Genomic DNA, 50,685 nt, shown 5'->3' on the forward strand with positions numbered 1-50,685 from the left:
CGAGGCGGACCCCGCCCCGATGCCCCCCGCGGCCGCGTCGGCGCCGGCCACCGAGGCGGCGGTCGAGGCGGTCGAGGTGCCGCTTCCGCCGCGCCGTCCGTCGCTCCAGATGCTCGCCGCCGCCACGCCGCGGCGCGCGCCGGCCGCCGCGCCCGTGCACGAGGCCACCGCCCTGCCGGTCGAGTAGCGGGCCCGCTCCGGCCCCGACGGCCGACCGGGACCACCCGCGCGGCCGGCCCCTCTGCCCACACAAGGATCATGCCCAAGGCTTGACCATCGGGTCGATCCGCAACACATAAGCGCCACGCCAGCAACGTGGTTGGATCGCTACGGTACGGACCGGAGCCGCAAGACAGCGGCCGTACGCGGGTGGCGCACGACGGATCTCAGGGCAGGAAACGCCGGTCTACGCGCGCACGTTCGGGCAGTTTCCTGTCCGGCGGAACAAGCAAGGCGCGATGGATCTCGAAGCGGCAGGCATGCAGGGCACGGACTCTGCTTTCGAGCTGGCAGGAAAGCGGACGGCGCCATGACCGGCGTGGTAGAACAGGAATCTCTCTTTCTCACGGACCTCGGGCGGCGCGTCAGGCACGCGCGCACCGTGCGCGGGCTCTCGCGCAAGGTCCTGTCGCAGACCTCGGGCCTGTCCGAGCGCTACATCGCGCAGCTGGAGGGGGGCCAGGGCAACGTCTCGATCATTCTGCTGCGGCGGGTGGCCAACGCCATGGGCGTGCGGCTGGACGACCTGATCACCGGCAACGACGCGCTGCCCGACTGGCCGGTGGTGCGCGACCTCCTCGCCCAGGCGAGCCCGGCCCAGATCGTGGCCGCCAAGGAGGCCCTGTCCGGCGGCAGCAGGCCCGAATCGAGCAACCGGCCGCGCGTGGCGCTGATCGGCCTGCGCGGCGCCGGCAAGTCGACCCTCGGCAAGCTCGCGGCCGAGCGCCTCGGCTGGACCTTCGTGGAGCTCAACGCCGAGATCGAGCGGGAGAACGCCCTCTCGGTCCAGGAGATCTTCGCGATCTACGGACAGGAAGGCTACCGCCGCCTGGAGCAGGCGGCGCTGCGGCGCCTCACCGAGCATCCCGGTCCGCTGATCCTCGCGACGAGCGGCGGCATCGTCGCGGAACCGCTCACTTACGATCTGCTCCTGCAGGCGTTCTACACGATCTGGCTGCGCGCCCGGCCAGAGGAGCACATGAGCCGCGTCCGCGAGCAGGGCCACCTCGCCACGACGGGCGACCACGCCTCCGCGATGCAGGAGCTGCGCGCCGTGCTGGCGAGCCGCGAGCCGCTCTACGCCCGGGCTCCAGCCACGGTGGACACCTCCAACATTCCGGTCCAGACGATGCTGGACCGGCTGACGGCGGTGATCGAGGCGCGGTTCGGGCAGGCCGTGCCGGCGGCCGACTGACCCGCGCCGGCTCGCTGACAGCCATGCGCCCGATGCGACCGCCGGGTCGCGCCGGCCCTTGATCGCCGCGGTGCAGCGCACCACGCTAGGGCGGAACCCGCGGTCCGGCGCGCTGCATTCCGCCCGCCCCGGGCGGGACACCCGCGCCCGCCCGAGCGGGCACTGGACCGGCCCGGCCGCACGCGCGATCGGCAAACCCGCGAAGTCCCGGACGTGAGCATCCGCCCATGAGCGCCAGTCCTGCCTTCAATCACACAGCCCATGACCTCGCGGTCGTCGACCCGGTCTGGTCGCGGCTGCGCGACGAGGCGGAGGACGTCCTGCGGACCGAGCCGCAGCTCGCCTCCTTCATCGTGGCGACGATCCTGAATCACACCACGCTGGAAGGCGCTGTCTCCCACCGGGTCGCGGCCCGGCTCGGGCACCCGTCGCTGCCGGCCGAACTCGTCGCCCACGCCTTCCACGAGGCGATCGCGGTGGATCCGGGGATCGGGCAGGCGTTCCGCGCCGATATCGGCGCGGTGATCGACCGGGACCCGGCGACGCTCCGGGCCCTCGAGCCGGTCCTGTACTTCAAGGGCTTCCACGCGCTGCAGGCCTACCGCCTCGCCCACCATGTCTGGAACCGCGGCCGGCGGGACCTCGCCCTCTACCTCCAGAGCCGGGTCTCGGAGGTGTTCCAGTGCGACATCCATCCGGCGGCGCGGATCGGGCGGGGCGTCTTCCTCGACCACGCCACCGGCCTCGTGGTCGGGTCGACCGCGGTGATCGAGGACGACGTGTCGATCCTCCACGCCGTGACCCTGGGCGGCACCGGCAAGCAGCGCGGCGACCGCCACCCCAAGATCCGCCGCGGCGTGATGATCGGCGCCGGTGCCAAGATCCTGGGCAACATCGAGGTCGGGGCCTGCGCCCGGGTGGCGGCGGGCTCGGTGGTGCTGCGGCCGGTGCCGCCGAACACGACGGTCGTCGGCGTGCCGGCGCGCGTGGTCGGCACCGCCGGCTGCGACGATCCGGCCCGGGCGATGGACCAGCTCGTCGCCCTCGACCAGTTCATCCACCTGGGCGACGGGATCTGACCCGGGGCCGTCGCGCTTGCCGCTCCGCCCGCGGCGTGGCAAGCCCTCGGCCCATCCGCGGCGCCCGCGCCGCCAGGGGAGATCGACCAGCGTGACCAAAGCCGAGACCGCGAAGCTTCAGGACTATCTGCGCCGCAAGTTCGCGAACAACAATATCCGCCTCACTGCGATGAAGACCGGCGACTCCGCCGAGGTGTTCATCGGCGAGGAGTCGATCGGCGTGATCGCCGATGACAAGGAGGACGGCGACGATTCCTTCGTCTTCCGGATGGCGATCCTCGACATCGATCTCGAGGACGAGGCCTGAGGCGCGGCGCCTCGGCCGCATAACATCCCGGGCCGGGCTCCGCCGGCCCGCACCTGTGCACGGATTAACGCTAACGGAGACTCGTGCTTAACAAGCGGTAAACGGCGTGAGTACAGTGCGCGCAACCTGTATCAGGAGCGCGAATAATGGTCTTCACGCCCGCCGCCCTCGAGTCGATCCGGACCCTGTGCATCGGACTGGCGCTGTCCGGCCTGATCGCCAGCGCCTTCGAGCTGTTCGCGGCCCGGCGGGCGAGCTTCAGCCTGCTGGAGCGCGGCGGCCTGCCGGCGGTCGCCGCCCTGCCGATGCTGGCCTTCTCGGCGCCGTTCATCATCCTGCGCAACACGGTGCGCGGCCGACGGATCGAGGGGCGCCCGATCCCGTTCGTGATGCTGGCGACCGTCGTCGCGTGCGGCTGGAGCCTGCTCTCCGGCCGCGTCGCCCTCGACCTCGCGGCGATGCTGGTCGGTGCCTGACGGGATCAGGGCTCGGCGGTGGCGACCTGCGCGGTGCCGTCCTTGCCCTCGAGGGACACCCAGGCCGCGCCGTCCTGGCCGGCTCGCTTGATGAAATTGTAGCCCGTGCGGCGCCAGGAGCGGATCGCGTCGGTCTTGTTGTCGAGGATGAAGTCACCGCGGTCGGTCCGGACCGTCAGCACGGCGTGGCCCTCGTTGGTCTCGTCGATCACGACGGTCATCAGCAGGGCGCGCCGCGGCAGGCCGCGCTCCGCCAGCATCCGCCGCTTCAGCAGCTGGTAATCCTCGCAGTCGCCGAACCCGTCATCCGGGAAGTCCCAGCGGTCGACGACGCCCCAGTGCGCCTGATCGGTGATCGGCCGGATGCGCGCGTTCACGCGGCGGTTGACGCTCTGCAGGGTTCGCCACACCGCCACGGTCAGAGGGATCTCGGCCGGCTCGGCGGTGTCGACCCTGCATTCCTGGGGTGTGCGGGCGCAGAAATCCGTCCAGCCCGCGATCGCCCGCACCGGTCCGGTCGGTTCGACGGCGGACACCTGATCCGGCAGGACCAGCCGTGCATGGGCATGGGTCGTGGCACCGCCCATCGCGAGGATCATGGCCAGCAGGGCGAAACTCGCCGCCTGTCGTGCGCGGCACGCCGCGTGCGTCCACCCGCGCCATCGCAGCGGGCCGAACACCTGACACGAGATACCGCCATCCGCGTGCCGCATGGTTCAAGCCCCCGCCGCCCGATGATGACGGAAGGGTGACACGGCCACGTGCGGCGCACAATGGGTGGAGACGAGGTAGATAACGCGCAGGAAGCCGTATCGGTTCCGATTTAAGAGAGTGTTGCATCCGCAGGGCTTGCCCAGAACGCATGCAGTGGGCGAATAGCCGCCCTGCGCCCTCTCCGAAGGCCTTGATTCAGGTCAGCTTTGCCGGCTTCTCAGAACGGCTCGCACGGGGATTCGCGGCGGGCTCGATCCAGACGCGTGAAGACGGCCAGCCCGTCGCCGACGGGGCCGCGCCCCAGGAAAGGACCCACCATGCAGCCCGCCATCCAGCAGGTGATCAGAGCGCTCGCCGAGGATGGTCGGGCCGGCGCGATCAATATCGCGGAGCACGCGGTCGATTCCTACCTCGCCGACGCGCCGAGCGAGGGCGACAGGGCGCTGTCGCGGGACATCCTGGTGCGGGATCTCGCCAGTCTCCGGGGCGTCGCCCCGCATCTCGCGGCCTTCATCGGCCGGGTCGAGTCCTACGTGGCGGGCCTCGCCCAGCAGTCCCTGAGCCGGGCGGCCTGAGGCCGCCTCACCGGTTGGCGGTGGTGACCGGGGAGGTGACGCCGCCGAGGGAGACCCAGGCGACGGCGTCCTGGCTCTCGCGCTTGATGAACACGTAGCCGGTCTTGTGCCAGGGCACGATCGCGTTGGTCTTGTTGTCGAGCACCAAGTCGCCCCGGTCGGTGATCAGGGTCAGCACGGCGTGGCCCTCGCCCTTCTCGTCGATCACCACGGTCATGCGCATCGCCCGCCGCGGCAGACCGGCCTCGACCAGCAGGTGGCGCTTGAGCAGCTGGAAGTCCTCGCAGTCGCCGATGCCGTCCTCGGCCAGGTCCCAGCGGTCGGCCACGTGCAGGTGATCCTGGTCGGTCATCGGCTCGATCGCCTTGTTGACCCGCCGGTTCACCGACACGATCGTCGCCCAGGTCGCGGGCGTCAGGCTGATCCGGGCCGGCTCGCCCCGGTCCAGCGCGCACTCCGCCGAGTAGGTCTGGCAGAACGTCACCCACGCCGCGATCGGCTTGGCGTCGCCCAGGATCTGGGCGCCCACGTCCGCGGGCAGGCTCGCCAGCGTCTGCGCCTGAGCCGGAGCGGCGAGGCCGAGCAGCGTCGCCGCCCCGACCAGCATCCCCCGAACCGCCCTGAGAAGCCCCGCGCCCATCGAACCCGTCCCCGTTGTTGAGGACAGGATTGCGCCGCAGAGCCTCCGCGGCGCTGAAGCGGATGCGCGCAATTTTACCGATTCGCCGGTGCGGGCCCGGTCACGCGCGACAGCGTCGACGGGAGACTTGAGAACCCCTGTAAATCGGCGGCTTCGGCTTCGGGAAACGGAAACCTTGAGGGTTCGTGACCTGTAGACCCGAGCCTTCAGGTACGCCGCCGTCTTTCCGGACGACGCGAAGCCGTCCGGGACTGCGCCACGTGGGCCACGCCGACCGATGTCGCGCCGCCCTGGGTCGCCTCGCCGCGCCCGCGATGACGGGGCGGAAACGCTCAGCCCGCCGTCTGGTCCAGCTTGCGCTCGGCCTCGCCCCTCAGCTCCGGGAAATCCGCCTGCGTGTAGGCGCGGCCCCGGTGCGGGTCCTCCGTGATGCCCTCGTGCTCCAGGCGGCGGAGCTGCACCCGCCGGATCTTGCCCGAGATCGTCTTGGGCAGGTCGGTGACGAACTCGAGCCCGCGCAGGCGCTTGAAGGTCGCGAGGCGGGCGTTCGTGAAGCGGAAGATGTCGAGCGCCGTCTCGGGCCCCGGGCTGGCTCCGGCGACCAGGGAGACGTAGGCCTTCGGGATGGTGTGGCGCATCGGGTCGGGCACCGGCACCACCGCCGCCTCGGCCACGGCCGGGTGCTCGATCAGCACGCTCTCCAGCTCGAAGGGGCTGATCCGGTAGCCCGACGACTTGAACACGTCGTCGGCGCGGCCCACGAACGTGTAGCAGCCCTGAGCGTCCACGAAGGCGACGTCGCCGGTGTGGTAGAGGTCGCCGTCCGCACCGGACAGGCGGCCCTGGCCGTCGTCGTAGCCCTGCATCAGGCCGGCGGGCCGGTGGGGCCCGAGCTCGAGGCAGACCTCGCCCTCCGCCGCCGGCTGGCCGTCGAGGTCGAGGACGCGCACCCGGTAGCCCGGGAGGGGCCGGCCCAGGGCGCCCGGCACCACCGGCTGCCCCGGCGTGTTGGCCATGAGCGCGGTGGTCTCGGTCTGGCCGTAGCCGTCGCGGATCGTGAGCCCCCAGGCGGTCTTCACGCGCTCGATCACCTCGGGGTTCAGGGGCTCGCCGGCCGCGCAGACCTCGCGCAGGGCGAGCCGCTTCCCGGTCAGGTCCTCCTGGATGATCATGCGCCAGACGGTCGGCGGCGCGCAGAGCGTCGTCGCGCCGGTGCGCTCCAGCTGGGCCAGCAGCGCGGCCGCGTTGAACGGCGCCTGGTTGATCACCAGGATCGTCGCCCCGGCGTTCCAGGGCGCGAAGAACGAGGACCACGCGTGCTTCGCCCAGCCCGGCGAGGAGACGTTGCAGTGCACGTCCCCCGGCTGGAGGCCGAGCCAGTACATCGTCGAGAGCGCCCCCACCGGGTAGGAGCGGTGGCTGTGGCGCACCAGCTTCGGCTTCGCCGTGGTGCCGGAGGTGAAGTACAGGAGCAGCGGGTCGTCGGCGCCGGTGGGCCCGTCGGGCGCGAAGGTCTCGGACGCGCCGAACGCGTCGTCGTAGGCCGCCCAGCCCGCCGTCGCAGCGCCGGTGACGAGGCGGACGGCGCCGCCCGTATCGAGGCCGGCGAACCGCGCGATCTGCTCCGGCCCGGCCACGATCGCCCGCGGGCAGCCGCGCGCGAGGCGGTCGGCGAGCTCGTCGGCGGTGAGCAGCGTGGTCGCCGGGATGACCACGGCGCCGAGCTTCATCGCGGCCAGCATGGTCTCCCACAGGGCCGGCACGTTGCCGAGCAGCAGGAGCAGGTGGTCGCCGCGCCTCAGGCCGAGCTGCCGCAGGTGGTTGGCCACCTGGTTGGACCGTGCCGCGAGCTCGCCGAAGGTGAGACTCTGCTCGGCCCCGCTGCCGGCCTCGACGATCCGCAGGGCGGCGCGGTCGCGGCTCTCGGGGCCGGCGAGGACGGCGTCGAACCAGTCGAGCGCCCAGTTGAACGGCACCGGGTCCGGCCACGCGAAGGCCGCGACGGCGGCGGCGTAGTCGGTGCGGTGGGCCAGCAGAAGGTCGCGGGCCTCCCGGAAGCTCGGCATGGTCGTTCCCTCCCCGTCTTGTGGTCTTGGCGGGCCGCCCCATCGGCGGGGGCGGACCGCGGCCTCAGGTGTTCTCGAACCGGGGCGGCCGCTTCTCCACGAAGGCGGCCATGCCCTCCTTCTGGTCCTGGGTGGCGAACATCGCGTGGAAGACCCGCCGCTCGAACCGGATCCCCTCGGTCAGCGTGGTCTCATAGGACCGGTTGACCGCCTCCTTGGTCATCATGGCGATCGGCAGCGACATCGACGCGATGGTCTCGGCCGCCTTCAGCGCCTCGTCGAGGAGCTGGTCGGCGGCGATCACCCGCGAGACGAGGCCGGCGCGCTCGGCCTCGTCGGCGTCCATCATCCGGCCGGTGAGGCACATCTCCATGGCCTTGGCCTTGCCGACGAAGCGGGTCAGCCGCTGGCTGCCGCCGATCCCCGGCATCACCCCGAGCTTGATCTCGGGCTGGCCGAACTGCGCGGTGTCGGCCGCCAGGATGATGTCGCACATCATGGCGAGCTCGCAGCCGCCACCCAGCGCGTAGCCCGCCACCGCGGCGATGATCGGCTTGCGCACGGCGACGAAGCGGTCCCAGTCGGCGAACCGGTCGCCGGCGTACATCTCCGCGTAGGTGGCGTGCTGCATCTCCTTGATGTCGGCGCCGGCCGCGAAGGCCTTGGCCGAGCCGGTGAGGACGATGCAGCCGATCCCCGGATCGGCATCCGCCTCGGTCGCCGCCCGGATCACCTCCCGGGTGAGCTGAAGGTTGATGGCGTTGAGCGCCTTCGGCCGGTTGAGCGTGATCAGCCGGACGCGCCCGCGCGTCTCCGTCAGGATCGTCTCGTATGGGTCGCTCACGACTCGCCTCCCTGCCCGCGGAGCATACGGATGATCGCGGAAAAGTCCTCACCCCCGTGGCCCGCGCCCTCGAACAGACCGTAGATCTGCGCGGCCTCGGCGCCCAGCGGCGTCGCCGCGCCCGCGGCGTTGGCGGCGGCCTGGGCGAGCCGGAGGTCCTTGAGCATCAGCGCGGCGGCGAAGCCCGGCTTGTAGCCGGTGTTGGCCGGCGAGGTCGGCACCGGGCCCGGCACCGGGCAGTAGGTGGTCAGCGACCAGCACTGGCCCGAGGAGACCGAGGCCACGTCGTAGAGCGCCTGGTGCGACAGGCCGAGCTTCTCGCCGAGCGCGAAGGCCTCGCTGACGCCGATCATCGAGATGCCGAGGATCATGTTGTTGCAGATCTTGGCCGCCTGCCCGGCCCCGGCATCGCCGCAATGGAACACGTTCTTGCCCATCGCCTTCAGCAGCGGCTCGGCCTTGGCGAAGGCGGCCGCGGCGCCGCCGGCCATGAAGGTCAGCGTCCCGGCCTTGGCACCGCCGGTGCCACCGGAGACCGGCGCGTCCACCGACAGGCAGTCCCGCGCCTCCGCGAGGGCGTGGGCCTTGCGGGCGCTCTCGACGTCGACGGTGGAGGAATCGATCAGCAGCGTGCCGGCGGGCAGCGCCTCGGCGAGCTGCGTCCAGACCTCGACCACGTGCCGGCCGGCGGGCAGCATGGTGATGACGACGTCTGCCCCTTCGGCCGCCTCAAGGGACGAGCCCGCGACCGCGACGCCCCCGGCGCGCGCCGCCTCCAGCGAGGCCGGCACGAGATCGAAGCCGCGCACCGTGTGGCCCGCCTTCACGAGGTTGGCCGCCATGGGCCCGCCCATGTTGCCGAGACCGATGAACCCGATGGTCTGCGCCATCCAACCCTCCCTGTCTTGTGTCCCGCTCCTCCCGCCCCGACGGCCAGCCCTGCCGAACCATGACGGGCTCGACGTACCCCTCTCCCGTGCGGGAGAGAGGCGGGGTGAGGGATACGCCTTCTCCGGAAAGACCTGGTCCCTCACCCTGTCCTCTCCCGCACGGGAGAGGGGACCGGCGCTTCCGTGAAGATCCGAAAGCGCCGACCGTCAGGGATCCGGGACGAGGCCCCTCACATCAAACCGGCCCCGTGCGCGATTCCGAGAAAACTGGCTCCGCCCGCTTCTCCAGCCAGCGGGCGATCCGCGCCGGATCGACCCCGTCGAGGGTCGGAGGGTTCCAGCGCGGGCTCTTGTCCTTGTCGATCACCGCGGCGCGGATGCCCTCGCGGAAGTCGCCCTCCGCCAGCAGCGCCAGCGAGGCGTGGAACTCGCGTTCCAGGCAGGCCTCCAGGTTCGGCGCGCCGCGGCCGAGGCGCAGGAGGCACAGCGTCAGGACGAGGCTCGACGGCGCCTTGCTCAGGAGCGTCGCCCGGGTCGCGGCAGCGAAGTCCGAGCCGTTCGCCGCCAGGGCCGACAGGATCTCGTCGACCATGTCGAAGGCGAAGCAGCGGTCGATCACCGCGCGGCGCGCGGCCAGGGGCGCCGGGCCGGGATCCCGCGCACGGCGCGCGATCGCGTCCCGCACGCCCTCCGCGCCGGCATCGGGCGCCAGAGCCGCGAGGGCCTCGATCAGATCCGGCAGAGCCGCGGACGGCACCATCGCGTCCGCGAGGCTGCAGAGCAGTGCGTCGGCCGCGCCGACCGGCTCGCCGGTCAGGCCGAGATAGGTGCCGAGCTCTCCGGGCGCGCGCGGCAGCAGCCACGTGCCGCCGACATCCGGCAGGTAGCCGATGCCGGTTTCCGGCATGGCGACGCGGGAGCGCTCGGTGACGATGCGGTGCGCGGCGTGGCCCGCGAGCCCGACGCCGCCGCCCATGGTGATACCGTCCATCACCGCCACGAAGGGCTTCCCGCAGGCGGCGATGCGGGAATCGAGCCTGTACTCGTCCCGCCAGAAGGTCTCGGCGAAGGCGGTGTCGGGGCTGTCGTAGAGGGAGCGCAGGTCGCCGCCGGCGCACAGGCCGCGCTCGCCCTCGCCGGTGAGCAGCACCGCGGCGATGCCCGGATCGGCGGAGAAGCCGTCGAGGGCCCGGTCGATCTCGCCGACCATGCCGTGGGTCAGGGCGTTGAGGGCCTTCGGCCGGTTGAGCCGCAGGCGGCCCAGCGCGCCGACCCGCTCGACGATGACGTCGCTCATCGGCGACCCCCGGTCAGCCCGCGGGCGATGATCACCCGCATGATCTCGTTCGTCCCCTCCAGGATCTGGTGGACCCGCAGGTCCCGGACGATCTTCTCGACGCCGTACTCGGCGAGGTAGCCGTAGCCGCCGTGAAGCTGCAGCGCCTGGTTGGCGACCTCGAAGGCCGCGTCGGTGACGTGGCGCTTGGCCATGGCGCAGAGCTGGGTCGCGGCCGGGTCCTTGGCGTCGAGCGCGGCGGCCGCGTGGCGCAGGAAGGTCCGCGAGACCTCGAGGCTCGTCGCCATGTCGGCGAGCCGGAACTGCAGCGCCTGGAAATCGGTGAGCCGCGCCCCGAAGGCGCGGCGGTCGCCCATGTAGGCGAGCGCCCTGTCGAGGGCCGCCTGCGCGCCGCCGAGCGAGCAGGCCGCGATGTTGAGACGGCCCCCGTCGAGGCCGCTCATGGCGATCTTGAAGCCCTGGCCCTCGGCGCCGAGTCGGTTCTCCACCGGCACCCGGCAGCCGTCGAAGCGCACCGCGCGGGTCGGCTGGGCGTTCCAGCCCATCTTGCGCTCGTCGGCCCCGAAGGACAGGCCGGGCGTGCCCTTCTCGACCACGATCGCGGAGATCCCCGCCGGGCCGGCCTCGCCGGTGCGGACCATGCAGACGTAGAGGTCGCTGGCGCCGGCGCCCGAGATGAACTGCTTCTCGCCGGAGAGCACGTAATGGTCGCCGTCCCGCTCGGCGCGGGTGCGGAGCGCCGCGGCGTCGGAGCCCGAGCCCGGCTCGGTGAGGCAGTAGCTGGCGATCCGCTCCATGCCCATGAGCGACGGCAGCCAGCGGCGGCGCTGATCGTCGCCGCCGTAGGCGTCGATCATCCAGGCGCACATGTTGTGGATCGACAGGAACGCCGCCACGGTCGGGCAGCCGGTGCTCAGCGCCTCGAAGATCAGCGTCGCGTCGAGGCGCGACAGGCCCGACCCGCCGACATCCTCGCGGACGTAGATGCCCGCCATGCCGAGGGCGGCCGCTTCCCGCAGGGTCTCGACCGGGAAGGTCTTGTCGCGGTCCCAGTCGAGGGCGTGCGGCGCGATGTGCTCGGCCGCGAAGCCGAGGGCCATCTCGCGGATCGCGGTCCGGTCCTCGTCGAGCCCGAAACTCATGGGCGTGGCTCCAACAGTTCAGAACGGATGCACCTGGAAGAACAGGCGCATTCCCCTCCCCCCTTGTGGGGAGGGGTCAGGGGTGGGGGTGGTGCAGGATCGAACGTCCCGGTGCCGTCTGCACCACCCCCACCTCCGGCTCCTCCCCACAAGGGGGAGGAGAGAAAAAGCGGCGCTACCGCATCGTCGGGATGGAGAATTCCGCCCCGCTCTTGATGCCGCTCGGCCAGCGCTGCGTCACGGTCTTGGTCTTGGTGTAGAACCGGATCGAGTCCGGCCCGTGCTGGTTCAGGTCGCCGAAGCCCGAGCGCTTCCAGCCGCCGAAGGTGTGGTAGGCGATCGGGACCGGGATCGGCACGTTGACGCCGACCATGCCGACGTTGACCCGCGCGGTGAAGTCGCGGGCCGCGTCGCCGTCCTGTGTGAAGATCGCGACGCCGTTGCCGTACTGGTGGGTCGAGGGCAGCGCCAAAGCCTCCTCGTAATCCTTGGCCCGCACCACCGAGAGCACGGGGCCGAAGATCTCCTCCTTGTAGATCGTCATGTCGGGCGTCACGCGGTCGAACAGCGAGCCGCCCATGTAGAAGCCGTTCTCGTAGCCCTGGAGCTTGAAGCCGCGGCCGTCGACGGCGAGCTGCGCGCCCTCGGCAACGCCCTTGTCGATGTAGCTCGCGACCTTCTGCACGGCCTCCCGGGTGACCAGCGGGCCGTAATCGGCCGAGCCGTCGTGCGAGGGCCCGATCTTGAGCGACTCGACCCGCGGGATCAGCTTCTCCATCAGGCGGTCGGCGGTCTGCTCGCCCACCGGCACCGCCACCGAGATCGCCATGCAGCGCTCGCCGGCCGAGCCGTAGCCGGCGCCGATCAGCGCGTCGACCGCCTGGCCCATGTCGGCGTCCGGCATGATGATCATGTGGTTCTTGGCGCCCCCGAAGCACTGGGCGCGCTTGCCCGTCTCGGCGGCGCGCACGTAGATGTACTCGGCGATGTGCGAGGAGCCGACGAAGCCCACCGCCTTGATGTCCTCGTCGTCGAGGATGGCGTCGACCGCCTCCTTGTCGCCGTTGACGACGTTGAGGATCCCCGGCGGCAGGCCCGCCTCCAGGAAGATCTCGGCGATGCGGATCGGCACGCTCGGGTCGCGCTCGGACGGCTTCAGGATGAAGGCGTTGCCGCAGGCGATGGCCGGGGCGCATTTCCACAGCGGGATCATGGCCGGGAAGTTGAACGGCGTGATGCCCGCCACGACGCCGAGCGGCTGGCGCAGGGAGTAGACGTCGATCCCGGGCCCGGCACCTTCGGTGTACTCGCCCTTGAGCAGGTGCGGGATGCCGCAGGCGAACTCCACGACCTCGACGCCGCGCTGGATATCGCCCTTGGCGTCCGGCACGGTCTTGCCGTGCTCGGAGGCGAGCAGCTCGGCGAGCGCGTCGTTCTCGCCGCGGATCAGCTCGAGGAAGCGCATCATCACCCGGGCGCGCTTCTGCGGGTTGGTCGCCGCCCAGGCCGGCTGGGCCGCCTTGGCGTTCTCGACGGCGGCGCGCATCTCGGCCTTGCTGGCCAGCGCGACCTTGGCCTGGACCTCGCCGGTCGAGGGATGGAACACGTCGGCGAACCGCCCGCTCTCACCGCCGACGTTCCGGCCGTCGATGTAGTGTCCGATCGTGCGCATGCGCGCCTCCCTGTGATGTGGCGTTCGATTTTGGCGCACCCTATCAGGATCGCTTGAGCGATAAAGCCGGATGCGCTTACAGCCGTCGTGCATCGATGCACAGCGAGGGTGCGATCATGGCCAGGACGGGGCCCAATTGGGACGACCTCCGCTTCTTCCTCGCGGTGGCGCGGACCGGAACGCTGAGCGCCGCCGGGGCCCGCACCGGCACCGAGCACACGACGGTCGGGCGCCGGATCCGCGCCCTGGAGGAAGGGCTCGGCGCCCGGCTGTTCCACCGCAGCAACCTCGGCTACGCGCTCACCGAGGACGGCGCGAACCTGCTCGGCGTCGCCGAGGCCATGGAGAGCGCGTTCCTGTCGGCGAGCGCCGCCACGGAGGCCGCACAGACGGTCTCCGGCACGGTGCGGATCGGCGCGCCGGACGGGTTCGGCAGCGTGTTCCTGGCCCCCCGGATGCACCGGCTCACCGCGCGCCATCCGGGGCTGGAGGTCGAGATCATGGCGACCGCGCGGATCTTCAGCCTGTCGAAGCGCGAGGCCGACATCGTCATCAGCCTCTCCGGCCCGCAGCAGGCCCGGGTGGTGGCGCGCCGGCTCACCGATTACCGGCTGCTCGTCTACGCGGCCGAATCCTACCTCGCGGAGGCCGGCCCGATCGCGGAGGTCGGGGACCTCTCGGGGCACCCCTTCGTCGGCTACATCGAGGACATGCTGTTCACGCGCGAGCTGAACTATCTCGGCGCCCTGGGGCCGCCGGTCTCCGCGCGGCTGCGCTCCACCAACCTCCTGGCGCAGGTCCACGCGACGCTCGGTGGCGCCGGCCTCTGCGTGCTGCCGGCCTTCATCGCGGCGGCCCATCCGGGGCTCGTGCCGGTGCTGCCCGGCGCGGTGTCGCTGACGCGCTCGTTCCACATGCACATCCACGAGGACCACCGGAAGGCCGCCCATATCCGCGCGGTGGCGGGGTTCATCGCGGGCGAGGTGGAGGCGGCCGCCGGCCTGTTCGCCGGGCCGGCCATGTAAGCGCCGGCAGTTTCGCCCGGCGGGCGCAGGTCCTAAGATCGTCGTTCCGGCGCACCAGCAGAGGCGCCGGGTGGGAGAAGCAAGAGTATGGTCGCCTCGATCGCCCTGCCCCGGCTGATGCGCGTCGGCGCCGGCGCCTCGCGGCTCCTGCCGGAGGTGCTCGGCCAGCTCGGCCTGTCGCGGCCCTTCGTGGTCACCGATCCCTACCTCGCCGGCAGCGGCCGCACCGACACGCTGCTCGAGCGTCTCAAAAGCGCGGGCGCGCAGGCCACGATCTTCTCCGAGACCGTGCCGGACCCGACCGTGGCCTCGGTGGAGGCGGCGCTGGCCGCCCTCCAGGCGGGCGATTTCGACTGCGTGGTCGGCTTCGGCGGCGGCAGCCCGATGGACACCGCCAAGGCTGTGGCAGTGCTGGCCCGCCACGGCGGCCACATGCGCGACTACAAGGCGCCCCGCCAGCAGGACGAGCCGGGCCTGCCCATCGTGGCGATCCCGACCACCGCCGGCACCGGCTCGGAGGCGACCCGCTTCACCATCGTCACCGACGAGGCCTCGGACGAGAAGATGCTCTGCATCGGCCTCGCCTACCTGCCGGTGGCGGCGCTGGTCGATTACGAGCTGACGCTGACCAAGCCCAAGCGGCTCACCGCCGATACCGGCATCGACGCCCTGACCCACGCGATCGAGGCCTACGTCTCGCGCAAGTCCAACCTGTTCTCGGACGGGCTGGCGCTGCAGGCCATGCGGCTGATCGCCCCGAACCTGCGCCGGGTCTGGACCGATCCCGGCGACCGGGCGGCGCGCGAGGCGATGATGCTCGGCGCCACCCAGGCGGGCATCGCGTTCTCGAACGCCTCGGTGGCACTCGTCCACGGCATGAGCCGGCCGATCGGCGCCCATTTCCACGTGGCCCACGGGCTCTCGAACGCGATGCTGCTGCCGGCGGTGACGGCCTTCTCGGCCCCGGCCGCGATCGACCGCTACGCCGCCTGCGCCCGCGCCATGAAGATCGCCGGCCCGGACACCGACGACCGCTCGGCGGTCTCGGCCTTGGTGGCCGAGCTCGAGGCGCTGAACGACGACCTCGACGTGCCGGGACCGCAGGAATACGGCATCGACCCGGCCCGCTGGGAGGCGCTGCTGCCCACCATGGCGGCCCAGGCGCTGGCCTCCGGCTCGCCCGCCAACAACCCGGTGGAGCCCAGTGCCGACGAGATCGTGGCGCTGTACCGGCGCGTCTGGGCGGGGTGATACCCCGCGGGGCAGAGCGGATCCCGAGACGGGACATTCGACCCGCCGCCGTTTTTGCGAGGGGAGCGAAGCAAGCGGGCAGCGCCACGCGAACAGATGTCGCGCTGCCCCGGGTCGCTGCGCTGCCCCCGCGATGACGGGGTGAGGCCTACTTCGCCGCCGTCAGCGGGCAGCCGCTCTCGGCCGCGGTGGCGAAGGCCTCCTTGCCGGGAATGGTCGAGATCAGCTTGTAGAGGTCCCACGGACCCTTCGACTCGGCCGGCTTCTTCACCTCGAACAGGTACATGTCGTGGACCATGCGGCCGTTCGGCTGCACGATGCCGCCATGGGCGAAGACGTCGTCGACCGGCAGCTCCTTGAGCTTGGCGTTGACCGCGTCGGTCTCGTCGGTGCCGGCCGCCTTGACGGCCTTCAGGTAGGACAGGACCGCCGAGTAGGTGCCGGCCTGGATCATGTTGGGCATCCGGCCGGTGCGCTTCATGTAGCGCTGGCCGAAGGCGCGGGTCTCGTCGTTGGCGTCCCAGTACCAGCCCTCGGTGAGCGTCAGGCCCTGGGCGACCTTGAGGCCGAGCCCGTGCACCTCCGAGAGGGTGAACAGCAGGGCCGCGAGCTTCTGGCCGCCGTCCACGATCCCGTATTCCGCGGCCTGCTTGATCGCGTTCGAGGTGTCGAGGCCGGCATTGGCGAGCCCGATCACCTTGGCCTTCGAGCCCTGCGCCTGGAGCAGGAAGGACGAGAAGTCCTGGTTCGAGAGCGGGTGCCGGACGCTGCCCAGCACCTTGCCGCCGTTGGCCAGCACGACCTTGCTGGTGTCGGCCTCCAGCGCCGAGCCGAATGCGTAGTCGGCCGTGAGGAAGAACCACGTGTTGCCGCCCGCCCGGGTCAGCGCGCCGCCTGTGCCCACCGCCAGTGCCCGCGTGTCGAAGGCCCAGTGGTAGCCGTAGGGCGTGCAGGCCTTGCCGGTGAGGTCGCTGGTCGCCGCCCCGGTGGTGATGGTGATCTTCTTCTTCTCCTTGGACAGGCCCTGGACCGCCAGCGCGACCGAGGAGGTGGTCAGCTCCATGATCGCGTCGACGCCGTCGCGATCGTACCATTGCCGGGCGATCGCCGAGGCGATGTCGGGCTTGTTCTGGTGGTCGGCCGTGAGGATCTCGATCGGCACGCTGCCGATCTTGCCGCCCATATCCTCCACCGCCATCCGGGCGGCCTCGACCGAGCCCTGACCGCCGTACTCGGCGTAGAGGCCGGACTGGTCGTTGAGGACGCCGATCCGTATCGCGTTGTCGGAGAAGCTTCCCTGCGCGGCCGCCGGAGCGGAGCCGAGCGCGGTCCCTGCGAGGGCGGCCGCCACAACCGCGCCGCCGATTGTCCTGATCATGTCTCCCCCCGGTTCGCCCGAGTACCCGCTTCTGAGGCGGTTCCGGCGGCACGATAGGGGACGACCCGGCGCCGCGCCACGGCCGAGGTCGAGCGGAGGCTGAAGGTTTCCGCGGATTGTGACGCGGTTCCGATCGCCCCGTTTCCGGACCGGCGGCAACGGCAGAGGTTATAATACCTTAACCATAATTACACGAATCCCCGCGCAGGTTCCGGTCATGGACGGCAATCCGGCCGTCTCCGGCGCGTGGCGATGCGATGAACCCAGCCCGTTTCGCCGTCCTCGGTATCGCCCTCGCGGCGGGGACCGGGGCGGCCTTCCTGATGAGCGGCGGCGACCCGCCGCCGCCGCCGCCACCGCCGAAGGCCGAGGCGCCGCCGCAGCCGACGACCGACGTGCTCGTGGCGGCCATCGACATGCCCATGGGTCAGGTGCTCCGGGCCGCAGACCTGCGCTGGCAACCCTGGCCTGACGGCGCCGTGGCCAACGGCTACATGACCCGCAAGATCCACCCCAAGGCGCTCGAGGAGACCGTGGGCGCGTCCGTGCGCTCGGGCTTCCTGACGGGCGAGCCGATCCGCGCGCAGAAGCTGGTGCGGCCGGAGAGCGGGTTCATGGCGGCGATCCTGCCGCCCGGCATGCGCGCGGTCGCCATCGTCACCGACAGCCGCGGCACGAACTCGGCCGGCGGCTTCATCCTGCCGAACGACCGCGTCGACGTGATCCGCACCTTCCGCGACGAGTCCAACTCGCGGGCCAACAACAGCGACGTGCAGCTCTCCCAGACCATCCTGACCGACATCCGCGTCCTGGCGATCGGTCAGCTGGTCCAGGAGAAGAACGGCACCAACGTCGTCACCGGCGAGACCGCGACGCTGGCCGTCACGCCCGCGCAGGCCGAGACCCTGGCCCTCGCCCAGAAGGTCGGCGCCCTGACCCTCTCCCTGCGCAGCCTCGCCGATGCCGGGCGGCCGCCAGAAGCCACGCCGCTGGCCGACGCGTCCGCCGCGCAGATGCCCGAACCCGCCCTGACCGTGGTGCGCTTCGGCGTCGCGCGGCAGCAGACGCCGTGACCGCCATGATCGCTCCGCCGCCCGCTTCGCTGCCCGACGCCCGCCCGCCGCGGCGCTCCGACCGCGGCCCGCGCCGCCGCTCGGCCGGCGCCCTCGCCCTGCTGGCCGCCCTGAGCGGGCCGGCCTCCGCCCAGGACCGCCAGACCTTCGGTCCCGCACCGGTCCTGACGGTCGGGGCCGCGGAAGCCAACACCACCCGGCGGGTCGAGCTGACCGCCGGCCGCTCCGTCATCGTCGACCTGCCGCGGGACGCCAAGGAGGTGTTCGTGGCCAACCCCGCGGTCGCCAACGCCGTGGTCCGCTCGACCCGCAAGGTCTTCGTGATCGGCATGGCCGACGGCGCGACCTCGATCTTCATCATGGACGCCGAGGGCCGCCAGATCGCCGCCCTCGACGTGACGGTGGCGCGGGACCTCAACCTCGGGACCCTGCGCGAGCTGCTCAGCCAGAGCATCCCGGGCGGCCGCTTCGACGTGCGCTCCTCGGGTGCCTCGGTGCTCCTGTCGGGCTCGGTCAACTCCTCGGCGGACGCGCAGCAGGCGATCGACATCGCCAACGCCTTCGTGGGCCTGGGCGGCGGCGGGGCCGCCGGTCCGGCCGGGGCGGCGAGTGGCGGCGTCGCCGCCGGGTCGCGGGGCGCGGTGATCAACAACCTCACGATCCGCAACAAGGATCAGGTGATGCTCCGCGTCACCGTGGTGGAGGTGTCCCGCAACGTCGTGAAGCAGTTCGGCATCAACATGACCGGCAACTGGGCGGCGCTGAACCCGGTCGGGACCGTCGGGCAGACGATCGTGAACAGCGGGACCGCCGCCGCCGCGTCGGTGCCGGCGAACCTCCCGAACGTCCTGACCAACAACCTGCCCTTCACGATCAACCCGAACACGCCCAGCGGAAACCAGATCCAGGCCTCCGTTCAGGCGGGCGGCCTGTCGCTCCAGGCGACCCTGAAGGCGTTCGAGCAGGCCGGCGTCTCGCGCATCCTGGCCGAGCCGACGCTCACCGCCATCTCGGGCGAGGCCGCCAAGTTCCTGGCCGGCGGCGAGTTCGCGGTCCCGTCCTCGGCCACCTGCGCGGTCAACGGCGCCTGCACGCCCGGGATCACCTACAAGCCCTACGGCGTCGCCCTGTCGTTCACCCCGACGGTGCTGGCCGACAACCGGATCTCGATCCGCGTCGCCACGGACGTGACCGAGATCGATCCGACGCAGAGCTTCAGCTACGTCGTCGGCAACACCTCGGTCGCGGTGCCGGGCACCAGGGTGCGCCGCTCCGAGACCACCGTCGAGCTGCCGTCCGGCGGCGTGATGATGACCGCCGGCCTGATCCAGCAGTTCAACAAGCAGGCGATCGCCGGCCTGCCCGGCCTGATCAACCTCCCGATCCTCGGCGCGCTGTTCCGCTCCCGCGACTACCAGCGCCAGGAGACCGAGCTGATGATCATGTGCACGCCCTACATCGCCCGGCCGATGGAGCCGAAGCAGGTCAGCCGGCCCGACGACAATTTCGTCGATGCCAGCGACGGCCAGACCGTGCTGCTCGGCCAGATCAACCGCATCTACGGCAAGGTCGCCCCGCCCGGCGCGGCCGCCGCGGCGCCGCTCGGCCGCACCTACCGCGGCCGCGTCGGCTTCATCGTCGAGTAGCGCCCCGCCGCGCCTTCAGGATCGGACCCATGACCGGACGTCACACGCCCGCCCCGCACCGCCGCGCCGCGAGCGTGCTCGCCGCCTGCGCACTGGGCGCCCTCGCGTCGGCCTGCAAGACCGATCCCGTCACGACGGGCGGCATCGACGTGACGGATTACCGCGCGCGCCACCCGATCGTCCTGACCGACGGGAATCGCACCCTCGACGTGTTCCCCACCGGAACGGGTCATCTGGACCCGCGCCAGGCCAACGATGTCGACGCCTTCATGCTGGAATACCGGCGCTACGGCCGCGGAAGCCTGCTGATGCAGGTGCCGCAGGGCGTCCCGGCCGACCAGGTCGTCGCCGTGGAGCGGACCGCTTCGGTGCTCGGTCGGCTCGGCACGCAGAACGGCGTCAACGGCCGCGAGATCGCGGTCAGCGGCTACGCGGTGGCCGCGCCGACCCTCGCTTCGCCGATCCGGCTGAGCTTCCAGCGCATGCAGGCCAAGGTTGCCGACGCCTGCGGCCTCTGGCCCCAGGACCTCGGAGCCCGCGGCTTCGCGAGCGACTACAGCAATCAGCCGAGCTGGAACCTGGGCTGCGCCATGCAGTCCAACGTGGCCGCCCAGGTCGCCGACCCGATCGACCTCGTGCGCGGCCGGCCCGAGGGCCGCATCGACACGGTCAAGCGGGTCCGGGACATTGGCCAGTTGCGGGACGGCAAGGATCCGTCAACCACATGGCGGCAAGATGGGCAGACCGCCGTGAAGTCTCAGGTCGCGAACTGAGACTGCCGGCGCCGGGGATGGGCAGCCCCGCCGCCGACCGCAACGCCGCGCCCCGCACGCGAACCCGAAAGCGCCGTCATGGCAGAGCTGTCCGAGACGACCGAGCGCACGATCGCCCCGGTGCCCCGGATCACCATCCAGGCATTCTGCGAGACCGGCGAGACCGCGGCGATGATCGAGGGCGCGGCCCTCGACCGGCGCATGCAGAAGGCGCAGGTCAAGGTCCGGATGGGCGGCGGTGCCGCGGCGATCGAGGCCTACCGGCACGCGCCGACGCCCAACGTCATCATCATCGAGATCCAGGGCGCGCGCTCGAGGCCGATCGAGTGCCTCGAAGCCCTGGCCGAGGTCTGCGACGAGGGCACCCGCGTCCTGGTGATCGGCCACGTCAACGACGTGATGCTGTACCGGCAGCTGATCCAGCGCGGCGTGTCCGATTACCTGATGGCCCCGGTCGAGCCCCTGACGCTCATCGCGGCGATCTCCGATCTGTTCACGGCACCGGGCGTCAAGCCGGTGGGCCGGACCGTGGCGGTCTACGGCGTCAAGGGCGGCATCGGCGCCTCGACCGTGGCGCACAACTTCGCGTGGTCGGTGGCCCGGAGCCAGGGCGTCCAGACGGTGATCGCCGATCTCGACATCGCCTTCGGCACCGCCTCGCTCAACTTCAACCAGGACCCACCGCAGGGCATCGCCGAGGCGGTATTCGCCCCCGAGCGCCTGGATTCGGCCCTGGTCGAGCGGCTGCTGTCCAAGTGCAGCGACAACCTGAGCCTGCTCTCGGCCCCGGCGAGCCTCGACCGGACCATCGACCTGTCCGAGCCGGCCTTCGACACCCTGATCGAGCACATGCGGGCGAGCGTGCCGTGCGTGGTCCTCGACATCCCCCACCAGTGGAACGCGTGGACGAAGCGCGTCCTGACGGCGGCCGACGAGATCCTGATCGTCGCCGGGCCGGACCTCGCCTGCCTGCGCAACGCCAAGAACCTCCTCGGCGCGCTCAAGCACGGCCGCCCGAACGACCAGCCGCCCCGGATCCTGCTCAACGGCGTCGGCGTCCCCAAGCGGCCCGAGATCGGCACCGCCGAGTTCGCCAAGGCCCTGGAGGCGCCGGTGGCCCTGACGATCCCCTTCGAGCCGACCCTGTTCGGCACGGCGGCCAACAACGGACAGATGATCGCCGAGATCCAGGCCGGTTCGAAGGTGGCGGAGCTGTTCAACGATCTGGCGGCCATCACCCTCGGGCGTCCCGAGACCCGGCGGGGGCGTCCGAGCCTGCTGGAGCCGCTGCTCGCCAAGCTTTCCGGCCGCAAGGCATCCTGATGCGGACGCGATCCCTCACCCGGCCGGTTCCGCGGGTCAGCGTCGGGGCTCTCACCCATGTTCGGTAGGCGACAGTCCGGCGGGGCGTCGGCAGCGCCCCCGCCGATCCCGCAGATGCGGACCCCGGCTCCGGCCACGCCGGTGCTGCGCGACGCGCCGGCGCCCGCACCGGCCCAGCGCCCGGCCCCGGCGGCCCCGGTCGTGGTCGAGACCGCGCGCTCGGAGGATTATTACCGCACCAAGAGCCTGATCTTCGGCGCCCTCATCGAGGCGATCGACCTGACGCAGCTCTCGCGCCTGGACGCCGAGACCGCGCGCGAGGAGATCCGCGACATCGTCACGGAGATCATCGGGCTCAAGAACATCGTCCTGTCGATCTCCGAGCAGGAGGAACTGCTCGACGACATCTGCAACGATGTGCTGGGCTACGGCCCGCTGGAGCCGCTGCTCGCTCGCGACGACATCGCCGACATCATGGTCAACGGCGCCCACCGGACCTTCATCGAGGTCGGCGGCAAGATCCAGCTGACCAGCGTCCGGTTCCGCGACAACCAGCAGCTGATGAATATCTGCCAGCGGATCGTCAGCCAAGTGGGCCGCCGCGTCGACGACGCCTCGCCGATCTGCGACGCCCGCCTGCCGGACGGGTCCCGCGTCAACGTCATCGCGCCGCCGCTCGCCATCGACGGCCCGGCGCTGACGATCCGCAAGTTCAAGAAGGACAAGCTGACCCTGGAGCAGCTCGTGCGCTTCGGGGCGATCTCGCCCGAGGGCGCCGAGGTTCTCAAGATCATCGGCCAGTCGCGCTGCAACGTCGTCATCTCGGGCGGCACCGGCTCGGGCAAGACCACGCTGCTGAACTGCCTCACCGCCTTCATCGAGCACGACGAGCGGGTCATCACCTGCGAGGACGCGGCGGAACTCCAGCTCCAGCAGCCGCACGTGGTGCGCCTGGAGACGCGCCCGCCCAACATGGAGGGCCAGGGGCAGGTCACCATGCGCGACCTCGTGAAGAACTGCCTGCGCATGCGTCCGGAGCGGATCATCGTCGGCGAGGTGCGCGGACCGGAGGCGTTCGACCTGCTCCAGGCGATGAACACCGGCCACGACGGCTCGATGGGCACGCTGCACGCCAACAGCCCGCGCGAGTGCCTGTCGCGTATCGAATCGATGATCTCGATGGGCGGCTTCACCCTGCCGTCGCGGACCCTGCGCGAGATGATCTGCGGCTCGATCGACGTCGTGATCCAGGCGATGCGCCTGCGCGACGGCTCCCGGCGCATCACCCACATCACCGAGGTGCTCGGCATGGAGGGCGACGTCATCACGACCCAGGATGTGTTCCTCTACGACATCGTCGGCGAGGACGCGAACGGCAAGCTGATCGGGCGCCACCGCTCCACCGGCGTCGGCCGGCCGAAATTCTGGGAGCGCGCCCGCTACTACGGCCTGGAGCAGCGGCTCGGCGAGGCGCTCGACGCCGCCGAGGTCGTCGACCGGAGCTGAGCCGATGGCGGACGCCTCCAACCTGCCGATCGCCGCCGGCCTCGTCGGCATCGCGGTCGCCGCCGTCGCCTACGTGGCGGTCCTGCCCCTGCTCGGCGGCGAGCGCCGGGCCAGCAAGCGCCTGAAGACGATCAGCGTCTCCGCCTCGGGGGCGGCGACCCGGGGCGTCGCGGTCAACCGGCGCGAGCAGGTCGCCAAGACGCTGAGCGAGATCGAGGCGAAGGCCAAGGGCGCCTCGAAGGCCAGCGTCGAGCTGAAGCTCGCCCGCGCCGGCCTCGGCTGGACGAAGCAGACCTTCTACGGGGTCTCGGCCCTGAGCGGCGTCGTCTTCGGGCTCCTGCTCTTCGTCGTCACCGACAACGCCCTGGCGGCGCTCGGCGCCGCCTTCGCGGGCGGCTTCGGCCTGCCGGCCTACCTGCTGCGCCACCTGCGGCTCAAGCGCATCGCGAAGTTCAACAAGGAGCTGCCCAACGCCGTCGACGTGGTGGTCCGCGGCATCCGCACCGGCATCCCGGTGGGCGACTGCTTCCGCATGGTCTCGCGCGAGGCCGAGGAGCCGGTGCGCAGCGAGTTCCGGACCGTGGTCGAGACCCAGGCGATGGGCCTGTCGCTCGGCGAGGCCTGCACGCGCCTGTTCGAGCGGGTGCCCACCGCCGAGGTGAACTTCTTCGCCATCGTGATCAACATCCAGCAGCAATCGGGCGGCAACCTGTCCGAGGCGCTGAACAACCTGTCCACGGTGCTGCGCGACCGCGCCAAGATGCGCGGCAAGGTCCAGGCGATGAGCATGGAGGCCAAGGCCTCGGCCTCGATCATCGCCTGCCTGCCCTTCGCGGTGGCGGGCATCACCGCGCTCACCAGCCCCGACTACATCTCGCTGCTCTGGACCACCGATACGGGCAAGATCGCCCTGGTCGGCGCGGCGATCTGGATGTCCATCGGCATCTTCACGATCAAGAAGATGATCGCCTTCGAGTTCTAGGCGCGGTGCGCCGTCTGCCGGATCCCGCCCGATGATCGACGCCATCGCCGAGAAGCTGTTCGATCCCCGCTTCATGGGCACGTTCCTGACCGCCATCGCGGCGGCCGCGACCGCCTACGCGGTGGCGCAGCCCTTCCTGGAGACCGACCGGCTCGGCAAGCGGATGAAGCTCGTCAGCGACGAGCGCGAGCAGATCCGGCGGCGCGAGCGGCTGAGCGCGGAGCGGACCGGCAACCGGGCGACGCTGCGCACGGAGCCGAAGGCCTACATGAAGTCTGTCGTCGAGAAGTACCAGCTGCGCCGCTGGCTCGGCACCGAAACGGCCAAGCGCAAGCTGATGCAGGCGGGCTACCGCGGCCAGGGGGCGGAGACGGCGTTCCTGTTCTTCCGTCTCGTCGTGCCGGTCGCGGCGGTGATCGCGGCCCTGTTCTACCTGTTCGTGCTGGAGGTGCTCGACGCCTCGTACCTGATGCGGTTCGGGCTGGTGATCGGCGCGGCCTACATGGGCATCAAGGCGCCCGAGCTGTTCCTGGTGAACACGGCCAAGAAGCGCCAGACCGAGATCCGCAAGGCGTGGCCGGACGCCCTCGACCTGACGCTGATCTGCGTGGAATCCGGCATGGCGATCGAGAACGCGTTCCGGAAGGTGAGCACCGAGATCGCCACGTCCTCGGTCGTGCTGGCCGAGGAACTCGCCCTGATGACGGCCGAGATGTCGTTCCTGCCCGACCGGCGCCAGGCCTACGAGAACCTCGTGATGCGCACCGGGCTCGAGCCGGTGAAATCCGTGGCGACGGCGCTGATCCAGGCCGAGCGCTACGGCACGCCGGTCGGCCAGGCGCTGCGCGTGCTGAGCCAGGAGAGCCGCGACATGCGCATGAACGAGGCCGAGAAGAAGGCGGCCGGGCTGCCGCCGAAGCTCACCGTGCCGATGATCCTGTTCTTCCTGCCGGTGCTGTTCGTGGTCATCATCACCCCGGCGGTCATCCAGATCATGCGGACGCAGTGACGGCCGGAACGCGCCGGGGGATGCGCGAGGGACAGCGGCAGGGGCTGTTACAGGTCCCGCCTCACCGGATGCGGCCGGGCCGGGTCGGCTCGAACACGATGCGGCGGTGATAGGCGCACCAGCTCTTGCCGTCGGACACGGGGGCGCCGCAGCAGATGGCGCGGTCGTTCGGCTCGCCGATGATGTACTTGCACACGAAGGCGCCGGACTGCGCGAAGGGCACGCGCAGGTCGGCCGACGGCTCCTCGACGGACTCGGCGTCGCCGATCTGGGACATGCGGACGAGTTGATTCATGGTATCGATCGGCTCAATAAGCATCCTGCACGGTGGGTCGGGCGCCCGGGCAGACAGGGAAGGTTTGAACGCATCTCGTTCAGGCGACGTCCCCGTCTCGCGTCCGCAAGCGGGGCGTCCGGGGCGGCCAACACGATGCCGGCCGGACGGCCGACGCGATTGGCGTCATCATGGTGTCGTAACTGGGGTTACGGCTCTTTAAAACAAGACCAGCCTGCGCTGGATGCATCGGACCACGGTGCGGGATGCGTAGCTCCCCCGTTCCCGCGCGTGCTCGATTGGCGCTCGATTGGCATTGGCCAGCACCGGCGCAACTGACGAATCCGCGCGAACGCCGCCGTCCCGCGGCGGCCCGGACGTGCAACGCGGTGCGACCTGTGGTTCTGTGAGCCCGCCGCAACGCGAACAGTGCCGGATCCGCCGACCATGGCCCATGCGCCCCTCGTGTCACCCGAATGGCTGCACGACCGCCTCGCGGCCCCCGACATCGTCGTGCTCGACACCTCGTGGTATCTCCCGGCCGCCGGCCGCGATCCCGAGGCCGAGTTCCGCGCGGCCCACATCCCCGGCGCCCGCCGCTTCGATCTCGACGCCATGAGCGACACCGAGTCGAGCCTGCCGCACATGCTGCCGCGGCCCGAGGTGTTCGCGGCCCGGATGCGCGCGCTCGGGATCGGCGACGGCATGCAGATCGTTGTCTACGACGGGCAGGGGCTGTTCTCGGCCCCGCGGGTCTGGTGGATGCTCAAGGCCTTCGGGGTGCGCGACGCGCTGGTGCTGGACGGCGGCCTGCCGGCCTGGGTGGCGGCCGGCTACCCGACCGAGGAGGGCGAGCCGCGCCCGCACGAGCGCCGGCACTTCACCGCCCGCCTCGATCACGGCGCCGTGGCGGACGCGAACGACGTCGCCCGGGCCCTCGACACCGGCTCGGCGCAGGTGGTCGATGCCCGCTCGGGCACGCGGTTCCGCGGCGAGGAGCCGGAGCCCCGCCCCGGCGTCAGGCCCGGGCACATGCCCGGCGCGCGCAACCTGCACTACGCGGCCCTCCAGCGCGACGGCCGGATGAAGAGCCCCGACGAGCTGAAGGCGGTCTTCGCCGAGAACGGCGTCGATCCGGACCGGCCGATCGTGACCACCTGCGGCTCGGGCGTGACCGCGGCGATCATCGCGCTGGCGCTGGAGACCATGGGCCGCCCGGCGCGGGGCCTCTACGACGGCTCCTGGTCGGAATGGGGCGCCGACCCGGCCCGGGCGGTGGCGACCGGCCCCTGAGGGGCGGCCCTCCGGACCTCCGGGCCTGCCGAGGTGACCGGGCCGCTTCAATCGCCCGCTTGAAAGCTCCGTGATCGATTTCGATATATCGATAGCGCCTGCGGTTGGGCGCCCCACGGAGAAAATCATGCCGCATCACGACACCACCGCCTTCTCGGGCACGATTCGACACGTCTTCGCCCATCGCTTCACCGTCGAGGCGGGCGGCGAGACGCACCTCGCCGATCTCGGCCCGAAGGGTGCGGAAGCCTTCCCGCTCGCGAGCGGCCTGCACGTCACCCTCACGGGCGAGCGTCGCCCGTCGGAGATCAAGGTCACGCGGATCTCGGCGGAGGGCCGGGATGCGGTGGAGATCCATCACAGGAAGCCCCACCACGCGCCCGGCGCCGGGCGGCCGGGCGGGGCAACGGACGTCCCGGCCAATCCCGCGCGCGCTCTGGCGGCGGTGGCCGCGGCGGGGTGGGCGGTGGCGGACGCGCCGCGCCGCAAGCCGAAGCATTTCGAGGTGCTGGCACGCCGGAGCGACCGCGCGGCGACGGAACTGCACGTCGACTTCGCCGGCGCGATCTACAAGGAGAAGCCGGCCGACCCGGCGAAGTGGGCCGTGCTGGCCTGAGGGCCGCCGACCGACCCGCCGCATCGACGGACGGTGCGGCGGGCCCCGCCGCGCAGCGCCGGGGATGCGCAGCCGGGCCGCCNGAAGCCGGCCGACCCGGCGAAGTGGGCCGTGCGGGCCTGGGGGCCGCCGACCGACCCGCCGCATCGACGGACGGTGCGGCGGGCCCCGCCGCGCAGCGCCGGGGATGCGCAGCCGGGCCGCCACGCGGCCCGGCACCTCGACGCCGCAGTGTCGGATCTGTCCCCGCGCCGGCCGGTCCGCTACGCCGCCCGCACCGCGCGGCGCTTGTCGGCGGCGCTCCACTGCATGAGTCCGACCATCACCGCGATGGTGGCGACGTAGACCAGCCCCTGGAGAGCGGTCGGACGGTCGGTGTAGCCGACCAGGGCGTGCAGGACGCGGCCCGGCCAGGAGTTCTCGGCGATCACGCCGGAGCTGTTCCAGAGCGTACTGCCGAGGACATCCACGACGCCGGCATTGGCCAGGAACTGCGCCGCCTGCGCGGCGAGGCCGGCCGCGAGGAAGACGATCAGGACGCTGGTCACCGAGAAGACGTAGCGGCTCGGGATCGAGGCGAGCCCGAGATAGGTCACCGCCGAGAGAAGCGCGCCCGCGCCGATGCCGGCGACCGCACCGAACTGGATGTCGGCGCCCGAGGTGCCCGAGGCCACCAGGCCGTACAGGAACAGGACCAGCTCGGCCCCCTCGCGCAGGATCGCGGCGCCGATCACGATCGACAGGGCCGCGGCCTCCCGCTCGCCCGAGCGCACCGCCGCGCCGGCGGCGCGCAGCTCGCCCGCCAGCTCCTTGCCGTGCTTGCTCATCCAGGTGTTGTGCCAGACCAGCAGCAGCACGGCGACGATCAGGACCGCGGCGTTCAGGATGTCCTGCCCACTGCCCTCGAAGGCGTCCGAGATCTTCTCCGCGAACAGCGCCACCAGCGCGGCCCCCGCGAGGCCGCCGGCGATGCCGAGCAGGACCCAGCGCATCCGGCCCGGGATGCCGCGGGTCGCCGCCAGCACGATGGAGATGATGAGGCCTGCCTCGATGACTTCGCGGAAGGCGATGACGAAGGCGCCGATCATGGCGGTCTCCAGCGGTTGTGAGGTCGTGTGACGCGTCGCGCGCGAACCGCGCGCTACCAGATCCAGAACAGCAGCACCCAGTTGGCCACCGAGAGGGCGGCCGCGCCGGCGATGCAGGCCGAGGCCGCCGCGCGGCGGAGGCCGCCGGCGGCGAGACCCGCCACCCGCCAGGCCAGCCAGACGCTCCACAGGCTCGCGCCGGCGAGCAGGCCCGCGCGGATCTCGGCCACGTAGGGGATGACGATGCCGTCGCCGCGCAGGAACGTCACGGTGAGCGCCGACAGGCCCAGGAAGACGCCGCAGCCCGCCACCGGGATCAGCGTCTGGGTCAGGTGGTGGAAGCGCCGCAGCGACCAGCCGCCGAGACTCAGGGTCGCGAGCGCCACGATCCCCGACAGGACGAGCCCGAGCACGACGGTCGCGGCGCCGATGTAGGCCAGCAGCAGCCCGCCGTCGAGGAGCGTCATGACGTCGTTGCGGTCGGGGTAGTTCGTCAGCACGAACCACGGCGCCGAGTGCTCCAGGGGCCACGTCGTCCCGCGCTCGATGAGCCACGTGGCCAGCCACTGCTTGGCGTCGACGTACCAGGGGCTCGAGGACCACTGGAAGGCACCGACCGCCAGCGCCAGCATGCCGAACAGGATCAGCATGGTCTGGTCGAGGCTCGGCTCCGCGCCGGCCACGTGCACGATCTCGTGGTTGGGCGAGCGCAGGGCGAGGCGCACGGCGCCGCGATGGCCGCTGCAGCGCCCGCACATGTGGCAGGCGCCCGCGCCCCGCATGGTCTTGACCGGCACGAGGGGGGCGCAGTTGAACGCCTCGGTGCCCCGGACGGGCTTGGGCGAGGCCGCCCAGGCGGCGCGGTCGACCTGGAAGCTCACCGGCGCGAGCTTCGACAGCACGGCGAAGACGCCGTTGACCGGGCAGAGGTAGCGGCACCAGACGCGCTTGTTGCGCCCGTAGAGCAGGCCGACCACGATCGCCGCGAGGGTCGAGCCGCCGAGCACCGCGAGCACCGGCTTCGGGTAGCCGTAGACGCTGGTCATCTGCCCGTAGACGGTGGTTCCGGCGAAGGCCACGAACGGCCAGCCCTGCCAGGTGATCCAGCGCGGCACGGCGTAGCCGCGGCTCCACCGGCTCGCGAACTCGCTGAGGGCCCCCTCCGGGCAGAGCACGCCGCACCAGGCCCGGCCGACCAGCACCATGCTGACCAGCACGAACGGCCACCAGATCCCCCAGAAGGCGAACTGGGCGGCCAGCGTCAGGTTGGTCCAGATATGGGCGGCATTGTCGGGCAGCGGCAGCAGGGCCGGGACGATCACCAGCACCGCGTAGACGCCGACGATCAGCCACTGCACGGACCGGATGATCCAGCCGTACCGGCGCAGCAGGTCGCCGAACCGGGCGAGGCGCGCGTCGACCGCAGACCGGCGCGGCGCGGCGCGGGTCAGGGCCAAGGGACCGGGCGCTGTCGTGGAGGCGCTCATTTGGCCACCAGGGTCGCCTTCGCCTCCGGATGGAAATCGTCGAACACTTGGTAGGTGCCGGCATCGAGGGTGCGGAACACGATCGCCGAGGTCGAGCCCGCGGCGAGCGCCTTCTCGCGCCGGAGTTCCGTGCTCTCGAACTCCACCGGCGTCTGGCCGGTATTCGAGATCTCGAGCTTGAACCGGGTGTTGGCCGGGACCTCGATCACCGTCGGGATGATCGCGCCGTCGCGCATCTCCACCTTGATGACTGGCATGTCGTCGGCGCGCGCGGGCGCGGAGGCCGACGCGGCAGCGGCCAGCAGCAGCGGGATGGCTCGGACGAGGGCGCGCGGCGGGCGGGACACGGTCAGCTCCGGCACTCTCAGTAGGCGCCCTTCTTGCCGACGCCGGCGAAGGTGAAGTCCTGGGTGATCTCGAAGGGCTCGAACCACGGGCCCACACCCGTCTCCTTGTCGACGTGGCGGCCGAAATGACTGTCCTTGCCCGGGGGCGCGACGGTGACCTTCAAGCGGTATCGACCGGGGCCGAACAGCTTGACGTTGTCGCCGTAATGCGGGCCGTCATTGGCGACCATCGGCATCAGCATGCCCGACACCGTCTGGTCGGTCGGCTTGTCGCCGTCGAGCTTCACCGCCTCGAAGCGGACGTCGAGCGCCGGGACCCAGTCCCCCTCGGCGAAGCCGTTGCGGTTGTCCTTGGCGGCACGGATGTCGGTCTCGAGGTGAATGTCCGACTTGGCGGCCTCGCGCATCATGCCGGGCGGGTCCATCTCGATCGGCTGGAGATAGACGGCGGCGACCTCGAGGCCGTTCCGCGTCACGTGCGGACCGATCGGCACCTCCTTGGCCGTGGCGGCGCCCGCGACCGCGAGGAGCGAGGCCGCGGCGAGGCCGCGAAGAACCGGGAGGATGTGCGAGGCGTGCATGCGACCGCACATAATCCACCCGGCCCGAAGTTCAAACCGGAATCGCACCAGTATCAAATAATAACAATTCTAATCTGAGACCTCGTCGGATCGACAGGTCCGTATTCGCATGTCTTACCGGGAGATCGACTCACTCACCACGCGATCTCACGAAGATGTTCATGCCACAATGTCCCGGTGGATCTTGACGCATCCGGCCCGGCCTGGATCGTCATGCCAGCGCCATGCAGGGAGCCGATGATGCGGGGCGGGACGACCCTAATCTGCGCGGCGGCCTGCGGCGGGACGGCGCGGCGCCGCTTGCACGCCGCGGCGCCGCGTTTTAGCACGTGCTATACTTTTCTGTGAGTCGGATGAGAGCTCGTTCCGTACCCCTGGCCCGCACCGCGGCGCTCGTCCTGGCCGCGCCGTTCCTCGCCCCCGTCGTCGCGCGGGCGGCCGACCTGTCGGCCCCGCGCCCCGCCACCGCAGCGCCGGCCTACGCCGACTGGTCGGGCGGCTATCTCGGCCTCGAGGGGAGCGCCGGCGGCTCCTACGGCGCGTACAATTTCGGCCCCACGACGATCGGCGGGCGACCGGTCTCGGCCTTCAAGAGCGGCGATTCCACCGGCCGCAGCGACCAGGGCAAGAACGCCACGACGGCGGTCGGCGGCCTGTTCGGCGGCTGGAACTGGCAGAGCGGGCCGTGGGTCTACGGCGTCGAGGCGAGTCTCGACGCGGCGAATCTGAAGCGGCCCGTCCCGTCGACCATCGCGGGCTTCGGCTACGCAAACGCGGACCCGGCCTTCAACATCGTGCGCGCCAAGACGGATCTCTACGGAACCTTCCGCGCCCGGCTCGGCTACAGCTTCGACCGCTACCTGATCTACGGCACCTTCGGCCTCGCGGGGGCGAACGCGCGCATCCTGGCGGACTACCCGGACCTCGACGCGGGCGGGCAGACCACGGCGCGGCGGGACCTCGACTATGTCGGCTTCACCCTCGGCGCGGGCGTGCAGTACGCGATCACCGACAGCCTCGCCCTGGGCATCGACTACCGCTACGTCGATCTCGGCGGCAGCCGGCGCTTCCCGCTGGGCGCGGTGCCGGGCGACGCGGGCGGGCCGGTCACGACCCGGGCGCGCTTCAGCTCCAACCAGCTGTTCGCGCGGCTGATGTGGTTCCCGGGCGGGCTGAAGGTCCCGCCGGACCCGGACGAGACCGCCCCGCACGATCCCGACAACGGCGACACCGGCCGGTTCTCGCTGCACGGCCAGACGACGCTGATCGCGCAGGGCGTGCCCGGCTTCCGCTCGCCCTACGAGGGCGCGCAGAGCCTGATCCCCCATCAGGCCCGGCAGACCACCACGGCGACGATCTTCCTCGGCCTCAAGCTCACCGACAGCACCGAGGTCTACTACAACCCCGAGTTCAGCCAGGGCTTCGGCCTGTCGCGGACGCTCGGCGTCGCCGGCTTCGTCAACGGCGAGGCGCAGAAGGCCGGCGCCCCGTTCCCGAAGCTGCGCTCGAACCGCTACTACGTGAAGCAGACCTTCGGGCTGGGCGGCGAGACCGTGGAGGTCCCGGACGGCCCGAACCAGGTGGCCACCCGCTACGACGCCGAGCGGATCACGCTGATCGCCGGCAAGTTCGCCCTGGGCGATTTCTTCGACGGCAACATCTACGCGCACGACCCGCGCGTAGACTTCTTCAACTGGTCGCTCTGGGGCTCCTCGGCCTGGGACTTCCCGGCCAATCTCCCGGGCTTCACGCAGGGCGTCTACGCCGAGTACAACCGGCCGGAATTCGCGATCCGCGCGGCCTACACGCAGGTGCCCAAGGAGCCGTCGAGCGACGTGCTCGACCCGCGGGTGTTCCGGCGCGCCGGGCTGAACGTCGAGTTCGAGGAGCGCCACGTCCTCCCGTGGCTGGAGCAGCCCGGCAAGGTCCGCATCGGGCTGTTCTCGAATGTCGGCGTCTCGGCCAACAACCGCGACGTGGTCACCCTGACGCAGCTCGGCCTGTTCGACGACATCAACGACGCCGTCGCGGCGACCCGGCGTCCCCGCCGCAAGACCGGCGGCTACATCAACCTGGAGCAGGCGCTGACGCCCGAGCTCGGGCTGTTCGCCCGGGCGAGCCTGAACGACGGGCGCACCGAGAACATCTCGTTCACCGATATCGACCAGAGCTTCTCCGGCGGCCTGTCGCTGAAGGGCAAGGCCTGGGACCGGCCCGACGACACGGTCGGCATCGGCGCCGCGATGAACGGGCTGTCGCCCTCGCACCGGGCCGCCTTCGCGGCGGGCTATCTCGGCCTGCTGATCGGCGACGGGCGCCTGAACTACGGCACCGAGCGCGCGGTGGAGACCTACTACGCCCTCAACCTCACGAAGTTCGTCACCCTGACCTTCGACTACCAGTTCATCGACAATCCCGGATACAACCGCGACCGCGGGCCCGCGCACTTCTTCGCCTCGCGGCTGCACGCGGATTTCTGATCGGCGCCGGTCAGGCGGCCCCCGGCCGGAGCGCTCGGACCCGATCCGTCTTCCCGCGCGGAGCGAAGCGATCCAGTCGGGGCTCGGGACGGCGCGCGACCCTGGGTCACAGCGCTGCGCCCGCGATGAGCGCGGTGTCGTCCGGCGGTGCGGCCGCTTCCCGGCTCACGCCGCGGCCTCCATCGAGGTCGCCCCGAAAATATCCTCGAAGGCGGCGCGGAGCTGCATGTCGACCTCGGCCATGCTCACCGGCAGGCCGAGGTCGACGAGGCTCGTCACGCCGTGCTCCCGGACGCCGCACGGCACGATCCCATCGAAATGCGCGAGATCGGGCTCCACGTTCAGGCTGATGCCGTGGAAGCTGACCCAGCGGCGCACCCGGATGCCGATCGCCGCGATCTTGTCCTCGACGCCGGGCCCCTTCTCGGGCCGGCGCACCCAGACCCCGACCCGGTCCTCGCGGCGCTCGGCGCGGACGTTGAAGGCGGCCAGCGTCTCGATGAGCCACGCCTCCAGGCTCGCCACGTAGGCGCGCAGGTCGCGGCTGCGCCGGTCGAGGTCGAGCATCACGTAGGCCACCCGCTGGCCGGGGCCGTGATAGGTGTACTGCCCGCCCCGCCCCGTCGCGTGGACCGGGAAGCGGTCCGGCGCCACGAGATCCTCGGGCCGGGCCGACGTGCCCGCCGTGTAGAGCGGCGGGTGCTCCAGCAGCCAGACGCATTCGGGCGCTGCACCGCGGGCGATCGCCTCCGCGCGCGCCTCCATCCAGGCGAGGGCGGCGGCGTACGCCACCGGCCCGTCGCTCACGCGCCAGCCCACCGGCCCGGCGACCGGATCGGTGCCGGGCCGCTTCGGGAAAGCGTGCGGGCTGACCGTGAGGCGGGGCGCGTTTACCAAGAGTTCACCATCCTGCGTCGATGGTCGAAGCCTTCAACACCCGCGGCCGGCGGTTGCAAGGGCTTGCTGCAAGGGCTTGCTGCGAGGGCTTGCCCGAACCGGACCGGCGGCGAGACGGGATGGCGCGCGGTGGCGGTCTTCGAGACCCTGAAGGTCGATCTGACGGTGGTGCTGGGCCGCGCCCGCATGCCGCTGCACATGCTGCTGCGCATGGGCCGCGGCGCCGTGATCGAGCTGGAGGCCAGCGACAGTGACATGGTCGAGATCCTCGCCAACGACCACCCGATCGCCCGTGGGCAGATCGTGGTCACGGGCGACCGCATCTCCGTGGAGGTGACCGAGCTGATCCGGAAGGCGGCCTCGATCGTCGAGCCGGGCGTCAGCATCGGCGACGGCGCGGCACCATTCTTGGAGGGCGGCTACGATTCCCCGTGACTGCGCTTGTCGGCGGCCGGACGATCTGTTATCCGCTGCGCCGCGCGACACGAAAGCGGCCCCGGGTTCTCCCGCGGGGCGCGACGGTCGGGCAAGCGGACCGGTCTTCGCGTCCGATGCGGCCATGGCGGAATTGGTAGACGCGCTAGCTTGAGGTGCTAGTCCCGCGAGGGGTGGAGGTTCGAGTCCTCTTGGCCGCACCAACTTGTTTTTGTTGGTGTTTTCCCTCTTAGCTCAGGTTACGGGTCACATACCGCGAACGCGGTTTGCAGATCCGTTTGCAGCTGACGTTCTTTAAGCGTTCCGGCATACCGCTTTGCGGCTGCTCATAAGCCAGCTCGTCGCGGTGCTCAGGATCGACGTGTTCCGCGGAACAATTCGCCGCGTGCCTGGCTCCTGCTTTCTTTCACTGTGATCCGATCATGCGACCGCCGGCTAGCGCAGGCAGATGTGCGCTGGAATTCGCACGCCGCATTTGATGTGGCTTGGATCGCGAGCCGCTAATTCCAACGCGAAATGCGCTCGCTTGAATTCCGCGCGCCGCGTTCAACGCGGCTTGGATCGCAGGCGGCTAATTCCAATGCGAAATGCGCTCGCTTGGAATTCGCGCGCCGCGTTCAACGCGGCTTGGATCGTGAGCCGCTAATTCCAACGCGAAGTGCGCTCGCTTGGAATTCCTCGCGTCGCATTCAACGCGGCTTGGATCGCAGGCCGCCAATTCCAACACGAAATGCGCTCGCTTGGAATTCCACGCGCCGCATTCAACGCGGCTTGGATCGCAGGCCGCTAATTCCAACGCGAAATGCGCTCGCTTGAATTCCGCGCGCCGCGTTCAACGCGGCTTGGATCGCAGGCCGCTAATTCCAACCCGAAATGCGCTCGCTTGAATTCCGCGCGCCGCACGAAGCTCATCCGTAAGCTCCCGGGAACCAACCGGGGACCGCAGCATCGCCGCCGACGGTGCCGCCTGCCCACACAAGATTTCCAACCGAACAGCCGTTTCGTTGAAAAGTCCGGCCGAGTCTTCTAGGCTCGACCAGGATCGCCAGAAATCTCAGGCCATGGACATCGCTGCTTTCTCTGCCTCTCTGTCGGGGCGACTGGTAACGACGATCGAGGGCAGCCACGCCTTTGTGCCCAACCCCTTGCCTCCGACCGGCATTGATTTCACTGCCGCGCTCGGAAATCTCGCCGTGGCTTCTCAAGCCCTTGGCGAGCTAAACGGCATCGGAAGAACGCTTCTAAATCCTTATCTGCTGATCAGGCCGCTTCAGCGGCGCGAAGCCCTATCCTCTTCGAGTATGGAGGGCACATATACTACTCTGTCAGAGCTCGTCCTGCTCGAAGCGGGCGCGAGCGAAGCCAGCATGGCGCATGATACTCGTGAAGTTCTAAATTACGTACGCGCTCTGGAAACAAGCATCTCTCGGCTGGACGAGCTTCCTTTATCCCTTCGAATAATTCGCGAAGCGCACGAGGTGCTACTCCGAGGCGTCGGAAGGCATCGCGGAGCCATAATTCGCGCAGGCGAACTAAAGAGAGATCAGAACTGGATCGGCGGCAAAGGGAAGATTGCCACTGCTCGATTTGTCCCTCCACCCCCGAGGGAAGCCGAGGAGGCAATGAGCGATCTTGAGAAGTATGTAAATCGACAAAACAGGGATGAAATGCCCGCCCTGATCGATGCCGCATTAGCACATTACCAATTTGAAACAATACACCCCTTCCCAGACGGAAACGGCCGTGTTGGCCGCATGTTCATTACTCTTATGCTGATGGAAAGAAAGGCTTTGGTCCAACCTCTATTATACATGAGCCCGTTCTTCGAGGAAAACAAAGACGAGTACATCGATCTCATGTATCAAGTTTCCTGTCATGGACACTGGGTGCCTTGGATTAACTTCTTCCTTCGAGCCGTGACAGAGTCATGCCAGCAAACGATTAGAGTTGTAGAGCGACTACAAGACCTTCAGAAATCATATCGAGATCGGTTCCAGAAAGCTCGCGGCTCGGCTCTCGCACTTCGCATCATAGACCTGGCATTCGAGCGCCCCGCGAGAAGCATTCCAGAGATAGCAAATCTACTCGACGTGAGCTGGCAGGGAGCATCAAATAATATAAACAACCTCATAGAGGCTGGAATTGCCGCAGACACGGGGATGAAACATCCTAGGATTATTGTATTTCCGGAGATCTTGGCTGCAATCGAACCCATATCACATGGCTGAACCGGGGGTTATGGCAGAATTATTTAATGCGGTTCCGCCGGTGGGCGTTGAGCTTCACGATCGCGCCGCGCGCCAAGTCCTTCGTCCTGGCGAGGTAGACCTCGATGATGCGGTTCACCGACGCGACCGTATGGCCGGTAATCGCCGCGATCTCCTGCGGCGTGCAGCCGGCCTCGGACAGCATGGTCACGGCCGTGCCGCGCAGGTCGTGGAAGTGCAGGTCGTCGCCGATCGCCGCCTTCTGGTAGGCGAGCGCCCACGCATTCTTGAATGCGTCGTCCGTCCAGGACACGCCAGTCGGCCGGGTCAGCACCGTGGTCGCCCGGCGCGGCGCGGCGTCGAGGGCGCGCTTCAACGCTTCCGTACACGGGATCCAGACTGCCCTCCCCGTCTTGCCTTGGCGCAGCGAGATCGCCTCGCCATCGTAGGCGGACCACGGCAGGCGCAGGAGATCGCCGCGGCGCTGTCCGGTGTGTAGCGCCAGGTCGAGCGCGAGCCGCAGCTCGGGCGAGGCTGCGCCGACGAAGGCCGCGACGTGGCTCGGCAGCCAGATCAGCTCAGCCCGCTCCGAGCGATAGGCGCGCTCAAACGTGTCGATCGGGTTGAGCTCGATGAGGCCGCGACCGAGTGCCCAGGACAACACGCGCTGAAGCGCGGCCATCTTGTTGTCGGCCGCGCGCGGGTGCGTCTCCGTCATCTCGTCGTGCCAGCCGAGGAAGATCGGCCGGCTCTTCCGGTTCTGGACGTGGACGAGCGGCGTGTCGCCCCAGCGGTCCTCAACGGCGCGGAGGTTCAGCCGGCCAATTTCCTTCGTGGAGTCGGCGAGCTTCCGCCACTGATTGGAGGCGCAGTACTGCCGGATCAGGCCGGCCACGGTGTCGCTCTCCGGCGGCCGGGTCGGCTTCTTCTCGGCCTCGTGCCAGGCTGCGACGAACGCCGGCGAGCCCGGCTCGCCGGGCAGCTTCGTGTTCGTGCGGCGGTGGTAATAGTGGACGCTGAAGGATCCGTCGGCGAGCTTGCGCCGGACCTTATTGATGCCCTTGAGCTCCACGCGCATTCCGCCGCGCCCAGTCGTCGAATGAGGAAGCGGCATCCTTCGTGAGTCCCGACAGGTGATCAAGGGCGGCGTCGATCGCCTTCCGGTCCCAGCGATGCGTGCCCGGGATCGGGCCGGGCACGATCCGGCGCTTCACCCACGTTTGGAAGGCATCCACCGTCTCGCAGCCGCAGTACTCCGCCGCCTGCTCGGCCGTGAGGCCGCGCTTGGGGATGTTGAGCGGCAGCGGTGAGGCGGCGCGGGGGCGGGCCATGGCGAGGCGGGCTCGGCGATCGTTGGAGGAAGGGTGCCCCGCCCGCGTCACGAGCGCGGGCGGGGCGTTCGAAGCCATGTCCCAAGCCTGGCCTCGAAGCTTGAAAATCGCTAGCCGGCCGCGCCGAGGTGCGTGGCATCTCGCGCGAGCGAGAGGGCCAGCGCCTGGCACCGCCAATCCCCGTCGAGGTCATCCGTTTCAGCGGCGTGGGCGAGGAAGACACGGGCTTTGGCGGCGACGCCGGCCGGCGTGCGAGCATCCGTCGAGGTCACGAGCTCGAGGAGCTGCATGGACCTGGCGAAGGTGCCAGGCGGGAGGTCGTGATCGGCTGCCTCCGACACGGCGTTTGCCGCGCGCTCCTCAGCAATCGCCGCCTCGGCTAGCGGGATCAGGGTGGCGTCGAGCGATGACGAGGCGCTCCTCGCAGATGAGACCGGCCGATCGGGCAACGACCGCCCACGCCAGTCGACGCCGGCGAGGCGAAACAGGCCATTCGCCAGCAGGCGCAGGAGCGTCCCGTCCTGGCCAACCTGCTCCGATGTGTCGTCCCAACTATGCTCGGCCACCAGGGTAGCGGCATGAGCCTGTACGAGGAGGCCAGCGAGCGACTCAGGCTGATGCGTGAAGATACGGTCGGCAACGGCTTTCACGGTCACGTAGAGGCCGAGGCCCGTTTCTATCGCCTCGTCATAGTCCGGATCGGCGCTGGTGACCGTCGCATCGCGATCGTAGGCGAGGAAGGGTCGGGCGGCGGCTTCGAGCTCAGAGGCGAGGGCCAGGAGGGCGGCATCAGCAGACAATTCATCCGCGCGTTTGAGCCCAGCAACTGTGCGAGTTGAGGCGGGAACCGATGACGTAAGCATGAGCCACCTCCGCGTTTGAGGCAGCCAACCTACCCGTCGAGTCATGCATTTTCAACCCGTTTGCGGGTAGTCAATTTGCTGGAGTATCCGACCCTTCCTCTGGAAAGCGCCACATATTTCGAGGGTCTAACCAACCCAACTCATTGTCTGCATGAAATATGACTGGCTGCCCATTTTCATCGAATATAGCAGCAATTCCCGGCAGTCGAACCTCAATTCTGGTCCCATCATTCAAGCAAAAAACCATCCCCGCGTCAGAAAAATCCATTGACCTGACGAGTGGGTGGTTTGACAAGACGTATCCAGCAGCCTCTCTAATTGATTTGAGCGAACGAACCTTCTCTATAAGCCGATCTGTAATTGTAATATAATTATCTCTATATTTCAAAGCGTCATCAAGCAATCTTCTGATAGCCTCATCCTCGGAACTAATTCCGGCGTCGGCGCGGTATAACTGAATTCTCTCAACCAGTTCGGGAGGAAGCAATACAGATACTCTTTGGAATTTACCTTGATCGCTGTTAGTATTCAACGAAAATGGCAGGCCAGGCACGGCCAAGTTAAGTATAGAGAGCACATCGGGGAGCACGCGCGATCGTCTCGTCAGCCCGTTTTCTATCCGATCGATAGTGGACTGGGTTGTGCCAACGCGCTCGGCGAGAACCTCTTGGCTCCAGCCACGGGCCTCTCGCGCCGAACGTATCGCCTTGCCGGGATCTTCATCCATGCAAGCATGATAACCCTTGGATTACCCGCAAAATGACCCTATTGCGGGTAATGCGCAAACGGGTTATGCATCACCATGCCTCCGGCCGAAGCCCATCCTGCCATCGCTGAAGCGGTTACGCTTTTCCGTTCTCAGGGAAGGCTAGCAGCGGCGATCGGTTCGTCACAGTCCGCGGTATCCAGAATGCTTCTGCGAGAGATACCAATCTCAGCGGAGACGGCGGTAGCGATTGAAAAGGCAACACGTCGCCAAGTTCCAAGATGGAAACTGCGGCCAGATCTCTGGAAACCACCTGCAAGACAAAAGAATACAGATGGATCTCCTTTGTGATGACGGCACATTTATTCAAGCCGCATCAGCTCGAGCACGATTGCCTTGAGTTCCTGGCGTATATCACCACTGAGCCTTTGCTCGCGGGCGAGCTCATCCAGCGCGTTGGTCGCCCGCTCAAGCGCTTCGCGCTCTTCATCACATCGGTCCGCCGGCCGCGCCCACTCGCCAAAGCTGACGCGGCCGGCGGTCCTCAAGTCCAACCTCCGCAGGTAACCGAGCTCCATCGTTCCCGTCTCCCGCCGTGGTCGAAGGCATTCGACCACAGGAGCGGGCCCGTATGTCGGGAGAGTCACCCAAGAGCTCGGGAATCTCACCCAAGGGCGGGCGCGGCATGATCGGCGCCAAGGCAGAAGCCCGCGAGCTCGTGTCGCTGATCGCCGGCCCCGTCCGGCTCGGCGACAACGTGAAGGCCGTCCTGTCACGCGTGGCCGAGGCGACCGGCCTCGGCGATCGCCGCGTGCGCGGGATCTGGAACGGGGAGGCGCGGACGATCCGGGCCGAGGAAATGGATCGGCTTCGCGCGGCGGCGCGGCAGGCCCGCGCAGTCGAGGACGCCCAACATGAGCTCGTCACCCTCCGCGCCCGGCTCGCCGCCTGCGAGGCCGCCCTTCGCCTTCCGGCCGAGGACCTTGCTGGCGCGTGCGCCGATGCGGTGGGCGCAGCGTCTGGCACTGCGCATCGCCCCCTGGATCGAGCCGGACGCGGGCTGACCGTGCCGGCCGTGGGACGCTCCCTCACGTGAAGGCCGGGGCGTTCATCGCCCCCGATTCACTTCCGACTACCACTCCGATCCGGGCACTGATCCTCGCCTGCATGCCGACGCCCTCAAAGCTGTCGCCTCGACAGATCCGCGACCTCTGGAAAGCCCTCGGGCCAGCGAAGCGGGCCGAGGCAGCGGCACGCAAAGGACGGGTCGGGAAAACCGGGCAATTGCCCGCAGGTCCGAGGCCTGAAACCGGCCGCTTGCGCGACGTGATCGCGAACATGTCCGGCGTCACCGGCCGGACCGTCGAGAAGTGCATCGCCGTGTATGAGGCGGCCGAGCGCGAGCCCGAGCTATTCGGCGAAGTGGTGGCCTATCTGGAACGGTCAGAGAACTTCCACGACGCGCACAACCGGATGAAGCGCGTCGCGGACATCGATCGGGTCCGTCGCCTCGCGCCGATCCAGGGGTTGTTCGCCACCATCATCCTCGACCCACCCTGGCAAGACGAGTCGGTCTCCGAGAACCAACGGCCGCCTTACGCCACCATGACGGTGGAGGAGATTGCGGCCGTCCCCGTCGCTGGTTGGGTCGGAGACCAAGCGCATATCTACTGCCACGCACCAGGCCCATGGGTGCCGACCGCGGCCGCGCTGATCCAGGGCTGGGGCTTCGCCTTCAAGACGGTGATCACGTGGCGCAAGCCGAAGTGGTCCATGGGTCGCTACTTCCGACCGGTCACCGAGTACGTCGTGTTCGGCACCCGCGGCGGCCTGATGCTGGCGCGCCAGGACCTGCCGAACTCATTCGATGGGCCGGTCGGGGAGCACAGCGAGAAGCCCGACAGTTTTTTCGACCTGGTGCTCGCAGCGAGTCCCGGCCCCTACGGAGAGGCCTTTCAACGCAAGGCCCGGGAAGGGATCGCGAACCTGTACGGGCCCGCACCGGCCAGTGAGGCCGCCGCATGAGGGCGTCGATCGCCGCGCATCTGCGCCGCCACGCCAGACCGATCCCGCGCGGGCCCCCGCGCCCGGCCGGATCTCAGCTCATGCTCTGCCGTGTCTGACGGCTGAACAGCGCACCGCCGCGTCACACCCGTCGTCGCAACTCGCCAGCCCCGCGCAACCGCGTCGGGGCGAGCGCTAAAGCATTGCCCGAGCTCTCGCTTCCGATCAACCGGCCCGACCGCCGCGCGGCACCCTCGCGCACGGGATGGCAAAGCCATGTCTCATGAGGACGTCATGGTCATCCGCATGATCAATCGCAGGCGCTCGGCGCTGCGCTCTGTCGTCATCGATGCCGCGATCTTGGACCTGCCGCGCCTCTCGCCGGCGGCCCTCGGGATCTACGTCGTGATCGCTTCGACTCGGAGCGGCATCACCCGTGAGGCGCTGCTGGACCGCTACGGCGGGAACGCCGGCGCCCTCGATGCTCGGCTGACCGAGCTCAAGCGGCACCTCTTGATCGAGGGAGGCGGCCTGTGAGCGACAAGGACAGCGAAAACCGGATCATGGCGAACATTCGGTGGGCTGGCCGGCAGAAGATCGCCAACGCCCCGGCCAAGAACATCCTCAACGCGATCGCCACGTACGCGAACCGCGCGGGCGTGGCCCACCCATCCCAGCGCGAGCTAGCCAGCCAGACCGGCTACAGCGAGCGTGCGGTCCGCATGGCCCTGGCGTTCCTCGCGGGCGACAATCCCGACAAGGCACAGTTCATCGAGCGCAGGGAGCGGCGCCGCGGGAATGGATCCCGGACGAGTGACGAGCTGAGGCTCCTCATCAACGGGAAAACTGACCACCGGCAGGACGTGCCGGTTGTGAGCGCCGATGAAGTCGCCGCAACCGGCACCACGTGCCGCCCGCCCCGGAATCTCATGCCGACTTCACCGGCACGAGATTCCGGGCCCACTACGTTCGAACAGCCAGGGGAACAGCCAGTAGAACTGCCAGAAGAAAATTCCGGTCCTGGCGGACCGGCACCGCGGGGCGGCGCGGGCCGGCGGGATTTTCGCAAAGAGCTTTTTGGAAGAGGGGTCCAGGCGATCCGCGACGTGACCGGTCGACCCGAGGTCCGGTGCCGCGCCTTGATCGGATCGTGGCTCGGGTTGGCATCCGACGATGCTTCCACCGTCCTGGCCGCGATCGACGCCGCGATCACCGAGGAGGTCGCAGAGCCCGTGTCGTGGATCGAGGCACGCTTGAAGCGCCGAGGCGGGGAAACCCTGTACGAGGCGATGAAGGCGGACGGCTACTTCGCCGACATGCCCAAGCCGAAGGCCTACAGCCCCCGCCCAGCCAACGGCGCGATCGGCCTGTTCCTGAACCGCATGGGCGGTCAGCCTCGGCGAGAGACCTCGGACACGGTGCGTGACGCCCACAATGCCAAGGCCATGGACATGGCTAAGCTGGGCGAATGGCCGACCGGCGGACGAGTGTTCGTTGAGCGCGATGCTGCCGAGGGGAGGGCGTGGGAGGAGCACTTCGCTCGATTCGGCACCCGTCCGCGCTGGCTGCCGCTCGACCGAGGCGTTGGCGCCTATATGCCCACCCCCTGGCCGCCGGCGGGGCCGGCGGATGCGCAGAATGGCGCGTGACGCCGCTCGATGCTCCGGCCGCCACCACGCCCGACGATGTGCGCCGCTGGCTCGTGGGCCTGTTCCTGGAGCTGCCGACCGCGCCGGTCTACGCGACGAGCCGGAGCAAGGTCGCGTTCGTCGATCCGGATAAGTCGCCCTCGGCCTTCGATTGGCCGACGCTCGCCGCCCAGGTCCTCGGGGCGCGGAGCCGGGAACGGCTCTGGCTCCTGACGTGGGCCCGGTGCGAGGCCCGGCGCCAGGCGCTCGCCCGCAACCTGCCGAACCCGCCGGCCGGAGGGACGGTCTCAGACTTCTGCCGGGAAGCGGGTATCCACCAGACGACGTTCTACCGCGTGGTCGAGCGGTCCCTTACGATACTGGCCGCGGAATGGGACCGCCGGCAGATCCGGAGCTGATATCGATCTATTAGCTTGCTTCAACTTGCCGAAGCAACGATGTTAATGGGGCCATGACACTCCTGCCTGATGCCTCTGAAAATCAGACTGGATCCGAAATTGAGCTTAAACTGTATCACGTTTTTCGTGATGAGACCTGCCAAGAAAGACATAGATGGATGGCACTTGGTACGCTTGTGGTTCCAGACGAGCACTTAAATGATGTTCGCTCGAAATTTACTGCAATGAAATCGGCAATGGGCCTGCAGGGCGAAATAAAATGGGAATACACAAACAAGAAACTGCTTAGTAGGTACAAGAGACTCGCTAACGCAGCTTTTTCGCTAATTAGCAAGCACAAGGTAATGCAATTTCATGCCATGCTTATCTGCATGGATGTCGTTGATCATGAAAAGTACAATGACGGAATTCCAGACCTTTCGTATAGTAGATTTTTCCATCACTTGATGCTTAAATATATCAAATTATATGGAAAAAATACAAAATATTACGTGCTATTTGACGAAAGAAATAGCAAGGTTCCGATGCGTCCATTCCAAAACTCAGCTAACTTTGCCGCTCATCGGAATTACAACATTGATCATTGGCCTTTCCGCAGGCTTCAGTATCAGAATTCAAAGGCCGACATTCTTTTCCAAATCAATGACCTCATCCTTGGAGCAATTGGCTTTCTGCGCAATCGAAAACATGTCTTAGAATCAACAAAGAGCAGTCCAAAAGCAGAGTTAGCCCTCCATATCAGAAGATCAAGTCCAGCCCGCTCATTTTGGCAGGACACTTCGGAACACAAACTCGATTTCACATTATGGGCACTTCGTTTCGGCGGAAGGAAGGGGAAAGACGCCTTTCGGAACCGCAAGAAATCCACATCGAAAAGCAGGAATAAATCGAAGCGTAGGGGCAGATCTGCGTGAGGATGGTACGGCCGCTGGTCAGGTCAGGTGGGGTTACTGCTCCCAGAAGGCTTCGGGATCTGAGCCTTCGAGCTCGTCCCGCATCTCCTGCCATTCGTCGGGAACTAGGTCTGTGGGCAGCGGCAGGCCGCGCAGGCACAGCTCCGCGCAGAGATCGTCCAGCGCCACGTGCCGCTCGAAGCTGCGATCGTCCGACCAGCGCCGGAACGCGGAGGCCCAGCGGGCGTGGAGCACATCGGCGGCTAGGCCCTCGTGCCGCCGTCCGCGGCCGACGTAGCCGGACGTGAACTGCCCCTTCGGGAAGTCCAGCAGCTCCATGGCGGTGTCTGCGAAATAGTCGCTCATGGCATCTCCCCGATCTCCCGCGGTGCGCTCGGACCCAGCACCTCGGCCGCCGCGGTCCGGAGCGCCGTCACGTTCGCGATGACGTGGAGCTCGTCGGCGAGCAGGAGTTTCCGCCGCCCCAGCGCCTCGGCCAAGCGGTCGATCGTCTCCACAATCGTCGGGTGCGCCATGAGGTTGAGCACCACGGCCCGCAGATGCCCCCACAGAAGCGCCAGCTCGGCGTCGGACCGCTCGGGCCAGACGCCGGCGAGATAGTAGGCGAGCCGGCAGCTATCGCAGGTCCCGAGGCTGCCGGAGCGGCAAGCCGCGATACGGGCCGCGCCGTCCGCGTGGTCGAAGGGCTCCGGCTCCGGCTCGCCGAGATCTCCGGCCAGCGTCACGAACAGGCTGCCGTGCAGCCAGCCCGGGCCGTCCGCGCGGCCGCGCTCCATCACGTGCGGGTCGCCCTCCTGGACGGACACGTACTCAACGTGCCGGCCCAGGGCCAAAGAGATCACCGCGTGGCTGGCCTCATGGCGGGCGATCCGCAGCCGGTCCTCTTCCTTGGCGGCAGCGAACCCGGCTTCGGTCCAGGTCTCCACCACGGCCCCGCGGCACATGATGCGGGGGGCGCCTTCACCCTCGCGGCCGTCGAGGTGGCAGCGTACGTCCCCTCTCACGCCGCGGCCCGGGTCGCCGGCGGCTCGATCCGCTCCAGCGGCGCGCCGTCCGGCTGCATCTCCTCGATCGTGCGCGACGGCGCCGCCTCGCGGGCCACGACCGCCTCCAGGACGGCGTGCCCGTCTTGGCCGATCTCATAGCCCCAGCTCAGGTTCCCGACCGGGCTCCAGATGACCGGATCGGCGGCGTGCAGGCCCGGCAGCATGACCTGCGTGTGCAGGGCCTCGGGCATCACGCCGGCCTTCTCGGGCATCGTGATGACCCTGGTCCCGCCCGCCCGGGTCTCGACGGGGAACTCGTGGAGCAGTTTGCTCTCCGGGTCCCGCCGCTCCAGCACGCCCTTCCCCGGTCCGGTTTCCCGGATGTTCGACCAGTAGAGCGGCGACACCTCGCCCCACATCTCCTGCGGGCCGGTGAAGTGCCAGATGCTGCCAAGCGCCTCGCGGGACAGCTCGCGCTCCGGCGCACCCGGCACGCCGCGCACCTGCGCTTCCGCGGAGCGCAGCGGCTTGGCCCCGGCCGGCAGGTCGGCGTTGGCGGCCCCCATGGCGACGTTGGCATGCGCCACGGCCGCGAAGATATCCCGGATCGCCCGGGCGTGCTCCGGGTAGGCCTCCAGGGCCTTCACGGCGGTCCGGATCCGGGCCTGCGCCTCGGTGTAGCGCTGGCGGCGTCCGGCCTCGGCATCCCGCTCGGCGGCCTCGGCCTGCACCTTCTCGGCCAGCTCGATCGCCGCCGCGGCCCGGGCGAGCAACACCTTGCGGCGGTCGACCTCGACGTACGCGCCGATCGCCGCCTTGTCGTCGTCGGCCACGAGGCTGGCCGTATAGGCCTCCCGGGCGGCGTCGAGCTGGCGTGCGGCCTCCTCATGCTCGGCCCGAGCGCGCTCCACGAGGCGCGCGGCATCGGCGAGGGGGGTGGCGTCCGTCTGGAGGCGGATGGCGGCCAGGAGCTTGGAAATCACGGGAGCGGTCCCTTCAGGCATGGTGAGGCGCCCGGACGGCCGCGCCGGCCGGGTTGGTGAAGTCAGGAACAGGGGTGAGGGCTACTCGGCGAACCGGGCCGTCGGCGCATCGCCGTTCAGGGGTGGCTCAGGGGCGTCGTCCGGCCGGGCGCCCTTCGTCCCGAACCGTTCGTCCCAGAGGCGGTGGAACTCCGCGCGGGCGTTCCGCATGGCCCGGTTCCACTCGTCCCGGCACATGCGTGCGATCTCGGGCGGGTTGGTGATGGCCGCCCCGCGGGATGCGATCTTGTCGAAGGCGCTGCCCACGCTGTTGCGCAGGCCGACGCAGAAGGCAGCGTAGATCTCGACGGCGTCGTCGCGATCGACCGAGCGGCCTAGCCGCTCTTCCAGATCGATCTCGGCCATGTGGGCGAGGGCGACGGAGCGGCGGCGGTCCGCCTCGTCCTTGCTCATGCCGGCACCGTCGTCGCCGTAGGCCGCGGCAGCGTCGGCGACCGCGGCCTCGATCCGCCAGCCGATGACAGCCGCGGTATCGAATTTCCACTCGGTGCCTTTACTTCCTCGCTCGTCGAACGGGCACCCTCTTTTGACCCATGTGTCGACGGTAGGAAGGCTTACGCCACAAAGACTTGCGAGTTCCGTACGGTTCGCCGTCCGGCCGCCATTCCGAGGCTGGGACATAAACATAAAATCCCGTTTCAAAAATTCTCAGACGGAGCCCCGATGGGGTCCGAATTCCCCTCAATGGCGCCCCCCTCCCGGAAGGACCCTGGGATTTGGCGGGGCAGGGGCCGGGCCTCAGGGGTGGTCGGCCGCGGCGGCCGGGAGATCCCCGCGGGGCGGCGCGAGGAGATCCAGCAGCCCGCTCCGCAGCGCCTGGCGGCCGGCGGCCAGAACATCAACCCACCGGCCGCGGTGCCATTCCTGGATCTCGACCGTCTCTCCTGCATCCACCTTCGCGTCGAAGATCGCGCGGACGATCTCGGCTCGATCCTCCGACACGCCCATGGCGCGGGCGAGGATGCCGGCCTCGTCCGGATCGAACGGCCCGGGCCCGTGCGAGCGGTGGACCATGAGGCCGAGCAATATCAGCTCGGCCCTGTTCAGACTGGGCTTCTTCACGGTCCCGGGCCTCCACGTGGGCGGGGTCAGTCGTCGTAGCTCTCAAGACCGGGCAGGAGCACACCCGTGCATCCCGCCTCGAGGTCGGGTGTCGTCACCGGGTCTGGAGCCCGAGGCTGGCGAGCAGCGTGTCCGGCGTGTGCCCGGCGAGGGAGCGCGTGCGCTTGCCGTCGAGTTTGGGCGTGCCGCCCCGGGACAGCGCCTCGCGGTCGATCCGCCGCGTCTTGTGGCGGGGCGGCGGAGCATCATCGACGGCGTGTTCGCGCGACACGACGCGCCGCTCGTATCCGGGCGGCGGGCGGTCATCGAGCGCGAACTCGCGCGCGCGGGGTCGGTCTGTGGTCATGATCGTCTCCATGGGTGGACGGCCGCCCACTCGGATGAGCCGCGCATGCGCAGCCTCGGTTGCACGAGCGAAACCGGGGTCCAGAGTGGGCGGCCTGGCCGCGCGACGGCTCACCAACCGGCGCGCGGATCTCGATGGGTCAGACGCCCAGGAAGCGGGCGGAACTCTCGGTCGGCCGGGCGTGCAGGTATCGGCCGGTAGTGCTGACGCTCGCGTGCCCGAGCGTCGCTTGCACGAGGTGGATCGGTGCGCCGCGCTCAAGGGCGTGGCTGGCGTGGGCGTGCCGGAGCCAGTGCGCTGACACCTCGGCCGACAGGCCCGCGCGCGCTGCGGCTCGCTTCACGATGCGATGCGCCTGGCTCGCGCTGAGGCCCCGGCCGCTCGGCTGCGCCCGGAACACGAAGGCGTCTGGCTCAGGCGCATCCTGGAGCGCCTGGAGCAGGCGCCACGTGTTGGCCGACAGGAGGACGATGCGCGTCTTGCCGCCCTTCCCGTAGACGGTCGCCTGCCCGACCGACTCGCGCGGGGCGAGATCGCGCCAACGCAAGCCGATGCCCTCCGAGATCCGGAGGCCTGCGCCGTAGAGGAGCGTCAGGAACGCCCGGTTCCGCGGATCGCGCTCGAGCGCGATCATGGTCATGGCGTCGGCCTCGGCCAGGATCCGCTCGGCCAAGGTGTTCTTGACCGGCGGCGACTTGAGCGCCTTGCCGACGTTCAACACCAGCGCGCCGGTCTCCTGCCCGAAGCTGAAGAGGGACTTCAGCGCTGCGGCGGCATTCGCCCGAGTCGCGGGGGCCTTCGTCTCCAGTGTCGCGACGTAGGCCTGAAGGTCGGCGAGGGTCGCGGTTGTGAGCGGCCGGCCGAGCTGGGCCAGGAAGCGCGCGCCGATCGCGCGGTACTTTCGGCGCGTGCCGGCGCTCGCCGATCGCGCCGCCCACGTCTCGATTAGGCGCGCGTCGTCGCCCGCTGCGGCTGGCGCCGGCGGCTGTTCGGACACGGGAAAACCTCTGGGAAAGAGAACGTCTCTTCTCTGCCGTCACCCCGCAAGACGATGGGCCGGCCGAGGGGATCGGCCGGTTGCGAGGCGATGGTCGAGATCGGGGTCGCGGGCATGAAAAAGCCCCGCGCGGTGTTCCGCCGGGGCTGCTTACCTGCTGGGCCGCCTAAGAACTACCGCAACCGGTAGTCCCAGTCCAGGGTCGAACCGCTGGGCGCAGTCCGACGTCCCAGTTCTATGTCAAGCGCCAAACCGCAGTCAATCTCACCGCGGCGCACGTCTCGCGACGCTGAATTTTTACAGCAGAACCGCCGACAGCGCCACCCGTACGCCCCTCCCAATCGGTTTGCAGGCCTCCGAAATTCCTCAACCAATCCAAAGACGTTAGTTTCGGCCGTTTGCAGCAAGAACCTAGTAATTTCATCGCTTCGACGCAGCTTGAGGTGCTAGTCCCGCGAGGGGTGGAGGTTCGAGTCCTCTTGGCCGCACCACATTGTTTCGGTTGCCCTGACCTGCGGCAGCCCGGATGTGGTGCATGACAGGGCGGTACGCCGCCGATCACGACACAGCCTCATCTGATCTGACACGCCGTGTCGGGACCTTAGTCTCGCTGGCGTGGCGGCTGTCCTTTTCCGGATCCCATTCCTAGACTGGCGGCCTCCCGAAGCCGAGGCCGCGCCGCATGCCCAGCGCTACCCAGCCCGCCGAACTGACGCTGCGCGGCATCGCGCTCGGCGGCGCGATCACGCTGATCTTCACCGCCGCGAACGTCTATCTCGGCCTCAAGGTCGGCCTGACCTTCGCCACCTCGATCCCGGCCGCCGTCATCTCCATGGCGATCCTGCGCCGCCTGCCCGGTGCCACGGTCCTGGAGAACAACATCGTCCAGACCGTCGCCTCCGCGGCCGGTACCCTGTCGGCGATCATCTTCGTGCTGCCCGGCCTCGTGATGATCGGCTGGTGGCAGGGCTTCCCGTGGCTCACCACCGCGGGCATCACCGCGACGGGCGGGATCCTCGGGGTGATGTTCTCCGTGCCCCTGCGCCGCGCCCTCGTGGTCCAGACCGACCTGCCCTTTCCCGAGGGCCGGGCCGCCGCCGAGGTGCTGGCTGTGGGCTCGGGCAGCCGCGCCGGGGAAGCCGACAGCGCCCGCGGCCTGCGGCTCCTCGCGTGGAACGGCCTCGTCTCGGCGGCCTTCGCGGCGCTGGCGCAGACCCGGCTGGTCCTCGACAGCGCGGGCGCGTGGTTCCGGGTCGGCGCGGGCGCCACCGGGATCGCCGGCAACCTGTCCTTCGCGCTGATCGGCGTCGGCCACCTCGTCGGGCCCTCGGTCGGGGCCGCGATGGCCCTGGGGCTGGCGATCGCCTGGGGCGGACTCGTCCCGCTGCTGACCGCCGCACAGCCGGTGCCGGGCGGCGACCTGGAGGCGTGGGTCGGCACGGTGTTCCGCCAGGACGTGCGCTTCTTCGGCGCCGGCGCGATGGGCGTCCAGACCGTGCTGCCCGGCGCGACGGCCACCGAGTTCTGGGATGTCGCCGGCTATGCGGCGCAGAAGACGTCCGCGATCACCATGTCGGCGGCCGATCTGGTCGATGCGGC

General features: G+C 69.4%; 54 protein-coding genes, 1 tRNA gene and 1 pseudogene. 29 read left to right on the top strand and 27 right to left on the bottom strand.

Annotation, left to right across the window (positions count from 1 at the left end; genetic code table 11):
- The 5 genes and pseudogenes from MMR14E_RS13045 to MMR14E_RS13065 all read left to right on the top strand — a co-directional run.
- A pseudogene (locus tag MMR14E_RS13045) lies at window positions 1-187 on the top strand (lytic transglycosylase domain-containing protein); the annotation flags it as partial.
- A 342-nt stretch (window positions 188-529) separates the two neighbouring features.
- Window positions 530-1,414, top strand: a complete 885-nt coding sequence (locus tag MMR14E_RS13050) for a helix-turn-helix transcriptional regulator (RefSeq protein ID WP_331314853.1) — start codon at window positions 530-532, stop codon at window positions 1,412-1,414.
- Between the two features lie 227 nt (window positions 1,415-1,641).
- Window positions 1,642-2,493 (top strand): serine O-acetyltransferase, encoded by an 852-nt coding sequence (gene cysE, locus MMR14E_RS13055; protein WP_331314854.1) that lies wholly within the window; start codon window positions 1,642-1,644, stop codon window positions 2,491-2,493.
- A gap of 91 nt (window positions 2,494-2,584) precedes the next feature.
- Window positions 2,585-2,800: a DUF3126 family protein gene (locus tag MMR14E_RS13060; protein ID WP_243909648.1), complete on the top strand. Its 216-nt coding sequence runs from the start codon at window positions 2,585-2,587 to the stop codon at window positions 2,798-2,800.
- A 146-nt stretch (window positions 2,801-2,946) separates the two neighbouring features.
- The gene (locus tag MMR14E_RS13065; RefSeq protein ID WP_331314856.1) at window positions 2,947-3,276 is read left to right on the top strand and encodes a DUF6949 family protein; all 330 of its coding nucleotides are present in this window, start codon (window positions 2,947-2,949) and stop codon (window positions 3,274-3,276) included.
- Window positions 3,277-3,281: 5 nt separating this feature from the next.
- Here the strand turns inward: MMR14E_RS13065 and MMR14E_RS13070 are convergent, their stop codons facing one another.
- A complete protein-coding gene (locus MMR14E_RS13070; protein WP_331314858.1) occupies window positions 3,282-3,989 on the bottom strand; it encodes a transglutaminase-like cysteine peptidase in 708 nt (235 codons plus the stop codon).
- 318 nt (window positions 3,990-4,307) lie between these two features.
- Here MMR14E_RS13070 and MMR14E_RS13075 point away from each other — a divergent pair, with 318 nt between their 5' ends.
- Window positions 4,308-4,565 (top strand): hypothetical protein, encoded by a 258-nt coding sequence (locus tag MMR14E_RS13075; protein ID WP_331314859.1) that lies wholly within the window; start codon window positions 4,308-4,310, stop codon window positions 4,563-4,565.
- A gap of 7 nt (window positions 4,566-4,572) precedes the next feature.
- Here MMR14E_RS13075 and MMR14E_RS13080 read toward each other — a convergent pair whose 3' ends face one another.
- From MMR14E_RS13080 to MMR14E_RS13110, 7 genes are all read right to left on the bottom strand, one after another.
- Window positions 4,573-5,205 (bottom strand): transglutaminase-like cysteine peptidase, encoded by a 633-nt coding sequence (locus tag MMR14E_RS13080; protein WP_419539340.1) that lies wholly within the window; start codon window positions 5,203-5,205, stop codon window positions 4,573-4,575.
- 332 nt (window positions 5,206-5,537) lie between these two features.
- Window positions 5,538-7,271: an AMP-binding protein gene (locus tag MMR14E_RS13085; RefSeq protein ID WP_331314860.1), complete on the bottom strand. Its 1,734-nt coding sequence runs from the start codon at window positions 7,269-7,271 to the stop codon at window positions 5,538-5,540.
- Between the two features lie 64 nt (window positions 7,272-7,335).
- Window positions 7,336-8,115 (bottom strand): enoyl-CoA hydratase, encoded by a 780-nt coding sequence (locus MMR14E_RS13090; RefSeq protein WP_331314862.1) that lies wholly within the window; start codon window positions 8,113-8,115, stop codon window positions 7,336-7,338.
- Window positions 8,112-9,005, bottom strand: coding sequence for a 3-hydroxyisobutyrate dehydrogenase (gene mmsB, locus MMR14E_RS13095; protein ID WP_331314864.1), 894 nt, complete (start codon window positions 9,003-9,005; stop codon window positions 8,112-8,114). The genes MMR14E_RS13090 and mmsB overlap by 4 nt, the downstream gene beginning before the upstream one ends.
- A gap of 235 nt (window positions 9,006-9,240) precedes the next feature.
- Window positions 9,241-10,302, bottom strand: a complete 1,062-nt coding sequence (locus MMR14E_RS13100; protein WP_331314866.1) for an enoyl-CoA hydratase/isomerase family protein — start codon at window positions 10,300-10,302, stop codon at window positions 9,241-9,243.
- The gene (locus MMR14E_RS13105) at window positions 10,299-11,444 is read right to left on the bottom strand and encodes an isobutyryl-CoA dehydrogenase (protein WP_331314868.1); all 1,146 of its coding nucleotides are present in this window, start codon (window positions 11,442-11,444) and stop codon (window positions 10,299-10,301) included. Before MMR14E_RS13105 ends, MMR14E_RS13100 begins: the two co-directional genes overlap by 4 nt.
- Before the next feature lie 175 nt (window positions 11,445-11,619).
- Window positions 11,620-13,116 carry a CoA-acylating methylmalonate-semialdehyde dehydrogenase gene (locus MMR14E_RS13110; RefSeq protein WP_331314870.1) on the bottom strand — a complete coding sequence of 499 codons (1,497 nt, stop codon included), beginning with the start codon at window positions 13,114-13,116 and terminating at the stop codon, window positions 11,620-11,622.
- A 116-nt stretch (window positions 13,117-13,232) separates the two neighbouring features.
- Between MMR14E_RS13110 and MMR14E_RS13115 the strand changes: the two genes are divergently transcribed.
- The gene (locus tag MMR14E_RS13115) at window positions 13,233-14,141 is read left to right on the top strand and encodes a LysR family transcriptional regulator (RefSeq protein WP_331314872.1); all 909 of its coding nucleotides are present in this window, start codon (window positions 13,233-13,235) and stop codon (window positions 14,139-14,141) included.
- An 87-nt stretch (window positions 14,142-14,228) separates the two neighbouring features.
- On the top strand, window positions 14,229-15,392 hold the full coding sequence (locus MMR14E_RS13120) for an iron-containing alcohol dehydrogenase (RefSeq protein ID WP_331314873.1): 1,164 nt from the start codon (window positions 14,229-14,231) through the stop codon (window positions 15,390-15,392).
- Between the two features lie 148 nt (window positions 15,393-15,540).
- On the opposite strand, the gene MMR14E_RS13125 is transcribed toward MMR14E_RS13120, so the two are convergent.
- Window positions 15,541-16,770 carry an ABC transporter substrate-binding protein gene (locus MMR14E_RS13125; protein WP_331314875.1) on the bottom strand — a complete coding sequence of 410 codons (1,230 nt, stop codon included), beginning with the start codon at window positions 16,768-16,770 and terminating at the stop codon, window positions 15,541-15,543.
- A gap of 257 nt (window positions 16,771-17,027) precedes the next feature.
- Here MMR14E_RS13125 and cpaB point away from each other — a divergent pair, with 257 nt between their 5' ends.
- The 7 genes from cpaB (at window position 17,028) to MMR14E_RS13160 (ending at window position 25,082) form a co-directional block, all read left to right on the top strand.
- On the top strand, window positions 17,028-17,843 hold the full coding sequence (gene cpaB / locus MMR14E_RS13130; RefSeq protein ID WP_331314877.1) for a Flp pilus assembly protein CpaB: 816 nt from the start codon (window positions 17,028-17,030) through the stop codon (window positions 17,841-17,843).
- 5 nt (window positions 17,844-17,848) lie between these two features.
- Window positions 17,849-19,489 carry a type II and III secretion system protein family protein gene (locus MMR14E_RS13135; protein ID WP_331314927.1) on the top strand — a complete coding sequence of 547 codons (1,641 nt, stop codon included), beginning with the start codon at window positions 17,849-17,851 and terminating at the stop codon, window positions 19,487-19,489.
- Between the two features lie 29 nt (window positions 19,490-19,518).
- Entirely contained in the window at window positions 19,519-20,262 is a 744-nt protein-coding gene (locus MMR14E_RS13140) for a CpaD family pilus assembly protein (protein WP_331314879.1), read from the top strand.
- 78 nt (window positions 20,263-20,340) lie between these two features.
- Complete coding sequence (locus tag MMR14E_RS13145) at window positions 20,341-21,585, top strand: AAA family ATPase (RefSeq protein WP_331314882.1); 1,245 nt, start codon at window positions 20,341-20,343, stop codon at window positions 21,583-21,585.
- A 57-nt stretch (window positions 21,586-21,642) separates the two neighbouring features.
- Window positions 21,643-23,091: a CpaF family protein gene (locus MMR14E_RS13150; RefSeq protein WP_331314885.1), complete on the top strand. Its 1,449-nt coding sequence runs from the start codon at window positions 21,643-21,645 to the stop codon at window positions 23,089-23,091.
- 4 nt (window positions 23,092-23,095) lie between these two features.
- On the top strand, window positions 23,096-24,073 hold the full coding sequence (locus MMR14E_RS13155; protein WP_331314887.1) for a type II secretion system F family protein: 978 nt from the start codon (window positions 23,096-23,098) through the stop codon (window positions 24,071-24,073).
- 31 nt (window positions 24,074-24,104) lie between these two features.
- The gene (locus MMR14E_RS13160) at window positions 24,105-25,082 is read left to right on the top strand and encodes a type II secretion system F family protein (RefSeq protein WP_331314889.1); all 978 of its coding nucleotides are present in this window, start codon (window positions 24,105-24,107) and stop codon (window positions 25,080-25,082) included.
- 61 nt (window positions 25,083-25,143) lie between these two features.
- Here the strand turns inward: MMR14E_RS13160 and MMR14E_RS13165 are convergent, their stop codons facing one another.
- Window positions 25,144-25,377 (bottom strand): GcrA family cell cycle regulator, encoded by a 234-nt coding sequence (locus MMR14E_RS13165; RefSeq protein ID WP_331314890.1) that lies wholly within the window; start codon window positions 25,375-25,377, stop codon window positions 25,144-25,146.
- A 426-nt stretch (window positions 25,378-25,803) separates the two neighbouring features.
- Between MMR14E_RS13165 and sseA the strand changes: the two genes are divergently transcribed.
- Window positions 25,804-26,649 (top strand): 3-mercaptopyruvate sulfurtransferase, encoded by an 846-nt coding sequence (gene sseA, locus MMR14E_RS13170; protein ID WP_331314892.1) that lies wholly within the window; start codon window positions 25,804-25,806, stop codon window positions 26,647-26,649.
- Window positions 26,650-26,776: 127 nt separating this feature from the next.
- A complete protein-coding gene (locus MMR14E_RS13175) occupies window positions 26,777-27,265 on the top strand; it encodes a hypothetical protein (protein ID WP_331314893.1) in 489 nt (162 codons plus the stop codon).
- 263 nt (window positions 27,266-27,528) lie between these two features.
- Here the strand turns inward: MMR14E_RS13175 and MMR14E_RS13180 are convergent, their stop codons facing one another.
- The 4 genes from MMR14E_RS13180 to MMR14E_RS13195 are packed head-to-tail and all read right to left on the bottom strand — an operon-like array spanning window position 27,529 to window position 30,768.
- Complete coding sequence (locus MMR14E_RS13180; protein WP_331314895.1) at window positions 27,529-28,353, bottom strand: FTR1 family iron permease; 825 nt, start codon at window positions 28,351-28,353, stop codon at window positions 27,529-27,531.
- A gap of 53 nt (window positions 28,354-28,406) precedes the next feature.
- Window positions 28,407-29,840: a 4Fe-4S binding protein gene (locus MMR14E_RS13185; RefSeq protein WP_331314896.1), complete on the bottom strand. Its 1,434-nt coding sequence runs from the start codon at window positions 29,838-29,840 to the stop codon at window positions 28,407-28,409.
- Window positions 29,837-30,187 carry a cupredoxin domain-containing protein gene (locus tag MMR14E_RS13190; protein WP_331314898.1) on the bottom strand — a complete coding sequence of 117 codons (351 nt, stop codon included), beginning with the start codon at window positions 30,185-30,187 and terminating at the stop codon, window positions 29,837-29,839. Before MMR14E_RS13190 ends, MMR14E_RS13185 begins: the two co-directional genes overlap by 4 nt.
- Window positions 30,188-30,204: 17 nt before the next feature.
- On the bottom strand, window positions 30,205-30,768 hold the full coding sequence (locus MMR14E_RS13195; protein WP_331314899.1) for an iron transporter: 564 nt from the start codon (window positions 30,766-30,768) through the stop codon (window positions 30,205-30,207).
- Window positions 30,769-31,121: 353 nt separating this feature from the next.
- On the opposite strand from MMR14E_RS13195, the gene MMR14E_RS13200 reads away from it, so the two are divergent.
- Window positions 31,122-33,248, top strand: a complete 2,127-nt coding sequence (locus MMR14E_RS13200) for a carbohydrate porin (RefSeq protein WP_331314900.1) — start codon at window positions 31,122-31,124, stop codon at window positions 33,246-33,248.
- A gap of 165 nt (window positions 33,249-33,413) precedes the next feature.
- Here the strand turns inward: MMR14E_RS13200 and lipB are convergent, their stop codons facing one another.
- Window positions 33,414-34,145 (bottom strand): lipoyl(octanoyl) transferase LipB, encoded by a 732-nt coding sequence (gene lipB / locus MMR14E_RS13205; protein ID WP_331314902.1) that lies wholly within the window; start codon window positions 34,143-34,145, stop codon window positions 33,414-33,416.
- A gap of 129 nt (window positions 34,146-34,274) precedes the next feature.
- Between lipB and MMR14E_RS13210 the strand changes: the two genes are divergently transcribed.
- The 3 genes from MMR14E_RS13210 (at window position 34,275) to MMR14E_RS13220 (ending at window position 36,808) form a co-directional block, all read left to right on the top strand.
- Window positions 34,275-34,580 carry a FliM/FliN family flagellar motor switch protein gene (locus MMR14E_RS13210; protein WP_020095633.1) on the top strand — a complete coding sequence of 102 codons (306 nt, stop codon included), beginning with the start codon at window positions 34,275-34,277 and terminating at the stop codon, window positions 34,578-34,580.
- A 118-nt stretch (window positions 34,581-34,698) separates the two neighbouring features.
- A tRNA-Leu gene (locus MMR14E_RS13215) sits at window positions 34,699-34,783 on the top strand.
- A gap of 858 nt (window positions 34,784-35,641) precedes the next feature.
- Window positions 35,642-36,808, top strand: coding sequence for a Fic family protein (locus tag MMR14E_RS13220; protein ID WP_331314904.1), 1,167 nt, complete (start codon window positions 35,642-35,644; stop codon window positions 36,806-36,808).
- A 19-nt stretch (window positions 36,809-36,827) separates the two neighbouring features.
- Here MMR14E_RS13220 and MMR14E_RS13225 read toward each other — a convergent pair whose 3' ends face one another.
- The 4 genes from MMR14E_RS13225 to MMR14E_RS13240 form a co-directional block, all read right to left on the bottom strand.
- Window positions 36,828-37,682: a tyrosine-type recombinase/integrase gene (locus MMR14E_RS13225; RefSeq protein ID WP_331314905.1), complete on the bottom strand. Its 855-nt coding sequence runs from the start codon at window positions 37,680-37,682 to the stop codon at window positions 36,828-36,830.
- Between the two features lie 154 nt (window positions 37,683-37,836).
- On the bottom strand, window positions 37,837-38,118 hold the full coding sequence (locus tag MMR14E_RS13230; RefSeq protein ID WP_331314906.1) for a hypothetical protein: 282 nt from the start codon (window positions 38,116-38,118) through the stop codon (window positions 37,837-37,839).
- Window positions 38,119-38,228: 110 nt separating this feature from the next.
- Window positions 38,229-38,981 carry a hypothetical protein gene (locus tag MMR14E_RS13235; protein WP_331314907.1) on the bottom strand — a complete coding sequence of 251 codons (753 nt, stop codon included), beginning with the start codon at window positions 38,979-38,981 and terminating at the stop codon, window positions 38,229-38,231.
- Between the two features lie 70 nt (window positions 38,982-39,051).
- Window positions 39,052-39,708: a helix-turn-helix transcriptional regulator gene (locus MMR14E_RS13240; protein WP_331314908.1), complete on the bottom strand. Its 657-nt coding sequence runs from the start codon at window positions 39,706-39,708 to the stop codon at window positions 39,052-39,054.
- A 75-nt stretch (window positions 39,709-39,783) separates the two neighbouring features.
- Between MMR14E_RS13240 and MMR14E_RS29255 the strand changes: the two genes are divergently transcribed.
- Window positions 39,784-40,038: a transcriptional regulator gene (locus MMR14E_RS29255; RefSeq protein ID WP_419539341.1), complete on the top strand. Its 255-nt coding sequence runs from the start codon at window positions 39,784-39,786 to the stop codon at window positions 40,036-40,038.
- Window positions 40,039-40,049: 11 nt separating this feature from the next.
- Here MMR14E_RS29255 and MMR14E_RS13245 read toward each other — a convergent pair whose 3' ends face one another.
- Window positions 40,050-40,265 (bottom strand): hypothetical protein, encoded by a 216-nt coding sequence (locus tag MMR14E_RS13245; protein ID WP_331314909.1) that lies wholly within the window; start codon window positions 40,263-40,265, stop codon window positions 40,050-40,052.
- 107 nt (window positions 40,266-40,372) lie between these two features.
- On the opposite strand from MMR14E_RS13245, the gene MMR14E_RS13250 reads away from it, so the two are divergent.
- From MMR14E_RS13250 to MMR14E_RS13275, 6 genes are all read left to right on the top strand, one after another.
- The gene (locus MMR14E_RS13250; protein ID WP_331314910.1) at window positions 40,373-40,783 is read left to right on the top strand and encodes a hypothetical protein; all 411 of its coding nucleotides are present in this window, start codon (window positions 40,373-40,375) and stop codon (window positions 40,781-40,783) included.
- 230 nt (window positions 40,784-41,013) lie between these two features.
- On the top strand, window positions 41,014-41,712 hold the full coding sequence (locus tag MMR14E_RS13255) for an MT-A70 family methyltransferase (protein WP_331314929.1): 699 nt from the start codon (window positions 41,014-41,016) through the stop codon (window positions 41,710-41,712).
- Between the two features lie 255 nt (window positions 41,713-41,967).
- Window positions 41,968-42,228: a hypothetical protein gene (locus MMR14E_RS13260; protein WP_331314911.1), complete on the top strand. Its 261-nt coding sequence runs from the start codon at window positions 41,968-41,970 to the stop codon at window positions 42,226-42,228.
- The gene (locus MMR14E_RS13265) at window positions 42,225-43,340 is read left to right on the top strand and encodes a hypothetical protein (protein WP_331314912.1); all 1,116 of its coding nucleotides are present in this window, start codon (window positions 42,225-42,227) and stop codon (window positions 43,338-43,340) included. Before MMR14E_RS13260 ends, MMR14E_RS13265 begins: the two co-directional genes overlap by 4 nt.
- Window positions 43,337-43,738 carry a hypothetical protein gene (locus tag MMR14E_RS13270; RefSeq protein ID WP_331314913.1) on the top strand — a complete coding sequence of 134 codons (402 nt, stop codon included), beginning with the start codon at window positions 43,337-43,339 and terminating at the stop codon, window positions 43,736-43,738. The genes MMR14E_RS13265 and MMR14E_RS13270 overlap by 4 nt, the downstream gene beginning before the upstream one ends.
- A gap of 53 nt (window positions 43,739-43,791) precedes the next feature.
- Window positions 43,792-44,652, top strand: a complete 861-nt coding sequence (locus MMR14E_RS13275; protein ID WP_331314914.1) for a DUF3800 domain-containing protein — start codon at window positions 43,792-43,794, stop codon at window positions 44,650-44,652.
- A 33-nt stretch (window positions 44,653-44,685) separates the two neighbouring features.
- Here MMR14E_RS13275 and MMR14E_RS13280 read toward each other — a convergent pair whose 3' ends face one another.
- The 7 genes from MMR14E_RS13280 to MMR14E_RS13310 all read right to left on the bottom strand — a co-directional run bounded on the left by MMR14E_RS13280 (window position 44,686) and on the right by MMR14E_RS13310 (window position 49,086).
- The gene (locus MMR14E_RS13280; RefSeq protein WP_331314915.1) at window positions 44,686-44,997 is read right to left on the bottom strand and encodes a hypothetical protein; all 312 of its coding nucleotides are present in this window, start codon (window positions 44,995-44,997) and stop codon (window positions 44,686-44,688) included.
- The gene (locus tag MMR14E_RS13285) at window positions 44,994-45,656 is read right to left on the bottom strand and encodes a hypothetical protein (RefSeq protein WP_331314916.1); all 663 of its coding nucleotides are present in this window, start codon (window positions 45,654-45,656) and stop codon (window positions 44,994-44,996) included. Before MMR14E_RS13285 ends, MMR14E_RS13280 begins: the two co-directional genes overlap by 4 nt.
- Window positions 45,653-46,621: a hypothetical protein gene (locus tag MMR14E_RS13290; protein ID WP_331314918.1), complete on the bottom strand. Its 969-nt coding sequence runs from the start codon at window positions 46,619-46,621 to the stop codon at window positions 45,653-45,655. The genes MMR14E_RS13285 and MMR14E_RS13290 overlap by 4 nt, the downstream gene beginning before the upstream one ends.
- Window positions 46,622-46,702: 81 nt before the next feature.
- On the bottom strand, window positions 46,703-47,323 hold the full coding sequence (locus tag MMR14E_RS13295) for a terminase small subunit (protein ID WP_331314920.1): 621 nt from the start codon (window positions 47,321-47,323) through the stop codon (window positions 46,703-46,705).
- Between the two features lie 96 nt (window positions 47,324-47,419).
- The gene (locus MMR14E_RS13300; protein WP_331314921.1) at window positions 47,420-47,743 is read right to left on the bottom strand and encodes a hypothetical protein; all 324 of its coding nucleotides are present in this window, start codon (window positions 47,741-47,743) and stop codon (window positions 47,420-47,422) included.
- A 94-nt stretch (window positions 47,744-47,837) separates the two neighbouring features.
- Window positions 47,838-48,089 carry a hypothetical protein gene (locus tag MMR14E_RS13305; protein ID WP_331314922.1) on the bottom strand — a complete coding sequence of 84 codons (252 nt, stop codon included), beginning with the start codon at window positions 48,087-48,089 and terminating at the stop codon, window positions 47,838-47,840.
- Window positions 48,090-48,228: 139 nt separating this feature from the next.
- Complete coding sequence (locus MMR14E_RS13310; RefSeq protein WP_331314923.1) at window positions 48,229-49,086, bottom strand: tyrosine-type recombinase/integrase; 858 nt, start codon at window positions 49,084-49,086, stop codon at window positions 48,229-48,231.
- A 682-nt stretch (window positions 49,087-49,768) separates the two neighbouring features.
- Here MMR14E_RS13310 and MMR14E_RS13315 point away from each other — a divergent pair.
- Window positions 49,769-50,685: OPT family oligopeptide transporter (locus tag MMR14E_RS13315; RefSeq protein WP_331314924.1), on the top strand; the 917-nt coding region annotated here is incomplete at its 3' end.

Origin of the sequence: Methylobacterium mesophilicum (genome assembly GCF_036441335.1) — a bacterium.
Lineage (GTDB): Bacteria > Pseudomonadota > Alphaproteobacteria > Rhizobiales > Beijerinckiaceae > Methylobacterium > Methylobacterium mesophilicum_B.

Excerpts from the sequence above, each read along its gene's own strand:
- MMR14E_RS13050 (WP_331314853.1), top strand. The coding sequence starts at position 530 with ATGACCGGCGTGGTAGAACAGGAATCTCTCTTTCTCACGGACCTCGGG.
- cysE (WP_331314854.1), top strand. The coding sequence starts at position 1,642 with ATGAGCGCCAGTCCTGCCTTCAATCACACAGCCCATGACCTCGCGGTC.
- MMR14E_RS13065 (WP_331314856.1), top strand. The coding sequence starts at position 2,947 with ATGGTCTTCACGCCCGCCGCCCTCGAGTCGATCCGGACCCTGTGCATC.
- MMR14E_RS13070 (WP_331314858.1), bottom strand. The coding sequence starts at position 3,989 with ATGCGGCACGCGGATGGCGGTATCTCGTGTCAGGTGTTCGGCCCGCTG.
- MMR14E_RS13075 (WP_331314859.1), top strand. The coding sequence starts at position 4,308 with ATGCAGCCCGCCATCCAGCAGGTGATCAGAGCGCTCGCCGAGGATGGT.
- MMR14E_RS13080 (WP_419539340.1), bottom strand. The coding sequence starts at position 5,205 with ATGGGCGCGGGGCTTCTCAGGGCGGTTCGGGGGATGCTGGTCGGGGCG.
- MMR14E_RS13085 (WP_331314860.1), bottom strand. The coding sequence starts at position 7,271 with ATGCCGAGCTTCCGGGAGGCCCGCGACCTTCTGCTGGCCCACCGCACC.
- mmsB (WP_331314864.1), bottom strand. The coding sequence starts at position 9,005 with ATGGCGCAGACCATCGGGTTCATCGGTCTCGGCAACATGGGCGGGCCC.
- MMR14E_RS13100 (WP_331314866.1), bottom strand. The coding sequence starts at position 10,302 with ATGAGCGACGTCATCGTCGAGCGGGTCGGCGCGCTGGGCCGCCTGCGG.
- MMR14E_RS13105 (WP_331314868.1), bottom strand. The coding sequence starts at position 11,444 with ATGAGTTTCGGGCTCGACGAGGACCGGACCGCGATCCGCGAGATGGCC.
- MMR14E_RS13110 (WP_331314870.1), bottom strand. The coding sequence starts at position 13,116 with ATGCGCACGATCGGACACTACATCGACGGCCGGAACGTCGGCGGTGAG.
- MMR14E_RS13115 (WP_331314872.1), top strand. The coding sequence starts at position 13,233 with ATGGCCAGGACGGGGCCCAATTGGGACGACCTCCGCTTCTTCCTCGCG.
- MMR14E_RS13120 (WP_331314873.1), top strand. The coding sequence starts at position 14,229 with ATGGTCGCCTCGATCGCCCTGCCCCGGCTGATGCGCGTCGGCGCCGGC.
- MMR14E_RS13125 (WP_331314875.1), bottom strand. The coding sequence starts at position 16,770 with ATGATCAGGACAATCGGCGGCGCGGTTGTGGCGGCCGCCCTCGCAGGG.
- cpaB (WP_331314877.1), top strand. The coding sequence starts at position 17,028 with ATGAACCCAGCCCGTTTCGCCGTCCTCGGTATCGCCCTCGCGGCGGGG.
- MMR14E_RS13135 (WP_331314927.1), top strand. The coding sequence starts at position 17,849 with ATGATCGCTCCGCCGCCCGCTTCGCTGCCCGACGCCCGCCCGCCGCGG.
- MMR14E_RS13140 (WP_331314879.1), top strand. The coding sequence starts at position 19,519 with ATGACCGGACGTCACACGCCCGCCCCGCACCGCCGCGCCGCGAGCGTG.
- MMR14E_RS13145 (WP_331314882.1), top strand. The coding sequence starts at position 20,341 with ATGGCAGAGCTGTCCGAGACGACCGAGCGCACGATCGCCCCGGTGCCC.
- MMR14E_RS13150 (WP_331314885.1), top strand. The coding sequence starts at position 21,643 with ATGTTCGGTAGGCGACAGTCCGGCGGGGCGTCGGCAGCGCCCCCGCCG.
- MMR14E_RS13155 (WP_331314887.1), top strand. The coding sequence starts at position 23,096 with ATGGCGGACGCCTCCAACCTGCCGATCGCCGCCGGCCTCGTCGGCATC.
- MMR14E_RS13160 (WP_331314889.1), top strand. The coding sequence starts at position 24,105 with ATGATCGACGCCATCGCCGAGAAGCTGTTCGATCCCCGCTTCATGGGC.
- MMR14E_RS13165 (WP_331314890.1), bottom strand. The coding sequence starts at position 25,377 with ATGAATCAACTCGTCCGCATGTCCCAGATCGGCGACGCCGAGTCCGTC.
- sseA (WP_331314892.1), top strand. The coding sequence starts at position 25,804 with ATGGCCCATGCGCCCCTCGTGTCACCCGAATGGCTGCACGACCGCCTC.
- MMR14E_RS13175 (WP_331314893.1), top strand. The coding sequence starts at position 26,777 with ATGCCGCATCACGACACCACCGCCTTCTCGGGCACGATTCGACACGTC.
- MMR14E_RS13180 (WP_331314895.1), bottom strand. The coding sequence starts at position 28,353 with ATGATCGGCGCCTTCGTCATCGCCTTCCGCGAAGTCATCGAGGCAGGC.
- MMR14E_RS13185 (WP_331314896.1), bottom strand. The coding sequence starts at position 29,840 with ATGAGCGCCTCCACGACAGCGCCCGGTCCCTTGGCCCTGACCCGCGCC.
- MMR14E_RS13195 (WP_331314899.1), bottom strand. The coding sequence starts at position 30,768 with ATGCACGCCTCGCACATCCTCCCGGTTCTTCGCGGCCTCGCCGCGGCC.
- MMR14E_RS13200 (WP_331314900.1), top strand. The coding sequence starts at position 31,122 with ATGAGAGCTCGTTCCGTACCCCTGGCCCGCACCGCGGCGCTCGTCCTG.
- MMR14E_RS13220 (WP_331314904.1), top strand. The coding sequence starts at position 35,642 with ATGGACATCGCTGCTTTCTCTGCCTCTCTGTCGGGGCGACTGGTAACG.
- MMR14E_RS13230 (WP_331314906.1), bottom strand. The coding sequence starts at position 38,118 with ATGGCCCGCCCCCGCGCCGCCTCACCGCTGCCGCTCAACATCCCCAAG.
- MMR14E_RS13235 (WP_331314907.1), bottom strand. The coding sequence starts at position 38,981 with ATGCTTACGTCATCGGTTCCCGCCTCAACTCGCACAGTTGCTGGGCTC.
- MMR14E_RS13240 (WP_331314908.1), bottom strand. The coding sequence starts at position 39,708 with ATGGATGAAGATCCCGGCAAGGCGATACGTTCGGCGCGAGAGGCCCGT.
- MMR14E_RS29255 (WP_419539341.1), top strand. The coding sequence starts at position 39,784 with ATGCCTCCGGCCGAAGCCCATCCTGCCATCGCTGAAGCGGTTACGCTT.
- MMR14E_RS13245 (WP_331314909.1), bottom strand. The coding sequence starts at position 40,265 with ATGGAGCTCGGTTACCTGCGGAGGTTGGACTTGAGGACCGCCGGCCGC.
- MMR14E_RS13250 (WP_331314910.1), top strand. The coding sequence starts at position 40,373 with ATGATCGGCGCCAAGGCAGAAGCCCGCGAGCTCGTGTCGCTGATCGCC.
- MMR14E_RS13260 (WP_331314911.1), top strand. The coding sequence starts at position 41,968 with ATGTCTCATGAGGACGTCATGGTCATCCGCATGATCAATCGCAGGCGC.
- MMR14E_RS13275 (WP_331314914.1), top strand. The coding sequence starts at position 43,792 with ATGACACTCCTGCCTGATGCCTCTGAAAATCAGACTGGATCCGAAATT.
- MMR14E_RS13280 (WP_331314915.1), bottom strand. The coding sequence starts at position 44,997 with ATGAGCGACTATTTCGCAGACACCGCCATGGAGCTGCTGGACTTCCCG.
- MMR14E_RS13305 (WP_331314922.1), bottom strand. The coding sequence starts at position 48,089 with ATGACCACAGACCGACCCCGCGCGCGCGAGTTCGCGCTCGATGACCGC.